The sequence below is a fragment of the Ruegeria sp. N7 genome, assembly GCF_056531345.1.
Genome location: NZ_JBQFLR010000008.1, coordinates 1 through 56,266, shown reverse-complemented (window position 1 = coordinate 56,266; position 56,266 = coordinate 1). Strand labels below are relative to the sequence as shown.

56 protein-coding genes (1 of these 56 cut by a window edge) are annotated in these 56,266 nt (G+C 58.9%); 29 read left to right on the top strand and 27 right to left on the bottom strand.

Annotated features, from left to right (window positions below):
• Positions 1-618: the 5' portion of an SMP-30/gluconolactonase/LRE family protein gene (locus tag ACR0ES_RS11130; protein ID WP_480870667.1), read on the bottom strand. Its footprint begins 453 nt before the window's first position; 618 of the gene's 1,071 nt are visible here — the first part of the coding sequence; it begins with the start codon at positions 616-618; its stop codon lies off the left edge, out of view.
• A gap of 90 nt (positions 619-708) precedes the next feature.
• Between ACR0ES_RS11130 and ACR0ES_RS11125 the strand changes: the two genes are divergently transcribed.
• A complete protein-coding gene (locus ACR0ES_RS11125; RefSeq protein WP_480870665.1) occupies positions 709-1,824 on the top strand; it encodes a pyridoxal phosphate-dependent aminotransferase in 1,116 nt (371 codons plus the stop codon).
• 127 nt (positions 1,825-1,951) lie between these two features.
• Here ACR0ES_RS11125 and ACR0ES_RS11120 read toward each other — a convergent pair whose 3' ends face one another.
• The 6 genes from ACR0ES_RS11120 to ACR0ES_RS11095 form a co-directional block, all read right to left on the bottom strand.
• Positions 1,952-3,142, bottom strand: a complete 1,191-nt coding sequence (locus ACR0ES_RS11120) for a pyridoxal-phosphate-dependent aminotransferase family protein (RefSeq protein ID WP_480507795.1) — start codon at positions 3,140-3,142, stop codon at positions 1,952-1,954.
• A 51-nt stretch (positions 3,143-3,193) separates the two neighbouring features.
• The gene (locus ACR0ES_RS11115; protein WP_480870663.1) at positions 3,194-3,826 is read right to left on the bottom strand and encodes a bifunctional 4-hydroxy-2-oxoglutarate aldolase/2-dehydro-3-deoxy-phosphogluconate aldolase; all 633 of its coding nucleotides are present in this window, start codon (positions 3,824-3,826) and stop codon (positions 3,194-3,196) included.
• Between the two features lie 4 nt (positions 3,827-3,830).
• The gene (gene edd, locus ACR0ES_RS11110) at positions 3,831-5,636 is read right to left on the bottom strand and encodes a phosphogluconate dehydratase (protein ID WP_480870661.1); all 1,806 of its coding nucleotides are present in this window, start codon (positions 5,634-5,636) and stop codon (positions 3,831-3,833) included.
• Positions 5,637-5,638: 2 nt separating this feature from the next.
• The gene (zwf, locus tag ACR0ES_RS11105) at positions 5,639-7,084 is read right to left on the bottom strand and encodes a glucose-6-phosphate dehydrogenase (protein ID WP_480488464.1); all 1,446 of its coding nucleotides are present in this window, start codon (positions 7,082-7,084) and stop codon (positions 5,639-5,641) included.
• 148 nt (positions 7,085-7,232) lie between these two features.
• A complete protein-coding gene (ptsP, locus tag ACR0ES_RS11100; RefSeq protein WP_480507789.1) occupies positions 7,233-9,476 on the bottom strand; it encodes a phosphoenolpyruvate--protein phosphotransferase in 2,244 nt (747 codons plus the stop codon).
• Positions 9,477-9,522: 46 nt separating this feature from the next.
• Positions 9,523-10,761, bottom strand: a complete 1,239-nt coding sequence (locus tag ACR0ES_RS11095) for an aspartate kinase (protein WP_480488466.1) — start codon at positions 10,759-10,761, stop codon at positions 9,523-9,525.
• A gap of 165 nt (positions 10,762-10,926) precedes the next feature.
• Here ACR0ES_RS11095 and ACR0ES_RS11090 point away from each other — a divergent pair, with 165 nt between their 5' ends.
• Positions 10,927-11,283, top strand: coding sequence for a hypothetical protein (locus tag ACR0ES_RS11090; protein ID WP_480488468.1), 357 nt, complete (start codon positions 10,927-10,929; stop codon positions 11,281-11,283).
• Here the strand turns inward: ACR0ES_RS11090 and ACR0ES_RS11085 are convergent.
• The 5 genes from ACR0ES_RS11085 to ACR0ES_RS11065 all read right to left on the bottom strand — a co-directional run bounded on the left by ACR0ES_RS11085 (position 11,277) and on the right by ACR0ES_RS11065 (position 14,339).
• Positions 11,277-11,915, bottom strand: a complete 639-nt coding sequence (locus ACR0ES_RS11085; protein WP_480870658.1) for an SDR family NAD(P)-dependent oxidoreductase — start codon at positions 11,913-11,915, stop codon at positions 11,277-11,279. The two genes, ACR0ES_RS11090 and ACR0ES_RS11085, sit on opposite strands and share 7 nt — an antisense overlap.
• Positions 11,916-11,918: 3 nt before the next feature.
• Positions 11,919-12,374, bottom strand: coding sequence for a DUF1178 family protein (locus ACR0ES_RS11080; RefSeq protein WP_480484414.1), 456 nt, complete (start codon positions 12,372-12,374; stop codon positions 11,919-11,921).
• A gap of 72 nt (positions 12,375-12,446) precedes the next feature.
• Positions 12,447-12,908: an NUDIX hydrolase gene (locus tag ACR0ES_RS11075; protein ID WP_480870655.1), complete on the bottom strand. Its 462-nt coding sequence runs from the start codon at positions 12,906-12,908 to the stop codon at positions 12,447-12,449.
• A 140-nt stretch (positions 12,909-13,048) separates the two neighbouring features.
• Complete coding sequence (locus ACR0ES_RS11070) at positions 13,049-13,792, bottom strand: EcsC family protein (protein WP_480870652.1); 744 nt, start codon at positions 13,790-13,792, stop codon at positions 13,049-13,051.
• 52 nt (positions 13,793-13,844) lie between these two features.
• A complete protein-coding gene (locus ACR0ES_RS11065; protein WP_480870649.1) occupies positions 13,845-14,339 on the bottom strand; it encodes a GNAT family N-acetyltransferase in 495 nt (164 codons plus the stop codon).
• Positions 14,340-14,411: 72 nt separating this feature from the next.
• On the opposite strand from ACR0ES_RS11065, the gene ACR0ES_RS11060 reads away from it, so the two are divergent.
• Positions 14,412-15,017 (top strand): flavin reductase family protein, encoded by a 606-nt coding sequence (locus tag ACR0ES_RS11060; protein ID WP_480507848.1) that lies wholly within the window; start codon positions 14,412-14,414, stop codon positions 15,015-15,017.
• A gap of 135 nt (positions 15,018-15,152) precedes the next feature.
• Here the strand turns inward: ACR0ES_RS11060 and ACR0ES_RS11055 are convergent, their stop codons facing one another.
• Positions 15,153-16,787: a SulP family inorganic anion transporter gene (locus ACR0ES_RS11055; protein ID WP_480507780.1), complete on the bottom strand. Its 1,635-nt coding sequence runs from the start codon at positions 16,785-16,787 to the stop codon at positions 15,153-15,155.
• A gap of 165 nt (positions 16,788-16,952) precedes the next feature.
• On the opposite strand from ACR0ES_RS11055, the gene ACR0ES_RS11050 reads away from it, so the two are divergent.
• From ACR0ES_RS11050 to ACR0ES_RS11040, 3 genes are all read left to right on the top strand, one after another.
• Positions 16,953-17,513 (top strand): invasion associated locus B family protein, encoded by a 561-nt coding sequence (locus ACR0ES_RS11050; RefSeq protein WP_480546429.1) that lies wholly within the window; start codon positions 16,953-16,955, stop codon positions 17,511-17,513.
• Positions 17,514-17,579: 66 nt separating this feature from the next.
• Complete coding sequence (locus ACR0ES_RS11045; protein WP_480870647.1) at positions 17,580-18,452, top strand: S-methyl-5'-thioadenosine phosphorylase; 873 nt, start codon at positions 17,580-17,582, stop codon at positions 18,450-18,452.
• A 314-nt stretch (positions 18,453-18,766) separates the two neighbouring features.
• The gene (locus tag ACR0ES_RS11040; RefSeq protein WP_209598172.1) at positions 18,767-19,396 is read left to right on the top strand and encodes a LysE family translocator; all 630 of its coding nucleotides are present in this window, start codon (positions 18,767-18,769) and stop codon (positions 19,394-19,396) included.
• An 8-nt stretch (positions 19,397-19,404) separates the two neighbouring features.
• On the opposite strand, the gene ACR0ES_RS11035 is transcribed toward ACR0ES_RS11040, so the two are convergent.
• A complete protein-coding gene (locus ACR0ES_RS11035; protein WP_209505622.1) occupies positions 19,405-19,578 on the bottom strand; it encodes a hypothetical protein in 174 nt (57 codons plus the stop codon).
• Between the two features lie 325 nt (positions 19,579-19,903).
• Between ACR0ES_RS11035 and ACR0ES_RS11030 the strand changes: the two genes are divergently transcribed.
• Entirely contained in the window at positions 19,904-20,443 is a 540-nt protein-coding gene (locus tag ACR0ES_RS11030) for an adenine phosphoribosyltransferase (RefSeq protein WP_209505620.1), read from the top strand.
• Between the two features lie 42 nt (positions 20,444-20,485).
• Here ACR0ES_RS11030 and ACR0ES_RS11025 read toward each other — a convergent pair whose 3' ends face one another.
• The 11 genes from ACR0ES_RS11025 to coxB form a co-directional block, all read right to left on the bottom strand.
• Positions 20,486-21,901, bottom strand: coding sequence for an FAD-binding oxidoreductase (locus tag ACR0ES_RS11025; protein WP_480870644.1), 1,416 nt, complete (start codon positions 21,899-21,901; stop codon positions 20,486-20,488).
• A gap of 38 nt (positions 21,902-21,939) precedes the next feature.
• Positions 21,940-22,758, bottom strand: a complete 819-nt coding sequence (locus tag ACR0ES_RS11020; RefSeq protein ID WP_480870641.1) for an MBL fold metallo-hydrolase — start codon at positions 22,756-22,758, stop codon at positions 21,940-21,942.
• 103 nt (positions 22,759-22,861) lie between these two features.
• The gene (locus ACR0ES_RS11015; RefSeq protein ID WP_267363063.1) at positions 22,862-23,446 is read right to left on the bottom strand and encodes a GNAT family N-acetyltransferase; all 585 of its coding nucleotides are present in this window, start codon (positions 23,444-23,446) and stop codon (positions 22,862-22,864) included.
• On the bottom strand, positions 23,446-24,708 hold the full coding sequence (locus tag ACR0ES_RS11010) for a M16 family metallopeptidase (RefSeq protein ID WP_480870638.1): 1,263 nt from the start codon (positions 24,706-24,708) through the stop codon (positions 23,446-23,448). Before ACR0ES_RS11010 ends, ACR0ES_RS11015 begins: the two co-directional genes overlap by 1 nt.
• Positions 24,705-26,093 (bottom strand): threonine synthase, encoded by a 1,389-nt coding sequence (thrC, locus tag ACR0ES_RS11005; RefSeq protein ID WP_480870635.1) that lies wholly within the window; start codon positions 26,091-26,093, stop codon positions 24,705-24,707. Before thrC ends, ACR0ES_RS11010 begins: the two co-directional genes overlap by 4 nt.
• Entirely contained in the window at positions 26,090-26,767 is a 678-nt protein-coding gene (locus ACR0ES_RS11000) for an SURF1 family protein (protein ID WP_480870632.1), read from the bottom strand. Before ACR0ES_RS11000 ends, thrC begins: the two co-directional genes overlap by 4 nt.
• A gap of 156 nt (positions 26,768-26,923) precedes the next feature.
• Entirely contained in the window at positions 26,924-27,739 is an 816-nt protein-coding gene (locus ACR0ES_RS10995) for a cytochrome c oxidase subunit 3 (RefSeq protein ID WP_209505605.1), read from the bottom strand.
• A gap of 22 nt (positions 27,740-27,761) precedes the next feature.
• Positions 27,762-28,337, bottom strand: coding sequence for a cytochrome c oxidase assembly protein (locus ACR0ES_RS10990; RefSeq protein WP_480773927.1), 576 nt, complete (start codon positions 28,335-28,337; stop codon positions 27,762-27,764).
• Positions 28,337-28,498 carry a hypothetical protein gene (locus ACR0ES_RS10985; RefSeq protein WP_209505601.1) on the bottom strand — a complete coding sequence of 54 codons (162 nt, stop codon included), beginning with the start codon at positions 28,496-28,498 and terminating at the stop codon, positions 28,337-28,339. Before ACR0ES_RS10985 ends, ACR0ES_RS10990 begins: the two co-directional genes overlap by 1 nt.
• Entirely contained in the window at positions 28,495-29,445 is a 951-nt protein-coding gene (cyoE, locus tag ACR0ES_RS10980) for a heme o synthase (protein ID WP_480484378.1), read from the bottom strand. The genes ACR0ES_RS10985 and cyoE overlap by 4 nt, the downstream gene beginning before the upstream one ends.
• Before the next feature lie 88 nt (positions 29,446-29,533).
• Positions 29,534-30,445: a cytochrome c oxidase subunit II gene (gene coxB, locus ACR0ES_RS10975; RefSeq protein WP_209505589.1), complete on the bottom strand. Its 912-nt coding sequence runs from the start codon at positions 30,443-30,445 to the stop codon at positions 29,534-29,536.
• 176 nt (positions 30,446-30,621) lie between these two features.
• Between coxB and tldD the strand changes: the two genes are divergently transcribed.
• The 6 genes from tldD (at position 30,622) to ACR0ES_RS10945 (ending at position 38,312) form a co-directional block, all read left to right on the top strand.
• Positions 30,622-32,043 (top strand): metalloprotease TldD, encoded by a 1,422-nt coding sequence (tldD, locus tag ACR0ES_RS10970; protein WP_480539573.1) that lies wholly within the window; start codon positions 30,622-30,624, stop codon positions 32,041-32,043.
• Between the two features lie 239 nt (positions 32,044-32,282).
• Positions 32,283-33,410: a DNA-processing protein DprA gene (dprA, locus tag ACR0ES_RS10965; RefSeq protein WP_480773929.1), complete on the top strand. Its 1,128-nt coding sequence runs from the start codon at positions 32,283-32,285 to the stop codon at positions 33,408-33,410.
• Positions 33,411-33,590: 180 nt separating this feature from the next.
• Complete coding sequence (topA, locus tag ACR0ES_RS10960) at positions 33,591-36,218, top strand: type I DNA topoisomerase (RefSeq protein ID WP_480870630.1); 2,628 nt, start codon at positions 33,591-33,593, stop codon at positions 36,216-36,218.
• Positions 36,219-36,341: 123 nt separating this feature from the next.
• Positions 36,342-36,869, top strand: coding sequence for a superoxide dismutase family protein (locus tag ACR0ES_RS10955; RefSeq protein WP_480507757.1), 528 nt, complete (start codon positions 36,342-36,344; stop codon positions 36,867-36,869).
• Positions 36,870-36,981: 112 nt separating this feature from the next.
• Complete coding sequence (locus ACR0ES_RS10950; protein ID WP_209505579.1) at positions 36,982-37,686, top strand: CoA transferase subunit A; 705 nt, start codon at positions 36,982-36,984, stop codon at positions 37,684-37,686.
• A complete protein-coding gene (locus ACR0ES_RS10945; protein ID WP_480495174.1) occupies positions 37,686-38,312 on the top strand; it encodes a CoA transferase subunit B in 627 nt (208 codons plus the stop codon). Before ACR0ES_RS10950 ends, ACR0ES_RS10945 begins: the two co-directional genes overlap by 1 nt.
• A 38-nt stretch (positions 38,313-38,350) precedes the next feature.
• Here ACR0ES_RS10945 and ACR0ES_RS10940 read toward each other — a convergent pair whose 3' ends face one another.
• Positions 38,351-39,217, bottom strand: a complete 867-nt coding sequence (locus tag ACR0ES_RS10940) for a lytic transglycosylase domain-containing protein (RefSeq protein ID WP_480870627.1) — start codon at positions 39,215-39,217, stop codon at positions 38,351-38,353.
• A 353-nt stretch (positions 39,218-39,570) separates the two neighbouring features.
• Here ACR0ES_RS10940 and ACR0ES_RS10935 point away from each other — a divergent pair, with 353 nt between their 5' ends.
• The 15 genes from ACR0ES_RS10935 to pdeM all read left to right on the top strand — a co-directional run bounded on the left by ACR0ES_RS10935 (position 39,571) and on the right by pdeM (position 55,216).
• The gene (locus ACR0ES_RS10935; protein ID WP_480484372.1) at positions 39,571-39,807 is read left to right on the top strand and encodes a Flp family type IVb pilin; all 237 of its coding nucleotides are present in this window, start codon (positions 39,571-39,573) and stop codon (positions 39,805-39,807) included.
• Positions 39,808-40,108: 301 nt separating this feature from the next.
• Complete coding sequence (locus tag ACR0ES_RS10930; RefSeq protein ID WP_480484371.1) at positions 40,109-40,336, top strand: hypothetical protein; 228 nt, start codon at positions 40,109-40,111, stop codon at positions 40,334-40,336.
• A gap of 291 nt (positions 40,337-40,627) precedes the next feature.
• Positions 40,628-41,506 (top strand): Flp pilus assembly protein CpaB, encoded by an 879-nt coding sequence (cpaB, locus tag ACR0ES_RS10925; protein WP_480484370.1) that lies wholly within the window; start codon positions 40,628-40,630, stop codon positions 41,504-41,506.
• 193 nt (positions 41,507-41,699) lie between these two features.
• Entirely contained in the window at positions 41,700-43,073 is a 1,374-nt protein-coding gene (locus ACR0ES_RS10920; RefSeq protein WP_480773931.1) for a type II and III secretion system protein family protein, read from the top strand.
• Positions 43,074-43,090: 17 nt separating this feature from the next.
• Positions 43,091-43,714 (top strand): OmpA family protein, encoded by a 624-nt coding sequence (locus ACR0ES_RS10915; RefSeq protein WP_480484368.1) that lies wholly within the window; start codon positions 43,091-43,093, stop codon positions 43,712-43,714.
• A gap of 221 nt (positions 43,715-43,935) precedes the next feature.
• Positions 43,936-45,171: a CpaE/TadZ family protein gene (locus ACR0ES_RS10910; RefSeq protein ID WP_480773932.1), complete on the top strand. Its 1,236-nt coding sequence runs from the start codon at positions 43,936-43,938 to the stop codon at positions 45,169-45,171.
• A 23-nt stretch (positions 45,172-45,194) separates the two neighbouring features.
• Entirely contained in the window at positions 45,195-46,640 is a 1,446-nt protein-coding gene (locus ACR0ES_RS10905) for a TadA family conjugal transfer-associated ATPase (RefSeq protein ID WP_267363024.1), read from the top strand.
• Positions 46,641-46,651: 11 nt separating this feature from the next.
• Positions 46,652-47,620: a type II secretion system F family protein gene (locus ACR0ES_RS10900; protein ID WP_267363023.1), complete on the top strand. Its 969-nt coding sequence runs from the start codon at positions 46,652-46,654 to the stop codon at positions 47,618-47,620.
• 10 nt (positions 47,621-47,630) lie between these two features.
• Positions 47,631-48,611 carry a type II secretion system F family protein gene (locus tag ACR0ES_RS10895; protein WP_480604995.1) on the top strand — a complete coding sequence of 327 codons (981 nt, stop codon included), beginning with the start codon at positions 47,631-47,633 and terminating at the stop codon, positions 48,609-48,611.
• A gap of 9 nt (positions 48,612-48,620) precedes the next feature.
• On the top strand, positions 48,621-49,205 hold the full coding sequence (locus tag ACR0ES_RS10890; RefSeq protein ID WP_480586136.1) for a tetratricopeptide repeat protein: 585 nt from the start codon (positions 48,621-48,623) through the stop codon (positions 49,203-49,205).
• A gap of 30 nt (positions 49,206-49,235) precedes the next feature.
• A complete protein-coding gene (locus ACR0ES_RS10885) occupies positions 49,236-50,087 on the top strand; it encodes a tetratricopeptide repeat protein (protein WP_480773933.1) in 852 nt (283 codons plus the stop codon).
• A gap of 3 nt (positions 50,088-50,090) precedes the next feature.
• Positions 50,091-50,636 carry a prepilin peptidase gene (locus ACR0ES_RS10880; RefSeq protein ID WP_480473718.1) on the top strand — a complete coding sequence of 182 codons (546 nt, stop codon included), beginning with the start codon at positions 50,091-50,093 and terminating at the stop codon, positions 50,634-50,636.
• A 117-nt stretch (positions 50,637-50,753) separates the two neighbouring features.
• A complete protein-coding gene (locus ACR0ES_RS10875; protein WP_480473719.1) occupies positions 50,754-52,061 on the top strand; it encodes an ATPase in 1,308 nt (435 codons plus the stop codon).
• 40 nt (positions 52,062-52,101) lie between these two features.
• Entirely contained in the window at positions 52,102-54,513 is a 2,412-nt protein-coding gene (locus ACR0ES_RS10870) for a ligase-associated DNA damage response DEXH box helicase (RefSeq protein WP_480870624.1), read from the top strand.
• Positions 54,514-54,553: 40 nt separating this feature from the next.
• Positions 54,554-55,216, top strand: coding sequence for a ligase-associated DNA damage response endonuclease PdeM (gene pdeM, locus ACR0ES_RS10865; RefSeq protein ID WP_480507732.1), 663 nt, complete (start codon positions 54,554-54,556; stop codon positions 55,214-55,216).
• A gap of 2 nt (positions 55,217-55,218) precedes the next feature.
• On the opposite strand, the gene ACR0ES_RS10860 is transcribed toward pdeM, so the two are convergent.
• A complete protein-coding gene (locus ACR0ES_RS10860) occupies positions 55,219-55,770 on the bottom strand; it encodes a LytTR family DNA-binding domain-containing protein (protein WP_480488517.1) in 552 nt (183 codons plus the stop codon).
• 249 nt (positions 55,771-56,019) lie between these two features.
• Here ACR0ES_RS10860 and ACR0ES_RS10855 point away from each other — a divergent pair.
• Positions 56,020-56,266 (top strand): hypothetical protein (locus ACR0ES_RS10855; protein WP_480870622.1); only part of this gene is annotated, 247 nt, incomplete at its 3' end.

Sequence of the window (56,266 nt, the reverse complement as noted above, 5' to 3'; positions counted from 1 at the left end):
GGTATAGACGAACCCAGTGGCAATCTTTTCGGTGCGGCCATCGGGGTTGTGACGGGCGACATAGCCTGTATTGGATTGTTCCCAGATGGTCAGGACCGAGGTCGGCTTGGTCCCACCCATGGTTTCGGGATCGAACCGGTCAGAGGAGTTCGAAAAATAGATCGTGCCGTCCTGTGCCACATCCAGTTGGTTTGCATAGACCACGGGCGCACCGTCGATATCGGCCACCACGGATTCAAGCGTGCCCGGCCCGGTCCAGCGCATCACCCCGCGAAAGCTGTCGGCAATATATAGCGCGCCATCCGGCCCGGCCCTGAGGCCCAGAGGACGCCCGCCAAGCTGGTCGACCACAACAGGGTCAGCCCCGTCTATGCGATAGAGCGTGCCGGACCGGCTGGTCGTATAGACCGCACCGCCGGGCAGGATGGCGATGTCTTCGGGGCCGGTTTCCCCATCCGGCAGGCGGATCAGCTGCGCGGCGTCCAGCGCGGTGTTTTCTGCGAAATCCCCTGTGAAACCGGCATCTTCAGGCATCTCAACGGCGACGGGGATAACGGGAACGGGCCAGAACAGAAGATAGGCAAGGCCCAGAAGAACAATGGCAGACAGTATGCGCATCTGCGCTCCTTACTTGTGTTTCAATACGTTCTGACGCGCGGGATGAGGTGCGCGCTTGCCCGAAGCTCGGGCTTGGGGTTATCTGCAGGCATGACAGGACCTCGATACACCCCGCTTGCCCAATCCCTGCCCGCCACCGTGCCCTTTGTGGGCCCCGAAACGCAAGAGCGTCAGCGCGGCACGGCGTTCATTGCCCGTCTTGGCGCCAACGAGAGCGTGTTTGGCCCCTCGCCCCGCGCGATCCGGGCTATGGAGCAGGCCGCGTCTGATATCTGGATGTATGGCGATCCCGAGAATCACGATCTGCGCCAAGCTTTGGCCGAGCATCATGGGGTAACCCCCGAAAATATCGTCGTAGGCGAAGGGATTGACGGGCTTCTGGGTTATCTTGTGCGTCTGATTGTAGGGCCCGGGGATGCGGTTGTAACCTCGGACGGGGCGTATCCGACGTTCAATTATCATGTGGCCGGGTTCGGTGGCGTTCTGCACAAGGTTCCCTATGCCGGGGATCACGAGGACCCGGCGGCCCTGTTTGCGAAGGCGGCCGAGGTGGGGGCAAAACTGGTCTATCTGGCCAATCCGGACAATCCGATGGGCAGCTGGCATTCCGGCGCGGATATCGTGGCGGCGATGGATGCCCTGCCCGAGGGTTGCCTGCTGATTCTGGATGAGGCTTATGTGGAATGCGCGCCAGAGGGGACAGCGGCACCCGTCAGCGCAGACGACCCTCGCGTGATCCGAATGCGGACATTTTCCAAGGTCTATGGCATGGCGGGCGCACGGGTTGGCTATGCCATTGGAGCGCCCGACCTGATTGCAGCCTTCAACAAGGTGCGCAACCATTTCGGCATGAACCGCGCGGCGCAGGCCGGGGCGCTGGCCGCGTTGCAGGATGGTGCGTGGCTGGAGCACATTCAGGCACAGATCGCAGAGGCGCGTGAGCGGATAGAAACGATTGCCCGCGAGAACGGGTTGGAGCCCCTGCCCTCGGCCACCAATTTCGTGACGATTGATTGCGGGCGGGATGGCGAGTTCGCCAGAGCGGTACTGGAGGCTTTGGTTGCGCGGGGTCTGTTTGTTCGGATGCCGTTTGCAGCGCCCCAGAACAGGTGCATCCGGGTAAGCTGTGGTGACACAGCAGATTTGGATGCTTTTGCGGCCGCCTTGCCCAAGGCGCTAGTGGAGGTGCGGTCACATACTGCCTAGCACTGGTCTGTCTTGCCATCGGGGCAAAGGGGGGGCTGTCTGCCCCCCATCGCGCAATGCGCGATTCCCCCCGAGGATATTTTTGGCCAGATGAAGGGGCGGATCAGTGCTGTTCGTCTGACGTGTATCAGGCGGCCAGGACGGCGGCGGCGGCCTCGAGCGCGCCTTTGCCACGGGGGATATCAAGCGCGGCCATGGCCGTTTCCATACCGCCCAGCATCGCCATCACCATTTGCCCGTTGACATGGCCCATATGCCCGAGGCGGAAACAGCTGTCGTAATCCTCCATCCCAAGGCCAATGCCCAGTGTCAGGCCCAGTTGATGTTCGGTGAACGCGCGCAGGGCCGTGCCGCGCCCTGCGGTCAGGCGCAGGGCTGTAACGGCATGGCTGCGGTGGTCGCTGTCGGCAACGTTCAGATGCAGCGCGCCGCCTTCGGACCATGTTTCGCAGGCCGCCCAGATGGCAGTAGCCAGACGCTCATGGCGGGCCCAGACCTGTTCGATCCCTTCCGCATGGATCAGGTCGAGCGCGGCGCGCAGACCATAAAGGTGATGTGTCGGCGCGGTACCGTCGAAATACTGGTAGAACAGGTCGGGATTGGCGCGCGGCTGCCAGTCCCAGTATCGCGACACACGCGGCATGGCGGCCCGCTTGGCCTGTGCTTTGTCGTTGAAAAAGACAAAGCCTGTGCCTGCGGGGGTCATCAGGCCTTTCTGGCAGGCGGTGACCGTGACATCGACGCCCCATTCATCCATCTCGAACCGGTCGCATCCCAGCGAGGCGATGCAATCGGCCATCAACAGCGCCGGGTGGTCCAGATCGTCGAGCAGTTTGCGCAGTGCCGGGATATCGTTGCGGATCGAGCTTGATGTGTCCACATGAACCGCGAGAACGGCCTTGATCTGGTAGCTTTTGTCCGCGCGCAATGCGTCGGCAATTCGGTCGAGATCCCAAGCGGATGAGGTGCCAAAATCGATTAGTTGCACCTTTGCCCCGATGCCTTCGGCCATCTCGGCCCAGCCATGGGTGAACCGGCCCGAGGCAGGAGCCAGAACGGTTTCGCCGGGGGCGATCACGTTGGACAACGCGGCCTCCCACGTGCCGTGACCGTTGGCGATATAGATGGCGACGTCATGGCCTGTGCGAGCAACCCGGCGCAAATCGCGGGTCAACGCGGGCATCATGTCGATGAGCGCGCCATCGTAGATATTGGGCGACGGGCGATGCATCGCCTGCAGGACTGCGTCCGGCATCACCGAAGGGCCCGGGATCGCCAAATAAGTTCGCCCCTGGGAGAGGGCAGATGTCTGTGTCATGGGGTCAACCTGTCTGAGTTGACGCCCACATTACCGAGGGGCTTCGCGACGTCAATCCGCCAGCTTCGATGCCTCGCGCGCAAGTGTTTCGATCCCGGCCCAGTCGCCGCTTTCGACCATCTGCTTGGGCGCGACCCAGCTGCCACCGGCGCAGATCACATTGGACAGGGACAGGTAGTCACGGGCGTTGGACGGCGACACCCCGCCTGTCGGGCAAAAGCTGATCTGCGGCAGGGGTGCGCCGATGGCTTTGAGTGCGGGCGCGCCGCCCGAGGCCTCGGCCGGGAAGAATTTCAGCATGTCATAGCCTTTTTCCAGCAATGCCATCGCTTCGCTGGCCGTGGCCGCGCCGGGCAGCAGCGGCAGGCCCTCGGCCTCGCACGCCGCGATGAGCGCGTCGGTTGCGCCCGGAGAGACGCCGAACTGCGCGCCCGCCTCTTTGGCGGCGCGGACGTCTTCCGGTGTGACCAGCGTACCTGCGCCGACCACGCCGCCGGGCACCTTGGCCATCGCGCGGATCGCGTCGAGCGCGGCGGGCGTGCGCAAAGTGACCTCAAGCGCTGGCAGACCGCCGGCGACCAATGCCTCGGCCAGCGGGCGGGCCTGCGCGACGTCATCGACAACCAGAACCGGAACGATCGGGGCCAGTGCGCAGATTTCACGGGTGCGTTGGGATTTGGACATGAGGTTAAACTCCGAAAATGCTGGCACCGGTGTCGGCCGAGCCGACATTCTGGCGGAACGCGCCAAAAAGATCGCGCCCTGTACCGTGTTGATTGGCGGACAGGTCGGCGGTGACGGGCGCGCGGTCCAGAACGCCCTCAGTGAGGATTTCCAGATCACCCCTGACCGCGTCAACGCGCAGGATGTCACCATCCTGAAGGTATGCAATGGGGCCGCGGTCGAGCGCCTCGGGGACGACATGGATGGCGGCGGGCACCTTGCCGGATGCGCCAGACATGCGGCCATCGGTGACCAGCGCCACTTTCTGCCCCCGGCCCTGCAGGATCGACAGCATGGGCGTCAGCGAGTGCAGTTCCGGCATCCCGTTGGCCTTGGGGCCCTGGAAGCGCACGACGACGATGACGTCACCGGTGAACTCGCCAGCCTTGAAGGCTGCCTTGACCGCGTCCTGGTCGTGGAAAACGCGGACCGGAGCCTCGACCACCTGATGTTCTGGCGCGACGGCCGAGACCTTCATGACGGCTGTGCCCAGATTGCCGGTCAGGCGCGACAGGCCGCCGGTGGGCTGGAACGGATCGCGCGCGGGACGGACGATCTTGTCATTCAGGCTGTGGCCTGCACCGTCTTGCCATGTCAGCTCACCATTGATCAGCTTGGGTTCGCGCGTGTAATTGTGCAGGCCCTGCCCGGCGACGGTCAGCGTATCGGGGTGCAGCAAACCTTCTTCGAGCAACGTGCCGATGGTGAACCCAAGCCCGCCTGCGGCGTGGAAGTGATTCACGTCGGCCAGACCGTTGGGATAGACCCGCGCGACCAGTGGAACAACGGCGGAGATATCGGAAAAATCCTGCCAATCCAGCACGATGCCCCCGGCGCGCGCCATGGCGATCAGGTGGATCAGCAGATTGGTCGAACCTCCGGTCGCCATAAGGCCGACGATACCGTTCACAAAGGCCCGTTCGTCGAGCACCTGATAAACCGGGGTATAGCTGTTTCCCAGCGCGCTGAGCGACAGGGCGCGGCGCGCGCCCTCTTGTGTCAGCGCGTCGCGCAAGGGCGTGTTGGGATTGACGAAGCTGGAGCCCGGCAGGTGCAGGCCCATGAATTCCATCAGCATCTGGTTGGTGTTGGCGGTGCCGTAGAAAGTGCAGGTGCCGGGACCGTGATAGGCGGCCATTTCGGCGGCCATCAGTTCGTCGCGCCCGACCTCTCCGGCAGCGAATTTCTGGCGGACCTTGGCCTTTTCGTCATTGGGCAGACCGCTGGTCATTGGTCCTGCGGGCAGGAACACGGCAGGCAGATGGCCGAACGCCTGCGCGCCGATGATCAGACCGGGGACAATCTTGTCACAGACGCCGAGGAAGACTGCCGCGTCATAGGTGTTGTGGCTGAGTGCTACGCCAGTTGCCAGAGCGATCACGTCGCGTGAAAACAGCGACAATTCCATCCCTGCTTCGCCCTGGGTGACACCGTCGCACATGGCTGGCACGCCACCCGCGACCTGTGCGGTGCCTCCGGCGGCGCGGATCGCGTCGCGGATCAAGGCGGGGTACCGTTCAAAGGGCTGATGGGCGGACAGCATGTCGTTATAGGCGGTAACGATGCCCAGATTGCCCGCCGTGCCAGTGGCCATGGATTGCTGGTCTTCACCCGCACCCGCATAGGCATGGGCCTGACCACTGCAGGACAGGTGCGCACGGGCGGGACCTTTGGATCTGGCCTGTTCCATCCGGTCGATATGGGGACCACGCAGATCGGCGCTGCGGTCGATGATCCGTTTGGTGACGTCGGAAATGACAGAGTGAACCATGATTACCCTCCGATCTGACGCCAGCGACGCCCATCGCGATGCATCAGCATCAGTGCTTCTTCGGGGCCTGAACTGCCCTGATCGTACTTGGCGGGTTTGTCCCCGCGCTGTTCCCAGCCGTGAATGATGGGATCGACCCAGGCCCAGGCGGCCTCGGCCTCGTCCCCACGCATGAACAGGGTCTGATCGCCCCGGATGACATCCATGATCAGGCGTTCATATGCGTCCGGGGATTGCGAGTCATCACCCAGCGCGTCGGCAAAGCTCATGTCCAGAGCAACATCGGACAGGCGGAACCCGCCCTGCCCCGGTTCCTTTATCGTCGTGCGCAGGGTGATGCCTTCGTCAGGTTGCAGACGGATCACCAGCACGTTGCCATGCAACGGGCCGACATTGGGAAAGATCGTGTGTGGTGGGTCGCGGAAGAACACCGCGATTTCAGAGGCACGGGCGCGCAGACGTTTGCCTGTGCGCAGGTAGAACGGCACCCCGGCCCAGCGCCAGTTGCCGATATGGACCTTGAGTGCAATGAAGCTTTCGGTGCGGCTGGCCGGCTTGCCAACGTGATCAAGGTATCCGTCACCGCCCTTGCCCGTGCGATACTGACCACGGGCGATGTCCCTGGGTTCGACCGGTTCCAGCGCCTCGATCACCTTGACCTTCTCGTCACGCACCGCATTGGGAGAGAACTTTGACGGAGGTTCCATCGCGGTCAGGCACAGCAATTGCACCAGATGGTTCTGGATCATGTCCCGCATCGCGCCGGATTGATCGTAATAGGCCCCGCGCCCTTCGACCCCGACGGTTTCCGCCACTGTGATCTGCACATGATCGACATGGGTCGAGTTCCAAAGCGGCTCGAACAGGGAATTCGCAAAGCGCAGCGCCATCAGGTTCTGCACGGTTTCCTTGCCCAGATAATGGTCGATCCGGTAAATCTGGTGTTCCTTGAAACACGCCCGCAAGCCTTCGTTCAGCGCCCTGGCCGAGGCCAGATCATGGCCGAAAGGCTTTTCGACAACGATGCGGCTGTCCGGCGTGGCCAGACCGGCGTCATGCAGGCGCTGCGCAATGCCCGAAAACAGGCTGGGACCCACTGACAGGTAAAAGGCCCGCACCACGTCGGGGCGCAGCACCTTGGACAGATCGGACCATCCGGCATCGCCCAGCGCATCCACCGGCACGTATTCAACATGGGACAGGAACCGGTCCAGCGTTTCCTTTTTGAACTTCGGTGCGAATTCCTGCATCGATGCACGGACCTGATCGCGAAACCCGTCGCTGTCGATATCCGAGCGCGCCGTGCCGATGATCCGCGCCCCATCGGGCATCTGGCCGACCTCGAACCGGTGGTACAGGCCCGGCAGGATCTTACGTTGCGCCAGATCCCCGGTCGCGCCGAACAACACAAGATCGAACGGCTCTACCGGAATTACGCGTGAAACCATCACAGGCTCCTTCTCGAGTTTGCCGATATCAGTTCAGCACGGCATGAAACGGCTCTGCGGCACACTGTTACCGCTAACACTGCCTGCGTGATAAAAAGCCCGCGCGAAAAAATCAAGCATAGTTTCCCAAAAAGCGAGGTTTTGCGGGCTATACCTGACTGCGCAGCCATTCCATCACGGCCGGGCGCACGGATTGTTCGCCACGATGGCGTGCGTCCGCGATGATTTTGCGTACCTCCATCAGGTCACACCGCAGCAACAGGCTTTTGACCGGACCAATCGACGCCGGGCGCATCGACAGGGTGCGAATACCCATGGCCGCAAGGCACAGCGCCTCGACCGGGCGGCCCGCATCCTCGCCACAGAAGCTGAGCGGGGTGTCCGAAAGCCCGCAGCGTTCGACAATGCGTTCCATCAGGCTCAGGAAACTGACATTCAACGTGTCATAGCGGCGGCGGACCAGTTCATTTTCGCGGTCAGCCGCAAAAAAGAACTGCTTGAGGTCGTTCCCGCCGATCGAGATGAAATCGACCTCGTCAAAGAACTTTTGCGGGGCAAAGGCCAGCGACGGGGTTTCCAGCATCGCGCCGACTTCAAGCGTTTCGGGCAGAACGTGGCCCAGTCGCTTTTCGCGTTCGATGGTTTTGTTTACCTCCCAGCGGGCTTCGCGATACTCCTCGGCCTGCGCGACAAAGGGGAACATGATGGTCAGCGGGCGACCATTGGCAGCGCGCAGAAGGGCCTGCAACTGCATCCGCATCACGCCGCGTTTGTCCAGACCGACACGAATGGCGCGCCAACCCAGGGCCGGGTTGGGTTCGGCCACGTGTTTCATATAGGGCAGCACCTTGTCCGACCCGATATCGAGTGTGCGGAACACCACCCTTTTGTCGCCCGCCGCATCCAGTACCCGCTGATACTGGGTGACAAGCTCGGACCGTTTGGGCATCTGATTGCGGATCAGGAATTGCAGCTCGGTTCGGAACAGACCAACACCTTCGGCACCCGACGTTCCCAGCGACGGGAGATCGGCCATAAGGCCCGCGTTCATCACCAGATTGATGCGCGTTCCGTCGCGTGTGACACAGGGGGTTTCGCGGATCGAGGCATAGCGTTCCTGTGCCTTGGCCTGCATCGCGATCTTGTCGCGGAAGGCGCTGACCACGCTGTCTTCGGGGCGCAGGTGAACAACGCCCTGATCGCCGTCCACCAGCACATGGTCGCCGTTCAGCGCTTCGGTCGTGATCCGGCCCACATGGACCACCAAAGGGATTGCCAGCGCACGGGCCACAATGGTGGCGTGACTGCCGACTGAACCCTCTTCGAGGATGATCCCCTTCAACGCCCGCCCGTATTCCAGCAGGTCACCGGGGCCGATATTGCGCGCGACCAGAATCGGATCGGGCGGCAGATCGGCGCTGTCGGTTTTTCCCTGCCCGGTCAGAATGCGCAGCAAACGGTTGCTGAGGTCGTCAAGATCCGCCAGCCGTTCGCGCAGATAGGGATCGGACACCTGCCCCATCCGGGCGCGCGCCTGAGATTGTTCTTTCTCGACCGCGGCCTCGGCACTGAGCCCCAGAGCAATGTCCTCTTCCATCCGGCGCATCCAGCCTTTGGAATTGGCAAACATCCGGTAGGCTTCCAGCACCTTGAGCTGTTCGGTGTCACCATCCCGGGAAATCTCGAGCATCTTGTCGACGCCGACGCGCAGCTCTTCCACCGCCTCATTCAGACGTTCGCGTTCCCGGTGCGGGTCTTCGGCGATCGGATTGGTGACAACCACACGGGGTTCATGCAGCCAGACATGGCCTTCGGCGGAGCCTTCCTGCGCCGGGCCGCCGCGCAGCAGGACCGATTGCTGGTGCCGTGGCGACAGTGCCGCGCCTTCGCCGACAAAGGCGCCCAGTTCGGTCATTTCGGCCAGCACCATGGCCACCACTTCCAGCGCATAGATTTCGTCGGCGGAAAATTCGCGCGCTTTGCGGGACTGGACAACCAGAACACCCAGCTTTTCCCCAAGGCGCTGCACCGGCACACCGAGAAAGGACGAAAACCGCTCTTCCCCGGTTTCCGGCATATACCGGAACCCTTTTTCAGACGGCGCATCCGGGGTGTTGACCACCTTGCCGGTCTTGGCGACCCTGCCCACCAGCCCCTCGCCCATGCGCATCCGGGTCTGGTGTACCGATTCAGGCGCAAGTCCCTGGGTCGCGCAGAGTTCCAGGGTCTCATCATCGCGGAACAGATAGATTGAGCACACTTCGCTGCGCATGCTGTCGGCGATCAGATGAGTGATCTGATCAAGACGCTCCTGTCCAGCGGCTTCGCTGGCCATCGCCTCGCGCAACCGCCCCAGCAGCTTGCGGGATTCTGTTTCCGTGCCGTCCGCCATGGCCCAACCAATTCAGTGTGTCAGGCGAAACCCTTGGCCGATCAGCTCAGGCCGCCTTGTCCAGTTCAAAGGCATCATGCAGTGCCTGAACGGCAAGTTCCATGTATTTCCTGTCGATAAGAACGGAAATTTTGATCTCGGAGGTTGTGATGACCTTGATGTTGATCCCCTCATCCGAGAGTATCTTGAACATTTTGGCCGCGACACCCGATTGCGAGCGCATACCGATTCCCACCACCGAGACCTTGCAGACACCGGTATCGGCGACCAGTTCGGCATAGTTGAGCTCGCCCTTGTCCTTGATCGCCAGCAGCGCTTTTTCGGCACGAACCACCTGATCGGTGGGGCACGAGAAGGTCATGTCCGTGCGCCCCTCGTCCGAGATGTTCTGCACGATCATGTCGACATTGACGCCCTCATCGCTGAGCGCGGTGAAGATGGTCGAGGCGATACCGGGACGGTCCGCCACCGAAACGACGGTCATCTTGGCCTCGTCACGGGAATAGGCCACACCGGCCACAACATTGGATTCCATGATATCCTCCTCGTCAACGACCAGCGTACCGGCCTCGTCGGATTGTTCTTCGAAACTTGAAAGAACGCGCAGTTTTACCTTGTAGCGCATTGCCAGCTCGACCGAGCGGGTCTGCAGCACCTTGGCGCCCAGCGACGCCAGTTCGAGCATTTCCTCGAACGAGATCCTGTCCAGCTTGCGCGCCTTTTCGCAGATGCGCGGATCGGTGGTATAGACGCCGTCCACGTCGGTATAGATGTCGCAGCGTTCCGCACCAAACGCGGCGGCAAAAGCCACGGCAGTGGTGTCAGAGCCACCCCGGCCCAGCGTGGTGATGCGGCCTTCGGGGCTGAGCCCCTGAAACCCGGCCACAACGGCCACTTTCATGCCTTCGCCGAATTTCTGGTTGATGTTCGTGGTCGGGATGTCTTCGATCCGCGCCTGGCTGTGCGCGCTGGTTGTCAGCAGCGGCACTTGCCAGCCCTGCCAGCTGCGCGCAGGAACATCCATTTCCTGCAATGTCAGCGCCATCAGCCCAGCGGTGACGTTTTCGCCCGAAGATACAACGGCATCGTATTCGCGTGCATCAAACAGCGGCGAGGTCTCGTTCACCCAGCCCACCAGCTCGTTGGTTTTGCCCGACATGGCCGAGACGATGACGATCACGTCATAGCCCTTGGCAACTTCGACACCGATGCGCTTGGCAGCACGGCGGATGCGGTCCAGGTTGGCGACCGAAGTGCCGCCGAATTTCATAACGAGTACGGGCATGGGGGCAAATGTCTCCGCGCCTTGGATTAGAGGTCCCGAGCCTCATAAGCGAGGGGCACCCCAAGAGCAAGAGCGCAAACAGGACCCGCCTGTGGCACAGGGCCGCTTTACATTGCGCAGGTGCGGTGTCAGCCTGCGAGTAACAACCAAATCAAGAGGTTCCCCATGTTTCGCTTAGCCCTTGCCGTTACTTTGTTGTCATCGCCTGCATTGGCGCAGGTTGCCAGTGTGGCCGGCACGGACGGAAAGAATGCACTGGGCAAGGTGCCCTGCGCCGCAAATGCCGGTGACCCGATGCAAAGCTGCAATGCAGAGCTGCGCCGCCATGATGACGGCACAACGACGCTGGCCGTGGCTTTGGGGGGTGGCAAGGTGCGCAACATCTATTTCAAGGATGGTGCGCCGGAGTCCAGCAGCTCGACCTCGAAGATGACTTATGAAACGCTGGGTGACGTGCTTGTGGTCTATATTGAACCCGGTGAGGTCTATGAAATTCCCAAAGCGGCGCTGACCGGTCAGTAAGCGTGCGCCTGCCCGTCATAGGTTTCAAAACAGCCGGTAGAGCTGATTGACAGGGCCTCAAAGCGTTCCATCAGGCCCGAGACGGCCTGATCGACATCAATATCAGCGGCCGCGCCGCCCATGTCGGTTTGCACCCAGCCCGGATGATAGATGCCCACGGCGATCCTGTCGGCTTTCAGATCCGTCGCCAGGTTTCGCCCCAGATTCAGCGCCGCCGCCTTGGAAGCGCGGTAGATATAGCTGCCCCCCGGCGCCCGCGTATGGGATGCCATCTGAGACGAGATGATCGCGACCTTGCCGCCTGCAGCGCGCAGATTGGGCAACAACGCCTGCACGGTCAGGAAAACGCCGGTCACGTTGGTGGCAAAGCTTTGCGCCCACATATCGGCGGGGTAGTCGTTGAGCGTGTGCCCCTTGTCCAGATAGACCCCGGCATTGCAGATCAGCAGATCAACGGGCTGGTCTTGCAGCTGTTCGGCCATTGCCGCCTGTTGGGCCGGGTCCGACACGTCCAGACGCACCTGTGCACTGCCATCGCGTGCAGTTCCGGTGACCACGTCACCGCGGGTGCCGTAGCGCATGGCAAGGGCGCGACCGATACCGCGATTGGCACCGGTGATTACGACATGCATGGATCAGTTGGTCTTTCTGCTGGGCAGAAACGGCAGTGGCGCCACCGGCACGCCATCTTCGATCAGCGATTTCGCCTCATCCGGTCTGGCTTCACCGTAAATCGAGCGCTCTGGCGCCTCTCCCAGATGCATCTTGCGCGCCTCGCTTGCAAAATCCTTGCCAACGTAGTCCGAGTTCTTTTCGACATGGCGGCGCAACTCGGCCAGAACTTTCTCGATCTCGGGCGAAGGGGTGGCGACGTTGATCTGTTCATTGGATGCAGGCGCGATTTCGGGCTTTCCCTGCGCATTCCGGGCCGGTCGGACACGCGGTGTCATGATCGCCTTCGCAACCTGCGTACATCCGCAGATCGCGCAGGTCACCATCTTGGCAGAGGCCAGCTTGTCAAAGGCTTCTGCGGATTGAAACCAGCTGTCGAATGTGTGGCCTTCACTGCATTTCAACGCGTATTGAATCATGTTCAGTCCAAAATTGCGATTGGCGAATAGATACCGACCAGACTGACAATATCAAGCCTCTCTGGTACTATCTTAATGTGTATGGGTCTTAAAGTCGCGTAACAATTCGGCAAGCTCGGGTGATCTGACCTTTTGGGCCGCGTTTTCAGGTGCAAACCACTTGCGCCTGCGCTCGTGCTTTTCGGGGAAATCCTGCGACATAACCTGTACATGCAGCGCAAAAACATCAACCAGTATCAAGGTCGGGGGCTGATTTTGGCGATGCTTGAGGTGCAAAAACTGCCCCAGCCCCGCTGTGCTGCATCGCCCCGTCACGCCCGCTTCTTCCCAGGCTTCCTGCACTGCGGTTTCCGATGGGGTCAGGCCGGGGATGAGCCACCCTTTGGGGACAATCCACCGCTGGGCCCGGCGTGTCGTGATCAGCAACACCTCTGGATGGCCACGCCGTATCCGGTAACACAGGACAGAGGATTGCCGCAAAACAGGGTGTTCCGCAGTCTCAGCCAATTCACGCAGTACCGGTCTTGCATTCATTGCGCGACGCACCTTTTGTTCGGGCAAAGGACCCGTTGGCGTTATAGGCCCGCAGGACACGCCTATTTAGCGCCTTTCTCTTGAAAAACTACCATATGAAGTGGTGTCCGCCAAGTCCGGCGTGATGGCGCATTTGTTGATCACATACGGGCTGACAGCTGTTTCACCAGCTCGTCATGCGGGATATCGGCATCAACCGCCAATCTTCGCAGGCCGAAATGCACGCGCGCGATTTGCTGGTAATAGCGCGAATAGACATAGTTCGTTCCACCACCGGCCAACGCGCCGAGCACCGGGACGGACTGTGCCGCCAGTTTTTGCCCCAGCACGATCGAAAAGCGTGGTGCCACTGCAGCAATCAGACGCTGCATGGCCGGACCCGTCAGTGTCAGGCGCACCGAGAAAAAGCCAAGATCCGCACCGTCATCATGCGACAGCGGGCCTGATGCGGACAAAACCCGCACACAGTCGAACTTTACGTTCTCGGCAGACGGATCGAAACCTTCGCGCGCGGCGACCCCCTGAATGGCGCGCAACAGCATGGCGGTTGTTGCAGGCAGCTCCATCAGGGCTGTTGATACACCGCCCAACCCGCCGGCCGCGCCCATGGCCGTGGCAAGCGCGGTATTGACCCAGGGCTGCTGATCAGGGATCGCACGCCGGGACCCCTGAGCCGCGTGCATCGCAAGCCACAGCGCCTGCTCGGTAGCCCCTGTCAGGCCGTTCCGAACCGGATCGGGCAATTGCTCGAGCAGTGACTCGGCTGATCCGCCCAGCTTGTTCAGCAGTTTGACACCAGCCCCTCCGGCAGATCGGTAATAACCCGCCAAACGATCCAGTTCAGCCTCGGCATCCACGTTTTCGACAAGAACCACGTTCTGCATGTGCGTCCTCCTGCCTATCAACATCGGCGTTAAGCTACGCCGATTCAATAGGTCAGCGGGTCCAGCGGGTGACAGCCCCCTGAACTCCGGACCAGACACCGGGCATCAGTTCCAGCCCCAAAACCCGGTCCGGGTTGGTGGGCGGCGGCATCTCGACATCCTGCAGCCGCGCAAAACCAAATCGCCTGTAATAGGGTTCGTCACCGACCAGCATGACCCGCTGCCACCCGCGCTTACGCCCGGCTTCGACACCGGCATGGATCAGATAACCGCCCAGACCCTCGCCCTGGTGGGTTGGGTGTACGGCAACCGGGCCTAGCAGCAATGCGTCGTGTTTACCGACATGGACCGGCCAGAAGCGGATCGCCCCGGCCAGAATGCCCTGACCGTCGCGCGCGACCAGTGACAGGTCAGAAACCGGCGGCACATCATCGCGCAACCGGTAGGACGACAACGCCTCACGACCCGGCGCAAAGCACAGGTCATAGAGGGCTTCGACCTCCCACCAATCGTCCGGCTCTTCTGACCTGATCCCGAATTGCTGCACACCCGCCCTCTTTTCCTTGCTGGAAATCGCCCTAGCACTTCGTTACGCCTTGGGCAAACGCTTGGAGATATGATGTTCTACCGCCCCGAAGACGGCCACGGCCTGCCGCACAACCCGTTCAACGCCATTATCACGCCACGCCCGATCGGCTGGATCTCGACCCGTGATGCGGGTGGGATCAACAATCTGGCACCCTATTCCTTTTTCAACGGGGTTGCTTACACACCGCCGCAGGTGATGTTCGCCACAACCGGCACGAAACACGATCAGATCGGCGGCAAGGACAGTATCGCCAATATCGAGGCGACAGGTGTATTCTGCGTGAATGTTGTAGCGCTTGCGCATCAGGATGCGATGAACGCCAGCTCGGCCAGCCTTCCCAAGGAGGTGGACGAGTTTGCCCATGCCGGGTTAACCCCGGTCGAATGTGAAACCATACCCTGCGCCCGCGTACAAGGCGCCCCAGCAGCACTAGAATGCAAGTTGACCCAGATCGTCACTCTGCCCGGCGCGGCCAACCGCGTCGTGTTCGGCGAAGTAACAGGCGTACATCTGCTCGACGACCACATCCGAGAGGGCAAGTTCGACGTAACCTCATTCAAACCTCTGGCGCGGCTTGGGTACCGGGACTATTCGGTCGTGTCCGAGCTGTTCTCGCTCAATCGCCCGGATGATTGAGGGTGTCGGGGGCTCTGCCCCCACCACCCGTTCCGGGCGGCTCCCCCGGGATATTTTTTGGCCAGATGAAGCAGGGATCCTTCATTCATCTGGCTTCAAATATCCCGGAGCGCGAGGCAGAGCCTCGCAAAAGGATCAGTGGCCGCCCAGAATGCCGGTACGGACCGAGTAATCGACCGCAAGTTCGTAATCCGGGTCATCGTCACTGTCGACCATCAGGTGGCCTGCCTTGTTCAACAGCTTGTGGCAATCCCGGCTCAGGTGGCGCAGCATGACGCGTTTACCCGCGGCCTCGTATTTGGCCGCGATATTTTCGATGGCTTGCAACGCCGACTGGTCCACCACACGGCTTTCAGCGAAATCGACGATGACGGTTTCCGGGTCATTCGGCACATCGAAGAGTTCGATAAAGCCATCCGATGACCCAAAGAACAGCGGCCCCTGGATTTCATAGACCTTCGCCCCTTTTTCGGTCGCGGACTCACGGGTGACGGCGTGGATGCGCTTGGCGTTGTTCCAAGCGTAGGCCAGAGCCGACACGATGACACCGACCACAACAGCAACCGCGAGGTCTTCCATCACTGTCACGACGGTGACCAGAACGATGACAAAGGCGTCGGTCAGTGGAACCTTGCGCAGGATCTTGAACGAGTTCCACGCAAAGGTGCCGATGACCACCATGAACATCACCCCAACCAGCGCGGCCAGCGGGATCTGCTCGATCAGCGGTGAAGCGAACAGGATGAAGGTCAGCAAAAACAGCGCCGCAGCGATCCCGGCGATACGGGTACGGCCACCGGATTTCACGTTGATCATCGACTGACCGATCATCGCGCAGCCACCCATGCCTCCGAAAAAGCCGGTCACGATATTCGACGCACCCTGGGCGATACATTCCTGAGACGCCCCGCCGCGCTTGCCGGTGATTTCGCCCACTAGGTTCAGGGTCAGAAGGGATTCAATCAGGCCAATCGCGGCCAGAATGACAGCGTAGGGCAGGATGATCTCGAGCGTGCCCCAGTTCAGTGGAACCATGGGGATGTGGAAGGCAGGCAGACCACCTTCGATCGAGGCCAGATCACCGACGCGCGGAACATCCAGACCCAGACCGATCACCAGCGCAGCGACAACCAGAATACCGGCCAGAGGCGCAGGAATGATGCGCGTGATGCGCGGCACCACCCAGATCACCGCCATGGTCAGTGCCACAAGGCCCAGCATGGTGTATAGCTGCGCACCCGAGAGCCATTCTCCACCGCCCATGCCGTGACCGGTGTTTTCCATGGTACCCGGCACCTTGAACTGGCCCATCTGGGCCAGAAAGATCACGATGGCCAGGCCATTCACAAAACCCAGCATCACCGGGTGCGGCACCAGTCGGATGAAGCGGCCCCAGTGCATCGCCCCGGCGATAACCTGGAGGATCCCCATCAGCACCACCGTCGCGAACAGGTATTCGACACCATGTTCGGCCACCAAAGCCACCATGACGACCGCCAGCGCGCCCGTCGCGCCCGAGATCATGCCAGGTCGCCCGCCGATCAGCGCGGTGATGAGCCCCACAAGGAAAGCGGCATAAAGGCCCACCAGCGGGTGCACGCCTGCCACAAAGGCAAAGGCCACGGCCTCGGGCACCAGTGCGAGGGCCACGGTCAGGCCGGACAGCAGCTCGATCCGCAGGCGAGAGAAGGTCAGCCCCTCATCCGGCACCCAGCGCAGATCGGGTATGGCGATACGGTTGGCAAAACTTGCCAGCAAGGCTCGGGGCATTGGACAGTCCTATAGGATTTTATGTTCGCGCGAAGGGGTCGTTGTAGCGGGCGCGCCGCTGTTAAGCCACCGCGGGAGGTGGGATGCAGCCATGCGCACAGCGCATAACTTGCCTCTCGGCAACGTGATTTGCGGCACCCGGATCAAGCACCCAAATGTGAGTTCATGCGCTGGATTGCCCTCATATTTCTATCAGCCCTGCCCGCCTTTGCACAGGACTTGGAAGGGAATGACACCGCCGGAAACTGGCGTGTCACGCACCATGAAATTTTCGGCATCTGGAATTCGATTTGTGACGAGCGTGAAGAAGCCGGTACTTTGGTGCAGCGCTGCTACATAAGGCGCGCCGAGGTGTTTTCCTTGCGTCCGAAATTTGCGGCGCAATTCATGTTCATCACACCTGAACCAGATGGTTTCAAAATCGAGTTCGGGATTGAGCCCGGCACCTTCTTCAGCCCTTCAGGATTCCGCATAGAGAAAGATCAGGATGTGATCTGGCGCACGCGGCGCCCCGGGTGCCTGACAGGGTTAAGCTGCACATTCGAGGATCATCGCGCCGACAGCCTGCTGGATGCCATGCTGAACGGGGATGCGTATCGTTTTGAGTTTCGTGACAGGCATGGTCAATCGCAGGACCTGACGTGGCCGCTGGATGAGTTTGGAGCCGCGTGGGCGGATTTCAATACGCAATCTCAACAGCGTAACCTGCTGGCGAAACAGGAATAGACCTCTTGTCAATTTCGGGTCGAACCCGCACAAATTCATTATCAGTATCTCAGGTGGAGCAGGACAGTGACCCAAACCAGGATTGCCGTTATCGGCGGATCAGGCATCTATGACATCGATGGGCTGGAAAATGCGGAATGGGTCAGCGTCGATACCCCTTGGGGGGCACCCTCGGATCAGATCCTGACCGGGTCGCTGGACGGTGTCGCAATGGCCTTTCTGCCGCGCCATGGGCGCGCGCATGTGCATTCGCCCACCGATGTGCCTTATCGCGCCAATATCGACGCGCTGAAACGGATTGGTGTGACGGATGTGATCTCGGTCTCGGCCTGCGGGTCGTTTCGCGAACACATGGCGCCGGGCGATTTTGTCGTCGTCGATCAATTCATCGACCGGACATTTGCGCGCGACAAGAGTTTTTTCGGAACAGGCTGCGTCGCCCATGTCAGCGTTGCGCACCCGACCTGCCCGCGCCTTTCGGACGCCTGTGAGACCGCAGGCAAGGCTGCCGGTATCACGATCCATCGCGGCGGCACCTATCTGGCGATGGAAGGGCCGCAGTTTTCGTCTCTGGCGGAATCGAAGATGTATCGCGAGCAATGGGGCTGCGACGTGATCGGCATGACCAACATGCCCGAAGCCAAGCTCGCCCGCGAAGCCGAGCTTTGTTATGCCTCGATCGCAATGGTCACCGATTTTGACAGCTGGCACCCGGATCATGGCGAGGTGGATGTGACCACCATCATTGCGACCCTGACCGGCAATGCCGATAAGGGCCGTGCACTGGTCAAGGGCCTACCCGCCCTGTTGGGGTCCGACCGCGCGCCCTGCCCGCATGGCTGTGACCGGGCCTTGGAATACGCAATCCTGACTGCCCCTGAAAAACGCGACCCGGCGCTGTTGGCCAAGTTGGACGCGGTTGCGGGTCGGATTCTGTAGGTTCTGCGCGACGCGTCGGGCATTGCAGCCGACAGCAGATCGGTTTTCCGGATCACGTTGTTCAAGCGTCCAAGCATGGCATCGACCCTTGCGCTCGAAACTGTCCGGGCACAGGGGATGCGGGTACTTTCTGCCGGGATACTCGCCGCAAGAATGCGACGGTTGTGACGGATCGCACTCGTATCAGTTTTCGTGCAAGTCTCGGCCTGATCCGACCGATTTGAAGGGCCCGAAAGCTGGTCGCCATGAAAATTGTCAAGTACTGGTAGTTTGGCTATAGCGGTACCAAAGGAACGTATTGCGAGCAGACCCTTATGTCTCTGGAACTCTGGCTGGCCTTTGTTGCCGCATCCACCGCCTTGCTGCTGATCCCTGGCCCAACCGTGCTGTTGGTGCTGAGCTATGCGCTGTCCAAGGGGCGCAGCGTTGCCGTGGCCTCGGCCACAGGGGTCGCTGTGGGGGATCTTGTGGCAATGACCGCGTCTTTGTTGGGACTGGGCGCGCTTGTTCTGGCCTCGGCCACCTTGTTTTCCGTCCTCAAATGGGTCGGAGCGGCCTATCTGGTCTGGCTTGGGGTTAAACTGCTGCGCAGCGCCCCGGCAAGTGGTTTGGGAACGGTCGCGACCGGGCGGGATGTCACCCCCCGCAGCGTGTTTGGACATGCGGCCGCAGTCACGGCACTGAACCCGAAATCCATCGCCTTTTTCATCGCCTTTGTGCCGCAGTTCCTGCGCCCGGCTGAACCACTGGGGCCGCAATTTGCCATCCTGATCGCCACTTTTGTCGGGCTGGCCTGGCTGAATGCGCTGGCTTATGCGTTGCTGGCCGACCGGTTGCGGCGGCTGATTGGCCGCGCCAGCGTGATCACCGGCATGACGCGGTTTGGCGGGCTGACCTTGATCGGGATGGGTTTCGCCACGGCAGTTCTGCGCCGCCCGGCCTGACCCCTTTTTCAGTTTTCGGCGTTTTCCTTCATGAACCCGCGGATAAACCGGCGGATTTCGCGGGCAGCTGATGTATCCAGCTCCCTGCACAACTCGACAAACGCGTCGCGTTCATCCTTGTCCAGACGCAGAACCAGCTGGCTGTTTTTCTTCGTTGATCCCTTGCCGTCTTTCTTTGGCACGCGCGTTGCTCCTAGCAAATGCTCGTTAATTCAGGCGATGCATTGTGTATACATAGCATAGTGATTGTCGTTATCGGGCACTTAACAGCACCGGAACGGAAATGGCAATGAACCTTCAAACCGTCTGGGGCCTTTCTTTTGCGAGATCAACGCAAATGCGCAAGCCGCACCTGTCATGTTTGCCTGCCACGCTTTACCGGTATTACGGATTGCCCAAGGCTGTGGTTTCGTGCCGCTGGTGATCGCGTGAATGAATTGTTCCTTGCATGGCTAACCCTCTTGGGCCAAACACGTTTTGGTATTTGAAGCGGAAAAGGGTTGGTTCATGTCAAGGAACAAGACTGTCAAAGACTACATCCGGACGATTGTCGACTTTCCGCATGAAGGAATTCTGTTTCGCGATGTGACGACGCTGTTTGCCGATCCGCGCGGATTTCGGATGGCCATTGACCAGATGCTGCACCCCTATGCCGGGGAACGCATCGACAAGGTTGTCGGCCTCGAGGCGCGGGGCTTTATCCTTGGGGGGGCGATTGCGCATCAGCTGAGCCTGGGCTTCGTACCGATCCGCAAGAAAGGCAAGCTGCCCGGCACAACGATCAGCCAGGACTACAAGCTGGAATATGGTGAAGCGATCGTCGAGATCCACGATGACGCCATCCAGCCAGGCGAAAAAATCCTTGTCGTTGACGACCTTCTGGCCACAGGCGGCACTGCAGCGGCGGGCATCAAACTGATCGAGCGTCTGGGCGGTGAGATCGTCTCATGCGCGTTCATTATCGACCTGCCTGACCTCGGCGGGCGCAAAGTATTGGAAGATATGGGCATGGACGTGCATGTCCTGTGCGAATTCGAAGGGCTTTAACGCGGCAACCTTCGGATTTCTTAACAAGAGCCAGAGCCGGGTTCACGCCTTCAGCACCGCGCCGGGATTCATGATGCCCAAGGGGTCCAGCGCCGCCTTGATGGCCCGCATCGCATCCAGCTTTACCGGATCGCCATAGCGTTCCAGATCGTCCGTTTTCATGCGGCCCACGCCGTGTTCCGCGCTGACCGAACCATCAAAGGCGTGGACCAGATCATGCACGGCCCGCTTGACCACAGCGCTCTGACCCTCAAAATCCGACCTGCCCTGCCCCTTGGGGGGAAAGACGTTGTAATGCAAATTGCCATCCCCGAGATGGCCAAAGCAATTGATCCGGAACGGCCCAAGACCGGAAATCACCTTTTCCCCTTGGCGCACAAATTCCGGAATTTCTGAGATCGGGATCGAGATATCATGGCTCGACACCGAGCCGATCAGGCGGTTGGCCTCGGGGATACGCTCGCGCACGGCCCACAACTCACCGCGCTGCGCCTCGCTTTGAGCAATCACGCCATCCTGCACCAGCCCAAGCGCTTGCGCGTGGACAAAGATATCCTCGAGCGCGTCGGACGGAGACTGCCCCCTGGCCAGCCCCAATTCGATCAGAACGCTCCACTCTGGCGGTGTTTCAAACGGTTGCCGGACGTCCGGCAGAACCTCGGACAAGAACTTCAGCCCCTGCCGGTGGATCAGTTCGAAAGTGCTGACAGCCTCGCCCACGCGATCACGCGCCAGCGCCAGCAGGGAAATGGCAGCCTCGGGTGACGCCACCTGAAACATCGCCGTCCCGATCGCGGCAGGCCGCGGAAACAGCTTGAGCGCGGCTGCGGTGATGATCCCCAGCGTGCCCTCGGCCCCGATCAGCAGATTGCGCAGGTCATAGCCTGTGTTGTCCTTTCGCAACCGGCTGAGACCCTGCCAGATTTGACCATTGGGCAGAACGGCCTCGAGCCCAAGGCACAGGTCGCGCGCATTGCCATAGCGCAAGACGTTGACGCCCCCGGCATTGGTGGACAGGTTGCCCCCGATCCGACAGGATCCCTGCGCCGCCAGCGTCAAGGGAAACAGGCGGTCTTGCGCTTCGGCCGCGGCTTGGACATCCTGCAAAATGGCACCGGCCTCAGCAATCAGCACGTTTTCGGTGGGATAGACGGACCGGATGGCCGTCATTCGCTCCAGCGAAATCACAAGGGGCGCTGGCCCATGCGGCATCACCTGCCCCCCGACCAGACCGGTTCCGCCGCCATAGGGAACCACGGGAACACGCATTTCGGACGCCACCTGCACCAGTACCGAGACTTCCTCGGTTGTGCGGGGCAAGGCCAGCAGGCCAGCCTGTCCGGCAAATCGCCCGCGCGGTTCTTCCAGATACCGATCGGCCACCGGGCGCAACACCTGATCGCCCAGTTTCGAGCGGATCAGGGTGGCAATGCGGTCATCAGCGGGGTTCAGACTCATACGCATTCAATGCCCAACCGATTCCGTCACGGCAAGCCTTATTCCAGATCAATCAGATAGCGCGGCTCCAGCACGACAACCGTTGGACGGTCCGGCAAGTCACGCAGAGAGACGGTGATCTCGGACACGCCGTCACGTTCAACCGGGAACTCGTCCCGGATATCCACGAGGAAGCGATCCAGCGAAAACTCCGAGAACCAGTGCATCGGAATGATCACCGAGCTTTTCAGCCGCTTCAGAACCGAGATCATGTCAGGCAAGGGCATGGTTGTTCCGCCATCGACGGCGGCCATGACCACATCCAACCGACCCAGCGCAGCAAACTGTTCGTCTGACGGTACATGATGCAAATGTCCCAGATGACCGATACACAGCCCTTCGACCTCGAACACGAAGATAGAATTGCCGCGCTCCTCGACCCCGCCATAGGCCGAGCGGATATCGGTCGGGACATTGCGTATCAGCATCTCGCCCAGATCCAGGTGGTGTTCGATCCCCTGCCCGAACTCGCCCCATCCCGGCAGGACATGCGGTATCGCCGGGTCGGGATGCGCCGTCCAATGGGTGTCGTGCGCATGGTTCATTGTCACCACGTCGGGAATCAGATCGGCACTGCCGATGAACCCGGTAAAGTCTGTCACTACATTCAACCCGCCCCGAGTCTGGATCATAAAGGCGGCATGCGCGACATAGCTGACGCGCACCGAAAACTCCGGCACCGGGTCCTGCCATGCAGTTTTGTGCAGATATTCGATCCCCGGCGCCGCATCGGCGATGGCGATACAATGGCTCGGCCGCCGCTCCTGCGCCACGGCCCCGCCCGAAATCACCATCAATGCTGCAACCAACCAGCGCATACCCGAAGTGTAGCGCAGATCGCCACCAAGTCATGCCCCTTGTTCATCTGGCCAAAAAGTATCCCGGGGGAGGCGCGGCTTGCCGCGACGGGGGCAGAGCCCCCTAGCCCGCGTCCGTCTTGCCGCGCCGGTCGGACCGCAGGCTGGCATAGAGAACATGCGTCCGCCACCGCCCGTTGATCTGTAGATAAGACTGCGCCACGCCTTCATATTTGAAGCCCGAGCTTTCCAGCAAACCGCGCGACGCCCGGTTTTCCGGCAGACACGCGGCTTCGATCCGGCTCAGATCCAGACGGGTAAAGGCGTGGTGCACCATCGCGCCGATCGCTTCGCGCATGTATCCCTGACGGGCAAAGGACTCACCGGTCCAGTAACCCAGGGTTCCGGCCTGCGCAGGGCCGCGCCGGATATTGTCCAGCGTGATCGCCCCGACCAACACATTGTCTTCACGGCGAAAAAGGAAAAGCGGGATTGCTGTGCCACTCGCGACCGAGCGCTGAGCCCAGTAGACCCGATTGGTAAAGGATTTGCGGCTCAGGTGATCCTTGGCCCAGATCGGCTCCCATGGGGTCAGGTAATTTTTTGAGGCGCGCCGCAACGCCGCCCAATCGTTGAAATCGGAATGTACAGGCGGACGCAAGCTAAGCCGCGCGGTCTCGAGTTTCAACTTGCGTCTGCCCAACAGCATCACGCTGCACGCCTCTCCTGCAAGTCCGCCAATGTCGGTGCGTCTGCGACCGGTCCGTAAAGCGCCAGCGCCGCCGGGGCCTGAACAGCCATGGTTTCGGCAAAGGCGCGCACGTCTTCGGTGCTGACCGCATCGATCTTGGCGACCGTGTCTTCCAGCGAAGGTACCCGTCCCCAGATCTGCACCAGCCGCGCCAGACGCTCAGCCCGATTCGACGGGCTTTCCAGCCCCATCAGCATCCCGGCCTTCATCTGGGCGCGGGCACGGGCGACCTCTTCGGGGCTCATGTCCTCGGCGGCGCGCTTCATCTCATCGATCGTGATCGTCGCCAGCTCGGCCACCTGATTGGCCGAGGTTCCGGCATAGATCGTGGTTGTTCCGGTATCGGCATAGGCACCGGTCTGCGCAAAGATCGTGTAGCACAGCCCACGTGTTTCACGCACTTCCTGAAACAGGCGCGAAGACATGCCACCGCCCAATGCGGTCGAATAGATCTGCGCCGTATAGATCGCATCGTCGCGATAGCCGGGACTTTCCAGCGCCAGAGCGAAATGCGCCTGTTCCAGCTCTTTTACCTGCCGGGCTTCGCCACCGGTAAAGCGTGCAACCTCGGGGATCAGACCCTTACGGGATTGCAGATGGCCAAACATCTCTTCGGCCAGTTTCATCAGCATATCGTGATCCACAGCACCTGCTGCAGACAGGATCATCTGTTCGGGGCCATAATGTTCCGTCACAAAGCCCGACAGATCCTCACGCGAGAAGGCACTCACCCGCTCCGTTGGGCCCAGGATCGTCCGGCCCAGGGGCTGGTCGTGATAGCTCTGCTCCTGCAGCCAGTCAAAGATCACATCGTCGGGCGTGTCATGGGCCTGACCGATTTCCTGAAGGATCACGCCCCGCTCGACCTCGATCTCGCGCGGATCGAAAACCGGGTTCAGAACGATGTCGCCGATGACATCCATCGCCAGCGCTACGTCGTCCTTCAGAACGCGTGCATAATACGCCGTCACCTCGCGCGAGGTATAGGCGTTGATATAGCCGCCCACATCCTCGATCGCCTCGGCAATCTGCAAGGCCGAACGGCGCTCGGTTCCCTTGAACGCCATATGTTCAAGGAAATGCGCGATGCCGTTCTGCTCGATCCGCTCATGCCGCCCACCGGCGGTTACCCAGATGCCGATGGCCGCAGATTGCAGCCCCGGCATATGTTCACTGACGATACGATACCCGTTCTTCAGTTGGTCTTGTCTGACAGTCACTCAGCGATGTGCCTTTTTATATGATCCTCAAGGGCACCCAGATCATTGGCGATGCGGGTCACCCGTTCCGGACGTTCATACAGATCAGACATGCGGGAGGGAAGAGGCGGATGTTCGCCGCTCGCCTTCTCGACCGCGGCCGGGAATTTCGCCGGGTGAGCGGTGGCCAGCGTGATCATCGGAACGTCTGCCGCGCGGTGTTTTTCTGCGACCTTGATGCCCACGGCAGTGTGCGGGCAGACCAGTTCGGCGCTGTGCACCAGCGTGGATTTGATCGTGGCCAGCGTTTCCTCTTCGGACACACGGCCCGAATCGAAATTCTCACGCAGCGCTTCCATCGCGCCCTGGCTGATATTGAAGCCACCCTGTTTCAGCTCATCCATCAATTGTGCGATGGCCCCGCCATCTTCGCCATAGGCATAATAGAGCGCGCGTTCGAAATTCGAGCTGACCTGAATGTCCATCGACGGGCTGATCGAGGGGATAGTCTCGCCCTTGATATACCCCTCGCCCGAGAGGCAGCGATGCAGAATGTCGTTCTGGTTGGTCGCCACCACAAGGCGGTCAATCGGCAGCCCCATACGCTTGGCCAGATAGCCAGCGAAGATGTCACCAAAGTTGCCGGTTGGCACCGTGAAGCTGACCTTGCGATGCGGCGCACCAAGGCTGACGGCAGCCGAGAAGTAATAAACGATCTGCGCCAAGACGCGGGCAAAGTTGATCGAGTTCACACCCGCCAGTTTCACGCCGTCGCGGAAGTCGAAATCGTTGAACATGTCTTTCAGCGCAGCCTGACAATCGTCGAAATCGCCATCAACGGCCAGAGCATGCACATTGCTGTCCGCAGGCGTCGTCATCTGTCGACGCTGTACTTCGGACACGCGGCCATGCGGGAACAGGATGAACACATCCACCGCGTCCAGCCCGCGGAACGCCTCGATCGCGGCTGAACCGGTATCCCCGCTGGTCGCGCCGACGATGGTCACACGGTCACCACGGCGTTTCAGCGCTACCTGGAACAACTGGCCGATCAGCTGCATGGCAAAGTCCTTGAAGGCCAGCGTGGGGCCGTGGAACAGTTCCAGCAGGAAGTGGTTCTCGTTCAGCTGCTTCAATGGCGCGCGAGCATCGTGGCCGAAACCTTCGTAAGCGCGGGCGATGATCGCCTTGAACTCATCCTCGGCGAATGAGCCGCTGACATAGGGCCACATCACACGGAATGCGATTTCTTCGTAGGGCAATCCGGCCAGCGCCGCGATCTCGTCCTGCGACATCACCGGGATTTCGGCGGGCAGATACAGGCCACCGTCGCGGGCAAGCCCGGTCAACATTGCCTCTTCAAACGTCAGTTCGGGCGCCTGCCCACGGGTCGAGATATATTTCATGTCGCGTCACTCTCAGAATTGGCACGGCTGCGCCACAGGAAGTATCCGGTCATCGCGGCCCAGACCAGAGCCAGACCAAACCAGGTGATAGCATATTGCAGGTGATCGTTTGGTATGCCCGCCGTGTCCACCGGCAGCGGCGTCACATTCGGATCGGTTTGCGAACGGGCGATCAGCAGAACCGGTTCCGCGCCCAGTGCACCCGCAAGCGCGGGCACATCGCGGGCGAACCAGATGTTGGCGTCAAGATCAGGTGCGGGCGTGTAACTGTCGATTTCATCTGGCCAATGCAGATTGCCGGTGATCTCCATCGGACCGTTGCGTCGCCCGGCCTGTTTGGCCGTGGTCGGGATGAACCCCCGGTCAATCAGAATGGTCCGGCCCCCGGTATTGAACGGCTGAATGATGCGATACCCCGCACCGACCTGTTTGAGCGAAACAAGAACGTGGACTTCCGCAGGCTCCATCTCGCCCGACACTGTAACCGGCAGGTATTTGTCCTGATCCGCCGAAACCTGCAGCGGCAGGGAAACCGGCGCAGCCGAGATCCGATCTTCGATCTCGGCCAGCACGTCCTGCTTCCACGCCAGACGCTGCACCTGCCAGATGCCCAGCGACAGCAGCACGCCCAAACCGGCGAGGCCGAAGATTAGCAGGAACAGGGTACGGCGCATGTCAGGACCAAACTTCTTTGCAGGAACCGGCGTCTTGTTAAGGGGCGCGCGGGCTGAATTGCAACCACGCAATTGTATGGGGCGCAATCTTGTGCCCCGCATAGAGAAAAAGCCGCCCATTGGGGCGGCTTTTGCAATTGATCAGCCTGACCGGCGTTACATCAGCGGGGCCTGACCCCAGATGTAAACGGCAAAGAACAGGAACAGCCAGACAACGTCGACGAAGTGCCAGTACCAAGCGGCAGCCTCAAAACCAACATGTTTCTCGGGTGTGAAGTCCCCCTTGAGCGCGCGGATCAAGCAGACGGTCAGGAAGATCGTCCCAATGATCACGTGCGCACCGTGGAACCCGGTCGCCATGAAGAAGTTGGAATAGAACTGGTCGCCGCCAAATTCCCAGCCTTCATGCTTGAGAAGTTCGGCGTATTCATAGCCCTGCAGGAAGGTAAAGGCGATACCCAGCACGATGCCAATGGCCAGACCATTGATCAGCGCCTTGCGGTCGTTGTCGTGCACCAGCGCATGGTGCGCCCAGGTGATTGCACAGCCCGACAGCAGCAGAACAAGCGTGTTGATCAGCGGCAGGTGGAACGGGTCAACCGCATGAATATCCGGCTGAATGTATTCGGTGCCGGCATAGTCGTACATCGGGTACATGCGATGTTTGAAGAACGACCAGAACCAGGCGAAGAAGAACATCACCTCGGACATGACGAACAGGATGAAGCCGTAGCGCAGACCGATGCGGACAACAGGGGTGTGATCGCCCTGACGGCTTTCCGCAACCACATCCGACCACCAGGCGAACATCGTGTAAAGCACAGCTGCCAGACCGGCCCAGAACATGAAGGGCGTGATGCCTTGCATCCAGAGAACGGCTCCGAACAGCATGACAAAGCCGCCGACGGCGCCGATCAGAGGCCAGATCGACGGGGCCAGAATGTGATAATCGTGGTTTTTAGCGTGTGCCATCAGCGTCCCTCACCTACAGGCGTTAGTTCGTGTTTGTATCTGCCTGCGCATCGAGGGCGGCATAGCCCTCGGGCAGGTCAATTTCGTAGAATGTATACGACAGCGTGATCGTATGAACATACTTGGCTTCAAGATCCTCGACCATTTCCGGGTCGACGAAGAAAGTCACCGGCATCTCAACGCGCTCGCCGGGTTGCAGCACCTGCTCTTCAAAGCAGAAACAGGCAATCTTCTGGAAATACCCACCCGCAGAATAGGGCGCCACGTTGTAAGACGCCTGCCCGGCAATGGGGCGGTCTGTCGGGTTATAGGCCTCGTAAAACGCGAGACCTGTTTCGCCGATGCGCACATCCATCTCGCGCACGACCGGCTTGAACTCCCATTGCATGTCCTTGGCCTTGGACGCGTCAAAGCGGATGGTAACGGTGCGATCCAGAATGGTATCGGGGGCGGTTTCGGCAACACCAGTGGTGCCGCCAAATCCGGTCACCCGGCAGAACCAGTTGTAGAACGGCACCGACGCCCAGGCCAGACTGCCCATCAGGACAACCACGCCGACGGTCTGGACAACCGTTTTCTGAGGACCGGACAACGCCATCAGTTCTGAACCTCTTGCGTCGCCCTGTTGAAATCAGTGCCCGAGACCTTGACGATGGTCAGGCCGAAGATGATCACGATAAAGGCAGCCAGCGTCAGGCCGACACCCAGATTGCGGCTGAACCGGCGCTGATGTAGCTCGTGACCTTTGCGAAGGCTCATGACCATCCCCCCAGACCATAGGGTTTCAGCAGGGCTTCGGCCAGAACGGCACCGAAATGCAGGAACAGATACAGCAGCGACAGCTTGAAGAAACCGCGTTCAACCTTGAAGTTATCTGCCTCGGAATCGTCCTCGGTCCGGCGCGAGATTTTCCACGCGCCCCGCAGGAACAGGATGTTCAGAATCAATGCAACGGTCAGATAGATCGGGCCGCCAATGCCTGAAAATGCAGTTCCGATGGCCAGCAGGGCCAGCAGGGCTGTATAGACAAGAATATGGACACGTGTCGCGCGGCGACCATGGGTGACGGTCAGCATCGGCACGCCCGCGTCGTCATAGTCCGAGCGCATGAACAGGGCCAGCGCCCAGAAATGCGGCGGCGTCCACATGAAGGTCAGTGCAAACATCAGCCAGGGCTCGACCGACATCGATCCTGTGGCGGCCACCCAGCCGATCACCGGAGGGAACGCACCCGCTGCGCCACCGATCACGATGTTCTGCGGCGTCGAACGCTTCAGCCACATCGTGTAGACGACAACGTAGAAGAAAATGGTGAAGGCCAGAAACGCGCCTGCAAACCAGTTGGTCGCAAGGCCCAGCATGATCACCGACAGACCCGACAGAGCCAGACCAACAGCCAGCGCCTCGCCTTCCTCGACCTTACCCGAAGGGATCGGGCGGGATTTTGTGCGTTTCATGACACGGTCGATATCCGCGTCCCACCACATGTTCAGCGCACCTGAGGCTCCGCCGCCGATGGCGATGAACAGGATGGCGCAGAATCCGACGAAGGGATGGACAGGAACAGGAGCCGCCAACAGGCCGACCAATGCCGTGAACACGACCAGCGACATCACGCGCGGCTTCAGCAGGGCGAAGTAATCGCCAAAGCCGGCCTCGTCCGCCCGGGCGGTCGCAGTGCTGGCATTGATGCTTGCGTCGGTCATTTCCGGTCCTTCTGGGGCGAAAACTGCGCGGATCGCCCGCGCAGCCTGCATCTTGTGTCAGGCGGGGTTCAACCCGCCCCTATCGTACTCAGTTCGAGGCGACCTGATAGCTTTGCGGCAGGCCCGCGTATTCTTCGATCGCGCCCTGCAACCATTCGTCATAGACTTCCTGGCTTACGACCTTGACGGTAATCGGCATATAGGCGTGGTCCTTGCCACACAGTTCCGAACACTGACCGAAATAGATGCCTTCCTTGTCGGCCTGGAACCACAGCTCGGCCAGACGTCCGGGCACACCGTCCTGCTTTACGCCAAAGGCCGGGATGGTCCACGAGTGAATCACGTCGGATGCAGTCACCTGCATCACGATGACCTTGCCGACCGGAACGACAACAGCGGTGTCGGTGGCCAACAGCCATTCATCATCGCTGTAGCCTGCATCGATCAGCTTGGCGCGCATTGCGTCATCCAGAACAAACGGCGTCACGTCCGCGTCCGCAGGGCGTGCGCCCTCGTCCAGGGTCGCCGGGTGGCCCAGCAGATAGCTGTCGAATGCGAAATCGTGATCAACATACTCGTAGGTCCAGTACCACTGGTTGCCGACGACTTTGATGGTGATGTCACCTTCCGGGATTTCCTGCTGTTTGAAAAGAACCGGCAGCGAGAACGCGCCAATAAACACCAGAATCAAGATCGGACCCAAGGTCCAGGCGATTTCAACAGGGGTATAGTGCGAGAAACGCGCCGGGGTCGGGTTTGCGCGCTGATTGTAGCGCACGATGCAATAGACCAGCAGAGCTGCAACCAGCAGACAGACTGCGGTGATGATCACGAGAATCATGCCGTCCAGCTTCTGGATTCCTGTGGCAAGGCTGGTGGCCGCGGGCTGGAAGCCCATGCCGCCGTCTACCGGCTTGCCGATAATCTCAAGCTCCTGAGCCATGGCGGGTAGGCTGGAGAGGGCTGTCATAAACCCTGAAAGCATCAAAGCATTCTTCATGTTCTGTCCTGATCGTTTGATCTTTGCGTCCCTGACGGAAAGGTGTGAATCGGTCGCACCTCTCCCGTTGTCTTTGGCCGCGTTAAAAACCATATTCCAGCGGGTAGATAAAGCAAAATGCTTGCGTCAAACAGACGCTATTTTTGATCTGGATCAAACCCGAAAGGTCGCAACCCATGCCTGAAGCCACGTTTCGCCCCTTTGAGAGCGCCCTGCCGCAAGATGAAGCACTGGCCATATTGCGCTCGGCAACGGACGGGGCCGAGGATGGAGAGCTGTTTGTCGAGCGTCGGAAATCCGAATCTCTGGTGTTTGACGACGGGCGGCTTCGCACCGCGTCTTATGACGCATCCGAGGGATTTGGCCTGCGCGCCGTTCAGGGCGAAGTTGCCGGATATGCGCATTCGACTGATGTATCGATTGCCGCGCTGAAACGTGCCGCCGAAACCGCGCGACTGGCGGTTGGCGATGGAGGCGGAACGCTCGCCGAAGCGCCCCGGCCCACGAATACGCGCCTGTACACGGACGAAGACCCAATCGAATCCGCCGCCTTCCCGGTGAAAATCGAAACCCTGCGGGAGATTGACGCCTTTGCCCGCGACCTGGATCCGCGGGTGGTTCAGGTCAGCGCAATGATCGCAGCCGCCGTTCAGGAGGTGGAAATTCTGCGACCCGATGGTGTGACGGTGCGTGACGTGCGCCCCATGACGCGCGTGAATGTCTCGGTCATTGTTGAACAGGACGGGCGGCGCGAAAGCGGATCGGCCGGTGGCGGCGGGCGGGTTGGCCTGAGCGGGTTGATCGACCCTGCCGACTGGCAGGCCAAGGCGCGCGAAGCCCTGCGCATCGCATTGGTCAATCTGGACGCGGTTCCCGCCCCTGCCGGCGTGATGGAGGTTGCACTTGGTCCCGGCTGGCCCGGTATTTTGCTGCACGAAGCCATCGGTCACGGGCTTGAGGGCGATTTCAACCGCAAGGGAAGCTCGGCCTTTGCCGGACTGATGGGGCAACAGATAGCATCTAAGGGCGTGACCGTGGTGGATGACGGCACGATTGCCGACCGTCGCGGCTCGATCACTGTGGATGATGAGGGCACGCCCAGTTCGCGCACCGTATTGATCGAGGATGGCATCCTGACCGGCTACATGCAGGATCGGCAAAACGCCCGGCTGATGGGCGTTGCACCCACGGGAAATGGGCGGCGACAGAGCTATGCGCACAAACCCATGCCGCGCATGACCAATACGATCATGTTGGGGGGCGACGCTGATCCGGCGGCTTTGGTGGCAGATATTAATGACGGCATCTGGGCGGTTGGATTCGGCGGCGGCCAGGTCGACATCACCAACGGCAAGTTCGTTTTCTCGTGCACCGAGGCGTATCGTGTCGAAAACGGCAAGATCGGAGCGCCTGTCAAGGGCGCCACGCTGATCGGCGACGGGCCTTCGGCGTTGAAGCGCATCCGCGGCCTTGGCAATGATATGGCTTTGGATCCGGGTATGGGCACCTGCGGCAAGGACGGTCAATGGGTGCCCGTGGGTGTGGGTCAACCGACAGTGCTGATGGACGGGTTGACTGTCGGCGGGTCGGCGGCCTGAGGCGGAAGAGAAGCGCAAAGGCAGGCGCAGGGTTAACCATGCGCCACTTTGATTCGATAGCACTCCAACCGACGCCATTGATTTGAGCGCCGGTTGGAAAATGTTCTTTTATTTATTTTCAGACACTTAACCGGTGTGTTCTCCGAGAAATACAGAAAAATCGCTGCTAATTATCTGCGATTCAGAGGCTGTTAACCCCCTGTCCCGTAAACCAGTTCTGCAATCAGGCGGAGCAACGGATGACCGAAGAGCAGCTTTCTTCCAATCACCCCCCACTCCCACCCACCACGGAAGAGGACCGGTTTTCGTGGCTTCGCCTGTTGCGCTCGCGCAAGGTCGGCCCGGCGACGTTTCGTCGGCTGCTGCGTGAACATGGCTCGGCGCAGAACGCGCTGGCCGCGCTGCCTGAAATGGCACGCGCCGCCGGAATAGATGGGTATGAAACCTGTCCCCCCGGCGTGATCGAGGCGGAACTCAGGGCCGCAGAAGCCGCCAAAGCGCGGCTTTTGTGCCTTGGGTCCGCAGATTTCCCCGACGCATTGAACGACCTATCCGATGCCCCGCCCTTGCTTTGGGCCATCGGGGATGTGTCGCTGTTGCAGAAACCGGCGATTGCGATGGTGGGCGCGCGCAACTGTTCCTCGCTGGGCGCACGGATGGCGCGTGGTCTGGCGCGCGCCTTGGGTGAAAAGGGACATGTGATTGTCTCGGGTCTGGCGCGCGGCATTGATACGGCAGCGCATATGGCGTCGTTGGACACCGGCACTGTTGCCGTCATGGCGGGCGGTGTCGATGTCATTTACCCGGCCGAGAACACGGAACTGGCGCATAAAATCGCGACCAAGGGACTGCGGCTGTCGGAACAACCGATGGGCGTGACGCCTCAGGCCAGGCATTTTCCGCGCCGCAACCGGATCATCTCGGGCCTGGCCCAAGCTGTTGTGGTGGTCGAGGCCGCAGCAAAATCCGGCAGCCTGATCACGGCGCGTGACGCCCTGGATCAGGGGCGCGAGGTTCTGGCCGTGCCTGGCCACCCGTTTGACGCCCGCGCTGCCGGGTGCAACCTTTTGATTCGGGATGGTGCGACGCTGGTCCGTTCGGCAGACGACGTTGTCGAGGCGCTGCCACAACAAGGCGATCTGATCTTTGCAAAACCCGAGGAGCCGCCCGCCAAGCAACCACGGCCCGCCGCACTGGATTTGCAGGCGCAAATCCTTGAGCGGTTGGGACCTTCCCCCATCGCCGAAGACCAGTTGCTGCGCGACATTGCGGCCTCGGCCGGGGATCTGGGGCCAGCGCTGGTCGACCTTGAACTGGACGGACGAATCCAGCGCCAGCCGGGCGGGTTGTTGTCTCTGGCATGCTGATTAGGATGGAAGGCAAGATTGCATAGTCGAATGCTCTGCCTGCAATCCGGCGCGGGTATCACGCTGAAATCACGTCGCTTTTCCGCCTGCCAAAGGAACGCATTGACAATCCCCGCTTGCCCCACACATTTTGCACCACCATAAAAGGCGCCAAATTCGTCGAGCGAGGTTTCCCCTTAAATGCCTGTAGTTGTTGTAGAATCTCCGGCCAAAGCAAAAACAATCAATAAATATCTCGGCCCTGACTACACCGTTCTGGCCTCTTACGGCCATGTGCGGGACCTGCCACCAAAGGACGGATCGGTCGATCCGGACCATGGATTTTCCATGACATGGGAAGTGGGCAATGACAGCCGCAAACATGTAAAGGCCATCGCCGACGCGCTGAAAGAAGACAACGCGCTGATCCTCGCCACTGACCCTGATCGTGAGGGCGAGGCGATCAGCTGGCATTTGCAGGAAGCCCTGACCAAGCGCCGCTCGATCAAGAAAGATACACCGGTCAGCCGGGTGACCTTCAACGCCATCACCAAAGAGGCGGTGACCGAGGCGATGAAGAACCCGCGCGACGTCGATATGCCCCTGGTCGAAGCGTATCTGGCACGCCGCGCCTTGGATTACCTTGTTGGCTTCAACCTGTCACCGGTTCTGTGGCGCAAACTGCCCGGTGCAAAATCCGCAGGTCGGGTGCAATCGGTCTGTCTGCGCCTGATCGTCGAGCGCGAGATGGAGATCGAAGCGTTCAAGCCGGTCGAGTACTGGTCGGTTCGGGCCCTGTTCGAGACACCGCGTGGTCAGACCTATGAGGCGCGGCTGGTCACGTTGGCGGGCAAGAAACTGGACAAGCACGATCTGGCCAACGCAACACAAGCCGAACTGGCGGTTCAGGCCGTCACCAGCCGCGCGCTGCGTGTGACTTCGGTCGAAGCCAAGCCCGCCGCGCGCAACCCAAGCGCGCCGTTCATGACCTCGACTCTGCAACAGGAGGCCAGCCGCAAATTCGGCATGGGCGCGCGCCATGCAATGCAGGTTGCGCAGCGCCTCTATGAGGCCGGCTACATTACCTATATGCGAACCGACGGGATCGACATGGCGCCCGAGGCCGTGACGGCAACGCGCGACACCATCGCGGATCGGTACGGTGCAGAATATGTGCCGGACAGCCCGCGTATGTACAAGAACAAGGCCAAGAACGCGCAGGAAGCACACGAATGTATCCGCCCCACGGATATGACGCGCGATGCCAAGGCGCTGAAGGTCACGGATGAAGATCAGCGCAAGCTTTATGATCTGATCTGGAAACGGACCATTGCCTGCCAGATGGCGGCAGCACGATTGGAGCGCACTACGGTCGAGATTGGCAGTGATGACGGTCAGGTCGGTCTGCGTGCCACCGGTCAGGTGGTATTGTTCGACGGGTTCATGCGCGTCTATGAGGAAGGCCGCGATGATGTCGCCGATGATGACGAAAAGCGCCTGCCACAGATCATGCAGGGCGACCCTGCGCGCTTTTCCAAAACTACGTTGCGTGACCAGTTTGCCAAGGCCACCAGCGAGTCGGACAAAGCCGCAATCATGGCTGATAACGAAGCCGTTCTGGCGTTGCAGCATCACACGCAACCGCCCCCGCGCTATACCGAGGCCACTTTGGTCAAGCGGATGGAGGAGTTGGGGATCGGACGTCCTTCGACCTATGCCTCAATCGTGACCACGATTCAGGACCGCGAATATGTGCGCAAAGACAAGAACCGGCTGATCCCCGAGGAAAAGGGTCGGATCGTCACCATCTTTCTGCTGAACTTCTTCCGTCAATACGTTGGATACGAATTCACCGCGAATCTGGAAGAGCAACTGGATGACGTCAGCGCCGGTGATCGTGACTACAAGGATCTGCTGGGCAAGTTCTGGCGTGATTTTTCGGCAGCGATTGGCGAAACATCCGAACTGCGCATATCGGAAGTGCTGGACAAGCTGGACGAGGCATTGGCGCCACAGCTTTACCCCCCGCGTGAAGACGGGTCCGACCCGCGTATCTGCCCGAAATGCGGGTTGGGACAATTGCACCTGAAAACCTCACGCACCGGCGGGTTCGTGGGCTGCGGAAACTATCCGGAGTGCACTTATACGCGGCCTATCGCCGGTGAAGGCGCGGAAGGCGACGAACAATTGCTGGGCGAAGACGCCGGGGATGAGATCTGGCTGAAGTCCGGCCGATTTGGGCCGTATGTCCAGCGAGGCGAACCCACGCCCGAGAACAAGAAGCCGCCGCGCGCCTCGCTTCCACGCGGCTGGAGCAAGGATGACATGGATCTGGACAAGGCGCTGACGCTTCTGTCCCTGCCGCGTCAGATCGGTGAGCACCCCGAAGGCGGCATGATCACCTCGAACTTCGGGCGTTTTGGCCCCTATCTGATGCATCAGCTGGCCGATGAAGCCAAGCCGGTCTATGCCAATCTCAAAGACCCTAATGATGTGTTCGAAATCGGTATGAACCGCGCCGTTGAGCTTTTGGCCGAGAAACGAGCCAATCCCGGCGGACGCGGGCGCGCGGCGGCAAAACCCTTGAAAGACCTGGGCGAGCATCCAGACGGCGGCGCGATGCAGGTTCTGGACGGACGGTACGGGCCATATGTAAAATGGGAAAAGGTCAACGCGACCATCCCGAAAGACATCAAGCCCGAAGACGTGACGCAGGAAATGGCCATCGAACTGGTCAATGAGCGCGCATCCAAGAAGGGCACCAAGAAAAAGGCTGCGCCCAAAAAGAAGGCTGCCGCCAAGAAGACAGCAAAGAAAGCGGCTGAATAAACCGGACGTTTGACCGGGACATGTCACTAAGCGCGCGGGCCGGTTTCTGAATAAAGGAACCGGCCTGCGTGTTTACAGTCTGACGCGATACAGGATTGCGTTGTTCAGTAAAGGAGTTGAGACATGTTCAGAACCGCCATTCTTGTTGCGGCGATAGGCGTTGCGGCTGCCACGCAGGGCCAAGCCGCGCATCACGTCAAATCCGCCACAGCCGCAATCATCAACGCGCAAGGCGACGTCATTGGTCAGGCGAAGGCGACGCAAGGGCCCAATGGTGTTCTGCTGCACGTGCGCGTCACAGACCTGCCGCCGGGAAAACACGGGTTGCACCTGCACAGCCATGGTGTCTGCGAGGCCGGTGAAGGGTTCAAGACGGCCCAAGGCCATGTTGGCAAAGTTGAAGGCGCACATGGGCTGCTGAACCCTGAAGGCCCCGAGCCCGGCGATCTGCCCAATCTATATGTGGGACAGGATGGTGTGGGCGAGATGGAGGCCTTTACAAACCTGGTTTCGCTTGAGGGTGATGGAGATGTATTGCTGGATGGGGACGGATCAACTTTCATCATCCACGAAGCTGGCGACGATCACATGAGCCAGCCCATTGGCGGTGCAGGTGGGCGCATCGCCTGCGGGATCCTGATCGCCGACTGACACTATTGTCAGCTGAACTACCGTAGAAATACCTGAACCTTCTGGTTTCATTGACTTCCCCATGACGTGGCGGCAAAACCTGCCCATCACCATGTCATTGGGGGAGTTTTCCATGAAGAAAGTCTATGCCAATGCCGCCGAGGCACTCGATGGGGTGCTGACGGATGGCATGCTGATTGCCGCGGGCGGGTTTGGCCTGTGCGGCATTCCCGAACTGTTGCTTGCTGCCATCCGGGATTCGGGCGTCAAGGACCTGAGTTTTGCGTCGAATAACGCCGGTGTGGACGACTTCGGTATCGGCATCCTGTTGCAGACCAAGCAGGTCAAAAAGATGATCAGCTCATATGTCGGCGAAAACGCCGAATTCATGCGTCAGTATCTGAGCGGTGAGCTGGAATTGGAATTCAACCCTCAAGGAACACTGGCCGAACGAATGCGCGCCGGTGGTGCCGGTATTCCCGGTTTCTACACCAAGACGGGCGTCGGTACCGTGATTGCGGAAGGCAAGGAGCACAAGGATTTCAACGGCGAGACCTATATCCTTGAGGAAGGCATTTTTGCCGATCTGGCCATCGTCAAGGCTTGGAAAGCTGACGACACCGGCAATCTGGTATTCCGCAAGACCGCCCGCAACTTTAATGTGCCCGCTGCAACCTGCGGCAAGATCTGCGTGGCCGAAGTGGAAGAGATTGTTCCGCGCGGCTCACTGGATCCAGACAAGATCCACCTGCCCGGCATCTATGTGCATCGCATCATTCAGGGCGATCACGAAAAGCGCATCGAACAGCGCACCACCCGCAAGAAGGAGGACGCATAATGCCCTGGGACCGCAATCAGATGGCCGCACGCGCGGCAGAGGAACTGGACGACGGCATGTATGTGAACCTCGGCATCGGGATTCCGACGCTGGTGGCGAACTATGTCGGCGACAAGGACATCACACTGCAATCGGAAAACGGTATGCTGGGTATGGGTCCTTTCCCGTATGAAGGTGAAGAAGACCCGGACCTGATCAACGCGGGCAAACAGACGATCACCGAACTGTCCCGCACTGCCTATTTCGACAGCGCCACGTCCTTTGCGATGATCCGGGGCGGCAAGATCGCTGCTGCGATTCTGGGCGCCATGGAAGTGGATGAGAAGGGCGACCTGGCAAACTGGATGATCCCCGGCAAGCTGGTGAAAGGCATGGGCGGCGCCATGGACCTGGTTGCAGGCGTTGGGCGCGTGATCGTGGTTATGGACCACACCAACAAGCACGGTGAAAGCAAGGTCCTGAAGGAATGCACTCTGCCACTGACAGGCAAGGGTGTCGTGGATCGCATCATCACCAATCTGGGCGTTCTGGACGTGGTCGAGGGCGGATTGAGAATCGTCGAACTGGCAGATGGTGTCAGTGAAGACGAAATGCGCGCTGCGACCGAAGCGACAATCGTCGGCTGAACAAAAGAAAAGGCCCGCCGGATCTAGGCGGGCCTTTTTCAATTTGAGGTCTGGAACACGCACCCATCTGAAATCAGATCCGGCGGTGTCGCGCACAAAGCCCGCGCGATCTGGAAAGCGGCCAGAACCTTGGGGACATAATCCCGGGTTTCGGCATAAGGCGGCACGCCGCTGTGTTTACGTACAGCCCCCTCACCCGCGTTGTAACCGGCCAGAACCAGAATCGGATCATTCCCGAACTCTTCCATCAGCCAGTTGAGGTATTTCACGCCCCCGGCGATGTTCTGCGAGGGTTGTAGACTGTCTTTAACACCGAAGCGGGCAGCTGTGGCGGGCATCAACTGCATAAGCCCCTGCGCGCCGGCCGAACTGACGGCATCTGCGCGACCGGCCGATTCAACCGAAATGACAGCCAGCACCAGCGCTGGCGACACATTGGTTCCCACGGTTGACCGCAAAATCTCGATCCCGCGTTCTTTTGCTATGTTTTGCAGAGCTTGCAGCCGGGGCGATCTTACATTCGTCGCCGCCAGCGCGTTTATCGCAGCATCAAGCCGCCCGGCCCCGCTTTCATCAATGTGTGGTGAAATGCGGTCCCAGAATGCATTGTACGACCCTTTCGGGTCAGGCGCGGCACCGATTCCCGGCACTGTGGGCTGAACCACTTTGGTTCTTGCTATGATTTCTGGAACCACCAGCTCCACCCCTGTGCTGGGGGCTGAGGGCTTGGCCGCGTGTTCCTCGGGTGTGATCTGAATGGTCACGCGAGGACGCTCACCCGGCTTGGGGGCCTTGATCCGCTTGTAAACTCCGCGCGGCTCAACGTCGGTCGCTGACCCGGGTGCGACACCAGATAGTAGAAACGCCAGTACACCGGCGCATTGAAGTGCGTTCCGGAGAGTCATGTGCCTGCCTCATGTATTCTTTTTACGCGATTTGAACCGCGAATCTTCGCCCAAGGCCAGAAAAACAAAGCGAATTGGGGCAATTTCGCCTCATTTGGCGTATATTTGCACCGCTGCGGAGCACTTCGCACCAATCGAAGAATTTTTTTTCCTTTTATTTGCATGGGTTTACGCATTTAGTGACTAAAAAGTTAAGCCGCACGAAAAAAAATCTGTGTTTGGCCCAATTCCTGCCACGCACAACAGGCAAACATTAATCCATACCGAGACGGACATGAGCGGACTGAGAGAGAAAGCTCTGAAGAACGCCGAGGTTTGTTAAACTCTTTTTGATCCTTTAGGAGGGACGTAACATGATCAAGTTCATCAAGAACTTCCGCAAAGACGAAGACGGCGCAGTAACAGTTGACTGGGTTGTTCTGACCGCAGCAGTCATCGGCCTGGCAGCCGTTGCATACCAGCAGATCTCGGCTGGCGCGACCGGCCTGGCAACAGACGTGAACCAGGCCCTGAACGGCGCATCGCTGAGCACGGGCAGCAACACCGCAACCGGCGGTATCACAACTGCAGGCAGCAACAGCGGCAGCTAAGCTTCTGCTTGAGCAAGATTTTAAAGCCGCGCCATTCAGGCGCGGCTTTTTTCGTTCAGAGGTCTTTCAATATCTCTAAGAATAGAGTTTGACGGTCCTACCCCGCACGCCACGCCGCGAGCGCCACCGAATTGATCACGCCCAATTTGCAGGTCTTTGCGCACAAAAGAGCCCGTGAAAAAGTTTGGAATCTTGGATATTTCCAGCGAAATCAACTTTTGGCCTGATTTCCGCCATCCGAACGAACCACTATTAGGCGACGTTACGGGAAACACTGAATTGTCGTATTGGAGATAAGTAGATGCTAAAGTTCCTTAATCGGTTCAAATCGGACGAAGCAGGAGCGGTGACCGTTGACTGGGTGGTTTTGACCGCAGTGCTCATCGGACTGTCAAGCGCGACCTACCTTGTCATCAGATCAAGTGTTGATGGTATCGGCGGTAACATCAACCAAGCCATGAGTTCCTCTGTTGTCAGTACCGGCTCGAACACCGCTCCCGGTGGCCTTGTGACAGCGGGAACCAACTGACCCGCAGCGAGTTTTCACATTCACCAGCTTTCCTGAGCTTGTTGGTGAACGTGTCGGCAAATAAACGCGGCGACCTTTTGGGGCGCGGCGTTTGTTTCGTTGTTCTTCGTCTGGCCTGCCGCAGGGAGATGACAGCAGTTGTTTTGCGGAATTGTGCGAAAGCTGACGCAGAATCTAACAAGCAGACATTTTTGTCCCACATTTCGACACAATTTACATTTAACACTTGGGCTGTTTCAAAGTGGCCCTTTGGCCGCTTAGTATCCGACTAAATAAGAAAGAGGTGCATGTATGCGAGCGGTATTCGGACTTGTCCTGATTGTCGGCGTTGCTCTGGCTGGGGGCGCCGTTTACATGGCGCGCAACTATATTGCGGCTTATCAAAGCGAACTGGCACGGCAGAAACAAGCGGCAGAAGAAGCGCTGGCCAATGCCAAAGTCGATGTCATCCCGACGGTAACTGTTTACGTTTCAAATCGTCCTCTGAAATACGGTGAACGACTGACGCAGGAAGACGTACGCGCTGTAGACTGGCCGGAAAACGCGATTCCCGAAGGTACGTTCTCTGATCTCACTGCCTTGTTTCCCGAAAGTGGCGCCAATGAGCGTTATATTCTGAGGACCATGGAAAAAGACGAGGCGATTATGGAGGTCAAGATCACACGGCCAGGCGAATCGGCCGGGCTGACCTCTCGTCTTGAAAAAGGTATGCGCGCCTTTGCGATCAGCGTGGACGTGGCCTCTGGTGTTTCAGGCTTCTTGCGCCCCGGCGACAATGTCGACATCTACTGGACCGGGTCAAGCGGGACGGTAGAAGGGAATTCTGGCGGCATCACCAAACTGATCGAAACCAACGTTCAGCTGATCGCCGTCGACCAGACCGCTGGTTCGGACGTCGCAAGCGCAACGATTGCACGCACAGTCACGGTCGCAGCCACGCCGGAACAGGTCGCAGCACTCGCGCAGGCCCAGAACACCGGGCGGCTGTCGCTGGCCCTTGTTGGGGTGCAGGATGACTCTGTTGCGTCGGCAATCGAGGTGGATCAGCGCAAACTGCTTGGAATAACGGCAGCCGCTCCGGAACCGAAGGAAGAGGTTGAACAGGTCTGCACGACGCGCATCAGACGCGGTGGAGAGATTGTCAACGTGCCTATACCCTGTACAAATTGACGCCAATTCAGAGTGTTACAAGATCGGAGCCGCATCTCAGATGCGGCTCTTTTCTTGTTGTTGTTGCCAATTCTCCACATAAGGAAAATTCCAGAAACCATTGATTATTGCAATAAATTCGGATTTCGCGCAGTCTCTTAGCACATAGGGCATAAGACCCAAAAAACGAGGCGTGATCGGAGAGGCAGGTCACATGACAATACGTTCCTGGATCAGCGCAACCCTGCTGGGGTTGTCGCTTGTTATGAGCCCGGTCGGCGATGCCGCCTGGGCTGAAACCCTTCGCGTGGTGAAAAAGGGCACAGTGGAAACGCTGGAAGTTCCGATGAATCGCGCGATTGTTGTGGAAAGCGAACAACCGTTTGCAGAGCTCAGCATTGCCAACGCAGGCATTGCGGATATCTCTTCGCTTTCGGATCGCACAATCTATGTTTTGGGCAAGGCCCCTGGCCTGACCACGCTAACACTGTTTGATGGCGCAGGAAATCTGCTTGCCAACGTACGTGTCCGGGTCTCGCCCGATGTAACCGAATTTAAAGAGCGTCTGCGTCAGATCCTGCCAAGTGAGCAGATTGAAGTGCGCACCGCCAATGATGGCATCGTACTGTCCGGCACGGTTTCAAGCGCCGCCAAACTGGCCCGCGCACTTGAATTGGCTGAACGCTACGCGCCCGAACGTGTATCGAACCTGATGTCTGTAGGTGGCGTGCAGCAAGTGATGCTGAAAGTACGCTTTGCCGAGATGAATCGCTCAGTCGCAAAAGAGCTTTCTTCAACACTTTCAGTTGCGGGCACTGATTTTGTCGGTGGCTTCAATCCGCAGAACCTTGTTCCCCCTGTCACCGTGCAAAATGGTACGTTGTTGTTTGGCTTCGGGGTCGGATCAGCTCAGGTCAACTTGCTGCTGCAAGCCCTCGAGTCGAAGGGCCTTGTTCGCAACCTTGCCGAACCAAACCTTTCGGCCCTGTCCGGACAGGAAGCAACGTTCCTGGCTGGCGGTGAGGTTCCGATTCCGGTGCCGCAAGACGACGGTGTCGTGGCAATCGAGTACAAACCCTTCGGTGTGAATATGAACTTCATCCCGCGGGTTGTGGACGGCGACCTGATCAATCTGGAAATGGGCACCTCGGTTTCGAGCATCGACACCAGCACGAACTTCACGATCAATGGAGACACCGTTCCCAGCTTTATCGTGCGGGAAGCCAAGACCACTATAGAGTTGCGCGACGGGGAAAGCTTTGCCATCGCAGGGCTGCTTCAGGACAACTTTGTTGACCAGGTCAACCAAGTGCCGTGGCTGGGAGATGTCCCGGTTCTGGGCGCCTTGTTCCGCAGCGCTGACTATCAGCGCGAACAAAGTGAACTTGTCATCATCATAACGGCGCATCTGGTGACGCCGACGCGTGGCGAGGCGCTAGCCCTTCCCACCGATCGAGTCAAACCACCCAGCGAATTTGACCTGTTCGCAAATGGTCGGGTTGCTCGCACACAGCGTCCCGGAGCCGGCGGAGCATCCGAAGTTGCCAAACAGAATTTTGGCAGCTCGTACGGCTACGTCCTAGATTGATCAGGAGGATAGGACCAATGCAGAAGTGGATCATCACACTGGGTCTTACGGTCGCCGTTGCCGCATGTACGCGCGAGGTCGGATATGAGATCGATGCCGGAACCTTTGGAAACGCGACATTGAACAATATCCAGGTTCAAAACGGCGAGTTGACCTATGCTCAGATTCTTGGGCGCAGATTTGCCGCGGATGTGCCCAGCCAAGTGAACTTTGCCTTCAACAGTTCGCAACTGGACGCATCAGCGCAAAGCATACTGTTGCAGCAGGCTGACTGGATCAAACAGTTCCCCGAAGCCAGGTTCCGGGTTTACGGACACACAGATGCTGTAGGATCAACCAGTTACAACAAGAGCCTTGGTCTACGCCGCGCACAGGCAGTAGTCGCATTCCTTGAACGGCAAGGAATCTCGCGTTCACGTCTTGAAGCCGTTGTATCCTTTGGAAAAACGCAGCCGTTGATCGCGACACCGAATCGGGATCGCCGCAACCGCCGGACGGTAACGGAAGTTTCTGGCTTTGTTGACCGTCACCCGCAGCTGCTGGACGGCAAATACGCCAACATCATCTATCGCGAATACGTTGAAAGTGCGACGTGGAAGAGCGTGATCGAAGATGTATCAACAACAGATACGGCCAACTAGTGCCGCTGGCATTGGTGGATAATACAAGCAGAATGGGCGACATCGTCGCCCATTTCCCTACAATTGGTTCTTTTGCGCCCAATTCTTGCCCAACTTCAAAGCAACATTGTGAAAAATAGGGTGACCTGCGGCCAAATTTGACCGTATTGGGGCGACAGCACATCAATCTGGCGGAATTCGTTCATATGACATGCTGAGCCCTCACGACGAGGATAGTGTTTATGACCAGCGCAACGCCGCAAGACGAAAATTCTGCAATCCTGGCCTGCACCATAAGCCGGGATGTCCAGAATTTCGACCTTCTGATTGAAGACATGGAAACCATTCTGGGCGAGCGCTGGGGCGACCTGGGCTTTGCCGAAGCGCTGGCCTTTTTCAGCCAGCCAGAAGCCGAAGCACTTGAATTCGTTGCATTGGCAATCGACGGGGAAGATGAAGACAACCTGTCATTGATGGGTGAAATCATCACGCGGGCCAAGGAAAAGAAGATCAAGGTCGTCTTGATCGCAGAGGACGTCACACCTGCTTCGCTCCACCAATTGCTGCGCAAGGGTGCGGACGAGTTTGTCCCCTACCCGCTTCCGGAAGGTGAATTGCAGGAAGCGGTAGAACGCATGAAGCAGCCCGATCCGGTTGTCATGGCGCAAGCCGCAGCTGTTCCATTGGCAAGTGGCGAATCAAAGGAAGGCGCGTTGTTCGTCGTTCAGGGACTTGCTGGTGGCGTGGGATCCACGACTTTGGCGGTAAACCTGGCCTGGGAACTGGCCTGTGCCTCGGACAAGGATGCCCCGTCTGTCTGTCTGATCGATTTGGATCTGCAATACGGCACGGTTTCAACCTATCTGGACCTAGCACGCCGCGAGACGGTGTTCGAAATGCTGTCGGATACGGATTCGATGGACAGCGAGGTTTTCTCACAAGCTCTTCAAACTTATGAAGAAAAACTGCAGGTCCTGACTGCACCATCCGACATGGTGCCATTGGACCTGATTACCCCCGAAGACATCCAGCGCGTGATTGACGTGGCGCGCACGCATTTCGACTATGTGGTTGTGGATATGCCCAAAACGCTGGTCTTGTGGTCGGAAACGGTCTTGCAGGCGGCGCATGTATATTTTGCAATGATCGAGCTTGATATGCGCTCGGCTCAGAACGCCCTGCGCCTCAAGCGCGCGTTGCAGGCCGAAGAACTGCCCTTCAACAAGCTGCGCTTTGCGCTGAACCGGGCCCCAAAATTCACCGACCTGAATGGAAAAAGCCGCGTGAAACGTATGGGGGAAAGCCTTGGCATCTCTATTGATCTGCTGCTGCCTGATGGGGGCAAACCTGTCATGCAAAGTGGCGACCATGGTTTGCCGCTGGCCAATTCAGCCGCCAAGAACCCGCTTCGCCGGGAAATCGCGAAGCTCGCCAAATCACTTCACAGCCTTGGCAGCAGCAGCGCTGAAGCTGCGTAACATCATCCCAAGGGGGGATCGCCGTGTTTTCAAGATATAAAAAACAGCCAGCAGCGCAGCCCGTCAAAGCGGCAGCGCAGCCGGTCGAAACGGCGGCACCTGCCGCACAAGCTGCCCCCAGCCCCGCTGCAACGGCCGTCGTACGCAAACCTCAGAAAAAAACGGCCGAGGTTGCCGGGGCAGATCGTGATCGAAAACGCAAAGAGCGGCTGAGTGAGATCAAGATCGAACTTCACCGCGAGTTGCTGGAGAACCTGAACCTGGCAGCTTTGGAAACTGCCGCCGAAGCGGAGCTACGAGCCGAAATCAGCGCAATCGCCAGCGAAGTTCTGGAAACCAGGAACATCGTTCTGAATCGCGACGACCGATCGCAGCTGAACAAAGAACTTTATGACGAAGTAACAGGCCTTGGCCCGCTTGAGACGCTTCTGCAGGACGATACGGTCAACGATATTCTGGTCAACGGACCGCATCAGATTTTCGTCGAACGTGCCGGTAAGCTGGAAATCAGCGACATCACCTTCAAGGATGAAAAGCACCTGATGCGGATCATCGATAAGATCGTGTCCGCGGTAGGCCGTCGTGTCGATGAATCCAACCCCTATGTTGACGCCCGACTGGCCGATGGATCGCGATTCAACGCCATGGTGCCCCCTATCGCGGTTGATGGGTCTCTGGTTTCGATTCGTAAATTCAAAAAAGACAAGCTGGGTATCGATGATCTGGTCAATTTTGGTGCGTTCACCGAAGAAATGGCTGCCTATTTGCAAGCTGCCGTGTCGACCCGACTGAACGTTATCGTGTCGGGCGGTACCGGTTCCGGTAAAACGACTACGCTCAACGCTCTGTCCAGCTTTATCGACGATGCCGAACGCATCCTGACCATCGAGGATACAGCGGAACTTCAGCTGCAACAGACGCATGTGGGCCGGATGGAAAGCCGACCGCCCAACGTGGAAGGCAAAGGTGAGGTCAGTCCGCGCGACTGTCTGAAGAACGCCTTGCGTATGCGACCTGACCGCATCATCGTCGGCGAGACACGCGGCGCCGAGGTGATCGATATGTTGCAGGCCATGAACACTGGCCACGACGGTTCGATGACCACGATCCACGCGAACTCGGCCCGGGATGGGATTTCACGTCTGGAAAACATGATCGCGATGGCCGGCATCGAAATGCCCATTAAGGCCGTCCGCAGCCAGATCGCAAGCGCTGTGAACCTGATCGTTCAGGCCAGCCGATTGCAGGACGGTTCGCGCCGCATGACCTCGATCACCGAGATTACCGGTATGGAAGGTGACGTGATTTCAATGCAAGAAATCTTTCGTTTTCAACGTGTTGGCCTGACACCTGACAACAAGATCATCGGTCACTTTACGGCAACTGGTGTGCGCAGCCACTATTCGGAACGCTTCCGTCTGTGGGGGTTTGATCTGCCCGCATCCATCTACGACCCAACCACAATGTAGGAGAACCGGGTATGCAATTGCCTATGGAGGCGATCATCTATGTCGCCATCTTTGTGGGGGTTCTTGCCCTGGTCGAGGGCATCTATCTGGTTGCGTTCGGCAAATCCATCAGCCTGAACAGCCGGGTCAACCGGCGTCTGGACATGCTGGAAAAGGGTGCCGGGCGCGAACAGGTTCTGGAGCAGCTGCGCAAGGAAATGCAGCAGCACATGAAATCACAGAGCATTCCTCTGTATTCGCTGCTTGCTGACAAGGCTCAAAAAGCCGCGATTGCGTTTTCACCCCGTCAGCTGATCATGATCATGGCTCTGGTCTCGGCCATGGCATTTGTCGGTCTGAGCATTGGTACCGCGACGGATACGGCGCTGCGCATCGCGATTTCAATCGCCATCGGTATTGGCGGTGTTTACGCGTGGGTAAACCACAAGGCCAAGAAACGTATGGGCATGATCGAAGAGCAACTGCCTGACGCGGTTGAGCTGATGGTGCGTTCGCTTCGTGTGGGTAATCCTTTCGTTTCGACAATTCAGGTTGTTTCCAACGAAGTTCAGGATCCGCTGGGAACCGAGTTTGGTATTATCGCGGATGAATGCGCCTATGGACGCGATGTGGGCGAGGCGCTCAAAGATATGGCCGAACGTCTGGACATGCAGGATCTTCGGTTCCTCGCGGTTGCTGTGGGTATTCAGCAGCAGTCCGGTGGTAACCTGGCTGAAATTCTGGCTGGATTGGCACAGGTGATCCGCGCGCGGTTCCGCCTGTTCCGGCGCGTCAAGGCGATCACGGCCGAAGCCCAATGGTCAGGTAAGTTCCTGTCTGGCTTCCCAATTGCGTGTCTGATTTTCATCCTGGTCAAGGATCCGGGGTATTATGACGAAGTGTTGGATCACCCCTGGTTCATCCCTGCGTGTTTCGTTGTCGGCATTTTGCTGACACTGAACCTGATCGTCATGAAGATCATCACCAACATCAAGGTCTGAGGGCAGCACAATGGAATTTCTGACCAACATCAATGACCTGCTGACCCAACACCTGGGTGAGTTCGGCCCCCTGATCGTAGTGGGTGTACTTGGCCTGATCATGGTTCTTGTCGCTGTCTCACTGATCATGAGCCAGCCGGAAGATCCTCTGAAAAAGCTTCAGCGGTCGAATGCGGCGCCCCGGGCGACGAAAAAAAGCAAGAAAGAGCAACTGCGTAACTCCAGCCGCAATGAGCAGCTTGAGAAATTCGCGACTTTCCTGGAACCGAAAAACGAAGAAGAGTATTCGGCGGTTGAGCTGAAGCTGCGTCAGGCGGGATACCGGTCAAAAGATGCGGTCCGGTTCTTTCACTTTGCGCAGTTTTCGCTGGGTATCATTGGTATCGTTGTCGGTGTTCTGCTGATTACGGTCCTGTCAAACGGTCAGGAGTTCACCGGCCAGCAGATGATGATCCGGGTATTCGTGCCAGCCGCAATCGGTTATTTCGCGCCGAAATACTGGATCACGCGCCGGGTCGAAGCACGCAAAGAGGCGATTACCGCAGGCTTTCCAGATACGCTTGACCTGATGCTGGTCTGTGTTGAGGCCGGACAATCACTGGACCAGGCCATCGTGCGCGTGTCCGGTGAAATGAAATCCTCCTACCCAGATATTGCACAGGAATTCGAAACCGTCGCACACGAGATGAAAGCCGGTAAGGACAAAGACACTGTTTTGCGCGATTTCGGAGTGCGCTGCGGCGTACAGGACGTGAACTCATTCGTCACCGTGATGATCCAGTCGGCGACTTTCGGTACATCCATTGCCGAGGCATTGCGGGTTTACGCCTCAGAGATGCGTGACAAACGCGTGATGCGCGCCGAAGAGGCTGCGAACAAGTTGCCTACCAAGATGACTCTTGTCACAATGATGCTGACAGTTCCGCCACTGCTGATCATTCTGGTCGGCCCGTCGGCGAATGTCATTTCGACTTTCGGGCGCGCAGGATGATAAAACCCTATGAAAGCTGAATTCTGGTGCTTCCCTTCCGGGTTTCGCCGAATACTTAAGGCCACCGTGGTTTGCACCATGGTGGCTTCTTGCACAGAAGGCCTGTCGCCGAACGGCCTGGATGCGCCGGGAGTTGATCCCAGGGGACAAGCAGAAGACAATATCGAGGTCGGAAACCGGCTGATGGCTGCCGGTGAATACGAACTGGCGCTTGATACTTTTACCCGCGCCGCGCTGGACCAGGGTATGACGACACAGGTCTTGACCTCTCTGGGTACGGCCAATCTTGGGTTGCGGCGTTTAGGGCAGGCCGAGAAATTGCTGCGCCGCGCCGTGGAAGGCGATCCGGATTGGCCTGTTGCATGGAATAATCTGGGTGTTCTACTGATGGAGAAACAGGAGTACCCCGAAGCGGCGCAGGTCTTTCAACGGGCTTACGCGCTGGACAATGGCGAAAGTGACGCAATCCGCGACAATCTGCGCTTAGCACTCGCAAAAATGGAAAATCCTGTTAATAATATCCCGCAAGAACAACAAGAATTTACACTGGAGCAGCTTGGCGACGGGCAATTCGCGCTACGCAAAATCCAGTAATCGAGGCAAGAGCAGTAAAGGACGCAAAAAATGCGCCAGCAATTCTTGATTCCGGCTGTTATTATCAGCGGTCTGATCCTTTCGGCCTGTGCAAAGGAAACCGAAGAGGAAAAGGTGGAACGGACGTTTCAGGAAGTGAACGTCATTGACGAAACCAACCTGAACGATGTGTTGTTGAGTGCCGCCGACCCGAACGAGGCGGTGACCTATTTTCACGGCGCCACACTCAAAAACCCTGATCGCATCGATCTTCAGCGCGGGTTGGCAATATCCCTGGGACGCGCAAAACGCACCACCGAAGCGGCAGCAGCATGGAAGCGCGTGACGACAATGAAGGGTACGAACGCCGCAGACAAGGTCGAGTATGCCGATGCGCTGGTACGAAATGGCGACTGGTCTCAGGCCAAAACCGTTCTGGATTCGGTTCCTCCAACGTTCGAAACCTTCAAACGCTACCGTCTTGAGGCGGTGGTCGCGGATTCCCGGAAAGAGTGGAAGCGGGCTGATCATTTCTATGAAACGGCCGTTGGGCTGACCACCCGCCCGGGCAGCGTGATGAACAATTGGGGGTATTCGAAACTAACCCGTGGCCAGTATGCCGAGGCCGAACGCCTGTTTACCGACGCAGTCCGTCAGGACAGCTCTTTGTTCACTGCCAAGAACAATCTGGTGCTGGCCCGGTCAGCGCAGGGCAACTATAGCCTTCCTGTGGTGCCGATGACCCAGGTTGAACGGGCGCTACTGCTGAATACGATGGGTATTTCCGCAGTCAAACAAGGCGACGTGGAAACCGCGAAAAACCTGTTCCGCGAGGCTATTGCCACTCATCCGCAGCATTTCGATGAAGCGGTTCGCTCGCTTCGTGCGCTTGAAGAGGCCTGACACATGCAAATCCCCGCTGCGGCGGCGGCATGGTTCCTGCCCTTCGTGCTGCCGATCTGCTTTTACGTGGCCTTCACGGATATGCGCGAGATGCGGATCAAAAACCATGCAGTTGTTGCGCTGGCGTTGATTTTTGTCGTGGTCGGGCTGGTTGCCATCCCGCCCTGGTCCACCGGCGCGGTCAGCGGTCATCTGTTGCTGATCAATGTGTCGATGCCGATCTATTTCTGGCACCTTCTGCATATCCCCGTGGTGTTGATTTTCGGCATTCTTCTGAACGCGTCAGGGGCAATGGGCGCGGGCGACGCTAAGTTTCTTGCCGCGTCCGCGCCATTTGTCTGGCTTGGCGATCTAAAGCTGGTGCTGCTTATTCTGACCGCCTGTATTCTGGCCGCCGTGGTCACGCATCGTTTGGCTAAAATCACAAGGTTGCGCACCATTGCGCCACATTGGGAAAGTTGGGATCGGGGCAAACAGTTCCCCATGGGGTTCGCACTGGGTGGCTCGCTGGCCATGTATCTGATTCTGGGTACTGTTCTCGGTTCGTAAACTATCATCAGCGCGCCTTGCCGCTGCCTTTGTCCCGCCACAAAGCTGGGTCATTTTTCCTTCAAGTCGCCCTTATTCGGGCAGTTGGCGTTACAATTTGACGAACGAGCACCGCGCATGAATATGCAGACTTCCTCTGTTATGGCCCCCCCTACCCCGAAGGGGTTAAGCGAAATGAAGCTTCCGCTGGTGATGATGCGGGATATCTTGCTGAAGACCATATTCCGCAAGAACACCAGCACCGTGTCAGAAGTTTCTGCGGCCATATGTCTGCCTGGCGCTGTGACCCAAGAGCTGATCGACATTGCACGCGAGCAGAAGCTGCTTGAGGCAATGGGGACGCTGAACGCCAACAGCGGCAACGAGATGGGATATCAGCTGACTGATGCCGGCAAGGCCCGCGCTCTGGATGCCCTCAGCCAGTCCGAGTATTTCGGTGCGATGCCCGTTCCGCTGGATGTCTATCGCGAGCAGGTCAAGCGCCAGTCGATCCGCAACATTCAGGTCACGCGCGACCAGTTGACCAATGCCATGGGCCATCTGGTTCTGCCCGACAGCCTGCTGGATCATCTGGGCCCGGCGGTCAGTGCAGGCCGGTCGATCCTGATGTATGGCCCGCCGGGCAACGGTAAGTCGTCCATCTCGAACGGCATTCGCGATGCGTTGGGGGACAATGTCTATGTCCCCTATGCCATCGAATATGCGGGGCAGGTGATCACGGTCTACGACCCGATCGTGCATACCGCGATCGAGCAGGAAGCCGACGACCCGAACAGCCTGCGCCGCCGCAAGCGGTTCGACTCACGCTATGTACAGTGTGAACGCCCGACCGTGGTCACCGGCGGTGAACTGTCGCTTAGTATGCTGGACCTGGTCTACAACCCCACGGCAAGAACCTATCAGGCACCGCTGCAGCTGAAATCCACGGGCGGCATCTTTATCGTGGACGACCTTGGCCGTCAGGCCGAACCACCGCAGGCGCTGGTCAACCGCTGGATTGTTCCACTGGAAGAAAACAAGGATATCCTGGGCCTGCAATCGGGTGAGAAATTCGAAGTTCCGTTTGATACGCTGGTCATTTTCTCGACCAACTTCCACCCGAACGAGATCTTTGACCAAGCGGCCCTGCGCCGGATCTTCTTCAAGATCAAGATCGACGGCCCGAATCAGGAAAACTTCCTGAAGATTTTCGCCATGGTTGCGCGCAAACGCGGGATGCCGCTGGATGAGGCGGCGCTGGTGCATCTGCTGAAGGTCAAGTACCCGACCATCAACAATATCTACGCCAACTATCAACCGATCTTCCTGATCGACCAGATGATCTCGATCTGCGAGTTCGAAGGCATCCCCTATCAGATGAGCCCGGAACTGATCGACCGGGCCTGGGCCAACATGTTCGTCAAAGACGAGAAAATCGTCAAATAACGCCGTGCCATTACCACTCCGGGGCGGGTAGTCTGCGTTCATGACGCAGATTCCCGCACGGATTGCCACTTGGTTTTCCACCAAAGGCTGGTCCATCCACCCGCATCAGCAAGAGATGTTCGACCGCGCATGCAGCCCGGCGACACTGTTGATTGCGCCCACTGGTGGCGGCAAGACCATGGCCGGATTTCTGCCGTCGCTGGCTGAACTTGCGGATGCTGATCACAATGGATTGCACACAATCTATGTCTCGCCGCTCAAGGCGCTGGCAGCGGATATCAAACGTAACCTGCGCACCCCGGTGGATGAGATCGGTCTGCCTATTCGGATCGAGGATCGCACCGGTGACACCTCGGCCACGCAAAAGAAACGCCAACGGGCCGATCCGCCCCACATCCTGCTGACCACACCGGAAAGTCTGGCGTTGCTGACCTCGTACGAGGATGCGCCGCGTATGTTTGAAGGGGTGCAGCGGATCATCGTCGATGAAATCCACGCACTGGCTGAAAGCAAGCGCGGGGATCAGCTGATTCTGGCGCTGGCGCGTCTGCAACGCCTCAATCCCGATCTGCGCCGCGTCGGGTTGTCGGCGACGGTGGAAGATCCTGCTGCGGTTGCCCGCTTTCTGGCCCGCCACCCTGATCCCTGCCAGATTGTACAGGCCGACCCCGGCCCGGACCCGGATATCCGAATGCTGGAAACGTCACAGATGCCACCCTGGTCTGGTGGTGGCGCGGCTTATGCCATCCCAGCTGTGCTGGAGCAGATCAAGCATCACAAGACCACGTTGATCTTTCACAATACGCGCGCCCAGGCCGAGATATTCTTTCACAATCTTTGGCTGGCCAATGATGACGGTCTGCCCATCGGCATCCATCACGGCAGTCTGGACCGGCAGCAGCGCGAGCGGGTCGAGGCGGCAATGGTTCGAGGTGACTTGCGCGCGATCGTCTGCACCGGTTCGCTGGATCTGGGCATCGATTGGGGGGATGTCGATCTGGTGATCCAGATCGGCGCGCCCAAGAATGTCAAACGGCTGGTGCAAAGGATAGGACGGGCCAACCACCGCTATAACGCACCTTCCAAGGCGCTTTTGGTGCCTGCCAATCGCTTCGAAGTGGTCGAATGCGTCGCCGCGCTAGAGGCCGCCAAAGCCCATGAATTGGATGGGGAACCCCGCGGTCGCGGCCCGCGCGATGTTTTGTGCCAGCATATCCTGATTGCCGCCTGCGCCGGGCCATTTAACGCAGATGATCTATATGCCGAGATGACATCCGCCGGGCCTTACGCTCAGCTGAAGCGGGCAGAGTTTGACGCCTGCCTGAATTTCTGCGCCACCGGCGGCTATGCTCTGCAAGCCTATGATCGCTGGCAAAGGTTGCAGCAGCGTACCGACGGGCAATGGCAGTTGCGCGACCCACGCGCCGCATCGCGCATTCGTATGAATCTAGGCACTATTCAGGACACGGATACGCTCAAAGTTCGTCTGAAACGTAACCGGGGCGGCAAACCTCTGGGTGAGGTTGAAGAAGCATTCGCTGCCTCGCTGACGCCCGGCGACACCTTCCTGATCGGCGGGCAAATCGTGCGGTATGAGGGACTGCGCGAGATGGTGGTCGAAGTCACGCGGCGCGCTGACCGAAAGCCAAAGATTGCGACCTTTTCGGGCACGAAATTCGCAACCTCCACGCAACTCAGCGACCGCATTCTGCGCATGTTTGCCCAAACTGACTGGCCACAGCTTCCCCCTCATACGGCTGAATGGCTGGATTTGCAGCGCCAGATGTCCCGCCTGCCCCAGCGTGATCGTCTGCTGATCGAGAGCTTTCCCAGCGATGGGCGTGAACATCTGTGCGTCTACGGATTTGCTGGTCGCAACGCGCAACAAACACTGGGCCTGCTGCTGACCAAACGGATGGAGGAAACCGGACTGGCCCCGCTGGGGTTTGTCGCCACGGACTATGCCACGCTGATCTGGGGTCTGGACGCGGTTACCGATCCCCGCCCGTTGCTTCAACCCGATGCGCTGCGCGACGGACTGGACACCTGGCTGGCAGGTAACGCCGTTATGAAGCGCACGTTTCGTGCATCGGCCACCATTGCGGGTCTGATCGAACGCAACATGGCAGGGCAACGCAAAAGCGGGCGGCAGGCTACGTTTTCGTCAGATATCCTGTATGACACCTTGCTGAAATACGATCCCGATCACCTATTGATGCAGATCACCCGCGAAGAAGCCATGCGCGGGCTTGTCGATTTCGGTCGGATCGAAACAATGTTGGCCCGAATTGGCGACAGAATCGATCTGGTGCGGCTCGAGCGTGTCTCGCCCTTGTCAGCACCACTGTTTCTTGAGGTTGGCAAAGTGCCGGTGAAAGGCAGTGCCGAAGAAAGGCTTCTGGCGGAGGAAAGCGCACGGCTGCTGCAAGCGGCGGGGTTGGAACAGCTTTGATCTGCTTGCGCCGGGCTCTGAAACAGGCCAAGAACGTATCATGAACGAATTTGGGTTTCCGTTTGCTGGTCAGTGCTTGTGTGCTTTGCCGTCCGGTGCGCTTTGGTGGCCAGACGAAAGCTTGCTGTGCGTGTCGGACCTGCATCTGGGCAAATCCGAGCGCGTGGCGCGGCGTGGTGGGCCTTCGCTTCCGCCTTATGACAGCCGTGAAACGCTGGACCGCCTGAAGGATGATCTGGCGCGCACGAACGCCAAAACCGTTGTATGTCTGGGCGACAGCTTCGATGATCTTGAGGCTGCCCGGGCGCTGCCAAAATCAGAAATGCTAAGGATCGCGACCTTACAGTCCGGACGTCAGTGGATCTGGATTGAGGGGAACCACGATCCCGGTCCTATTGAGCTGGGTGGAACCCATCTGTTCGAATGGCACCGTGGTCCGCTTGTTTTCCGTCATATCGCGCAGGATCCCGCGCGAGGCGAAGTTTCCGGCCATTACCATCCAAAAGTCCGGGTCAGGATCAAGGGGCGTCATATTTCACGGCCCGCCTTTCTGCTGAACGATCATCGCCTGATACTTCCGGCGTATGGCACCTTTACCGGGGGACTGCGCAGTTCGGATCATGTGCTGTCGGCACTCATGGGTTCGCAGGCGATGGCGATCCTCACAGGCCCGCTTCCTCACTTGATGCCAATGCCGCGATAGGTTCAGATCAGGCCGGCCTCTTCCAGCATGGGTTTGTATTTCCGGCTGACCGGAACCAGATCGCCATTGACCAGTTTCAGAAAGGTTTTGCTGCCTTCTCTTTCGACACTTGCAATGGATGCGTCGGTGACCCAATGCGAACGGTGCGAACAATGACCCGGGACAGGCTCCATCTCGGCGATTGCATCTGTGAAACGCGACCGAAGCGTGAAGGTGCCTTCTGAGGTGACAACATCTACGTTGTGATCCCGAACAGTCAGGCGATAGATTTTCCCGTTGAACCCGGGTGGCAAGCGTTTGACAAGGCGTGGTTTTTCAGGATCAGACTCAGTACTTGCCGCAGCATTCAGATCGTTGCGCTGAACAAGCATCAAGCCAGTCGCGAACAAAGCGCCATAAACCACAACCCTTTCGGCGTCCGGTGCCATATATCCACCACAGGTGAAAAGAACCCAGGCCAACATCCAAAGTGAGGGCGTGAACAATGCCAGGGTCAAAGTAACAAACGCCAGGTCCCGCGCCGGAACATTCAGGAAAACGGGATTCTTCCGCATCAGCTTTCTGGCAAGCCCGGTCACCATCAAAGCAAGGACCATCACTCCGGCCCAGAATACAAGCCGCAATCCAAATGACAGGTCAGAATCATGGAAGGGTGGAAACGCATATGCAAGTAAAGGAAGAAAGACCAAACCCGCTACCACACGCTGCAGCGAAAATGCCTTCTGGATTATACTTATTTTAGACGTCATACCGCTTTTGTGCATGAATTAGCATAGCTCAACCCGAATGCGTCAGACACAACAGTGTCTTCACCTGTAACCAACTGGGATTACAGGGATATCACGATTTGTTCGGCTGTCAAACCCATTCAGGGCGCTTTGTCCATGCAGTCAGGGGGCAGTCAGGGAGCAATTTGGCTGGAACTTTACCTGCCAAAAAAGGGGGCCGGTCCGAAGGGTCCGATCCGGCCCCCGCGTATATCACGCGGTCAGGCCTTCTGGTTCGGGGAGTTTGTTTGCGCGGCAGCAGGCGGTGAGGGTGTTGGCCAGC

What these genes read in the sequence shown, in the direction of transcription:
- ACR0ES_RS11125 (WP_480870665.1), top strand. Translation starts at nt 709, where the DNA reads ATGACAGGACCTCGATACACCCCGCTTGCCCAATCCCTGCCCGCCACC.
- ACR0ES_RS11120 (WP_480507795.1), bottom strand. Translation starts at nt 3,142, where the DNA reads ATGACACAGACATCTGCCCTCTCCCAGGGGCGAACTTATTTGGCGATC.
- ACR0ES_RS11115 (WP_480870663.1), bottom strand. Translation starts at nt 3,826, where the DNA reads ATGTCCAAATCCCAACGCACCCGTGAAATCTGCGCACTGGCCCCGATC.
- edd (WP_480870661.1), bottom strand. Translation starts at nt 5,636, where the DNA reads ATGGTTCACTCTGTCATTTCCGACGTCACCAAACGGATCATCGACCGC.
- zwf (WP_480488464.1), bottom strand. Translation starts at nt 7,084, where the DNA reads ATGGTTTCACGCGTAATTCCGGTAGAGCCGTTCGATCTTGTGTTGTTC.
- ptsP (WP_480507789.1), bottom strand. Translation starts at nt 9,476, where the DNA reads ATGGCGGACGGCACGGAAACAGAATCCCGCAAGCTGCTGGGGCGGTTG.
- ACR0ES_RS11095 (WP_480488466.1), bottom strand. Translation starts at nt 10,761, where the DNA reads ATGCCCGTACTCGTTATGAAATTCGGCGGCACTTCGGTCGCCAACCTG.
- ACR0ES_RS11090 (WP_480488468.1), top strand. Translation starts at nt 10,927, where the DNA reads ATGTTTCGCTTAGCCCTTGCCGTTACTTTGTTGTCATCGCCTGCATTG.
- ACR0ES_RS11085 (WP_480870658.1), bottom strand. Translation starts at nt 11,915, where the DNA reads ATGCATGTCGTAATCACCGGTGCCAATCGCGGTATCGGTCGCGCCCTT.
- ACR0ES_RS11080 (WP_480484414.1), bottom strand. Translation starts at nt 12,374, where the DNA reads ATGATTCAATACGCGTTGAAATGCAGTGAAGGCCACACATTCGACAGC.
- ACR0ES_RS11075 (WP_480870655.1), bottom strand. Translation starts at nt 12,908, where the DNA reads ATGAATGCAAGACCGGTACTGCGTGAATTGGCTGAGACTGCGGAACAC.
- ACR0ES_RS11070 (WP_480870652.1), bottom strand. Translation starts at nt 13,792, where the DNA reads ATGCAGAACGTGGTTCTTGTCGAAAACGTGGATGCCGAGGCTGAACTG.
- ACR0ES_RS11060 (WP_480507848.1), top strand. Translation starts at nt 14,412, where the DNA reads ATGTTCTACCGCCCCGAAGACGGCCACGGCCTGCCGCACAACCCGTTC.
- ACR0ES_RS11055 (WP_480507780.1), bottom strand. Translation starts at nt 16,787, where the DNA reads ATGCCCCGAGCCTTGCTGGCAAGTTTTGCCAACCGTATCGCCATACCC.
- ACR0ES_RS11050 (WP_480546429.1), top strand. Translation starts at nt 16,953, where the DNA reads ATGCGCTGGATTGCCCTCATATTTCTATCAGCCCTGCCCGCCTTTGCA.
- ACR0ES_RS11040 (WP_209598172.1), top strand. Translation starts at nt 18,767, where the DNA reads ATGTCTCTGGAACTCTGGCTGGCCTTTGTTGCCGCATCCACCGCCTTG.
- ACR0ES_RS11030 (WP_209505620.1), top strand. Translation starts at nt 19,904, where the DNA reads ATGTCAAGGAACAAGACTGTCAAAGACTACATCCGGACGATTGTCGAC.
- ACR0ES_RS11025 (WP_480870644.1), bottom strand. Translation starts at nt 21,901, where the DNA reads ATGAGTCTGAACCCCGCTGATGACCGCATTGCCACCCTGATCCGCTCG.
- ACR0ES_RS11020 (WP_480870641.1), bottom strand. Translation starts at nt 22,758, where the DNA reads ATGCGCTGGTTGGTTGCAGCATTGATGGTGATTTCGGGCGGGGCCGTG.
- ACR0ES_RS11015 (WP_267363063.1), bottom strand. Translation starts at nt 23,446, where the DNA reads ATGCTGTTGGGCAGACGCAAGTTGAAACTCGAGACCGCGCGGCTTAGC.
- thrC (WP_480870635.1), bottom strand. Translation starts at nt 26,093, where the DNA reads ATGAAATATATCTCGACCCGTGGGCAGGCGCCCGAACTGACGTTTGAA.
- ACR0ES_RS11000 (WP_480870632.1), bottom strand. Translation starts at nt 26,767, where the DNA reads ATGCGCCGTACCCTGTTCCTGCTAATCTTCGGCCTCGCCGGTTTGGGC.
- ACR0ES_RS10995 (WP_209505605.1), bottom strand. Translation starts at nt 27,739, where the DNA reads ATGGCACACGCTAAAAACCACGATTATCACATTCTGGCCCCGTCGATC.
- ACR0ES_RS10990 (WP_480773927.1), bottom strand. Translation starts at nt 28,337, where the DNA reads ATGGCGTTGTCCGGTCCTCAGAAAACGGTTGTCCAGACCGTCGGCGTG.
- ACR0ES_RS10985 (WP_209505601.1), bottom strand. Translation starts at nt 28,498, where the DNA reads ATGAGCCTTCGCAAAGGTCACGAGCTACATCAGCGCCGGTTCAGCCGC.
- cyoE (WP_480484378.1), bottom strand. Translation starts at nt 29,445, where the DNA reads ATGACCGACGCAAGCATCAATGCCAGCACTGCGACCGCCCGGGCGGAC.
- coxB (WP_209505589.1), bottom strand. Translation starts at nt 30,445, where the DNA reads ATGAAGAATGCTTTGATGCTTTCAGGGTTTATGACAGCCCTCTCCAGC.
- tldD (WP_480539573.1), top strand. Translation starts at nt 30,622, where the DNA reads ATGCCTGAAGCCACGTTTCGCCCCTTTGAGAGCGCCCTGCCGCAAGAT.
- dprA (WP_480773929.1), top strand. Translation starts at nt 32,283, where the DNA reads ATGACCGAAGAGCAGCTTTCTTCCAATCACCCCCCACTCCCACCCACC.
- topA (WP_480870630.1), top strand. Translation starts at nt 33,591, where the DNA reads ATGCCTGTAGTTGTTGTAGAATCTCCGGCCAAAGCAAAAACAATCAAT.
- ACR0ES_RS10955 (WP_480507757.1), top strand. Translation starts at nt 36,342, where the DNA reads ATGTTCAGAACCGCCATTCTTGTTGCGGCGATAGGCGTTGCGGCTGCC.
- ACR0ES_RS10950 (WP_209505579.1), top strand. Translation starts at nt 36,982, where the DNA reads ATGAAGAAAGTCTATGCCAATGCCGCCGAGGCACTCGATGGGGTGCTG.
- ACR0ES_RS10945 (WP_480495174.1), top strand. Translation starts at nt 37,686, where the DNA reads ATGCCCTGGGACCGCAATCAGATGGCCGCACGCGCGGCAGAGGAACTG.
- ACR0ES_RS10940 (WP_480870627.1), bottom strand. Translation starts at nt 39,217, where the DNA reads ATGACTCTCCGGAACGCACTTCAATGCGCCGGTGTACTGGCGTTTCTA.
- ACR0ES_RS10935 (WP_480484372.1), top strand. Translation starts at nt 39,571, where the DNA reads ATGATCAAGTTCATCAAGAACTTCCGCAAAGACGAAGACGGCGCAGTA.
- ACR0ES_RS10930 (WP_480484371.1), top strand. Translation starts at nt 40,109, where the DNA reads ATGCTAAAGTTCCTTAATCGGTTCAAATCGGACGAAGCAGGAGCGGTG.
- cpaB (WP_480484370.1), top strand. Translation starts at nt 40,628, where the DNA reads ATGCGAGCGGTATTCGGACTTGTCCTGATTGTCGGCGTTGCTCTGGCT.
- ACR0ES_RS10920 (WP_480773931.1), top strand. Translation starts at nt 41,700, where the DNA reads ATGACAATACGTTCCTGGATCAGCGCAACCCTGCTGGGGTTGTCGCTT.
- ACR0ES_RS10915 (WP_480484368.1), top strand. Translation starts at nt 43,091, where the DNA reads ATGCAGAAGTGGATCATCACACTGGGTCTTACGGTCGCCGTTGCCGCA.
- ACR0ES_RS10910 (WP_480773932.1), top strand. Translation starts at nt 43,936, where the DNA reads ATGACCAGCGCAACGCCGCAAGACGAAAATTCTGCAATCCTGGCCTGC.
- ACR0ES_RS10900 (WP_267363023.1), top strand. Translation starts at nt 46,652, where the DNA reads ATGCAATTGCCTATGGAGGCGATCATCTATGTCGCCATCTTTGTGGGG.
- ACR0ES_RS10895 (WP_480604995.1), top strand. Translation starts at nt 47,631, where the DNA reads ATGGAATTTCTGACCAACATCAATGACCTGCTGACCCAACACCTGGGT.
- ACR0ES_RS10890 (WP_480586136.1), top strand. Translation starts at nt 48,621, where the DNA reads ATGAAAGCTGAATTCTGGTGCTTCCCTTCCGGGTTTCGCCGAATACTT.
- ACR0ES_RS10885 (WP_480773933.1), top strand. Translation starts at nt 49,236, where the DNA reads ATGCGCCAGCAATTCTTGATTCCGGCTGTTATTATCAGCGGTCTGATC.
- ACR0ES_RS10880 (WP_480473718.1), top strand. Translation starts at nt 50,091, where the DNA reads ATGCAAATCCCCGCTGCGGCGGCGGCATGGTTCCTGCCCTTCGTGCTG.
- ACR0ES_RS10875 (WP_480473719.1), top strand. Translation starts at nt 50,754, where the DNA reads ATGAATATGCAGACTTCCTCTGTTATGGCCCCCCCTACCCCGAAGGGG.
- ACR0ES_RS10870 (WP_480870624.1), top strand. Translation starts at nt 52,102, where the DNA reads ATGACGCAGATTCCCGCACGGATTGCCACTTGGTTTTCCACCAAAGGC.
- pdeM (WP_480507732.1), top strand. Translation starts at nt 54,554, where the DNA reads ATGAACGAATTTGGGTTTCCGTTTGCTGGTCAGTGCTTGTGTGCTTTG.
- ACR0ES_RS10860 (WP_480488517.1), bottom strand. Translation starts at nt 55,770, where the DNA reads ATGCGGAAGAATCCCGTTTTCCTGAATGTTCCGGCGCGGGACCTGGCG.